54 protein-coding genes and 1 pseudogene (2 of these 55 cut by a window edge) are annotated in these 57,671 nt (G+C 52.9%); 34 read left to right on the top strand and 21 right to left on the bottom strand.

What is annotated here, in order from left to right; translation table 11 throughout:
* Positions 1-216, bottom strand: the start of a protein-coding gene (rarD, locus tag EVX52_RS22310; protein ID WP_129955200.1) for an EamA family transporter RarD. It extends 699 nt beyond the left edge of the window; 216 of the gene's 915 nt are visible here — the first part of the coding sequence; it begins with the start codon at positions 214-216; the stop codon falls past the left edge of the window.
* 46 nt (positions 217-262) lie between these two features.
* Positions 263-745, bottom strand: coding sequence for a thioesterase family protein (locus EVX52_RS22315; protein ID WP_129955199.1), 483 nt, complete (start codon positions 743-745; stop codon positions 263-265).
* Positions 746-998: 253 nt separating this feature from the next.
* On the opposite strand from EVX52_RS22315, the gene pldA reads away from it, so the two are divergent.
* The 3 genes from pldA to rhtC all read left to right on the top strand — a co-directional run bounded on the left by pldA (position 999) and on the right by rhtC (position 4,493).
* Complete coding sequence (pldA, locus tag EVX52_RS22320) at positions 999-1,877, top strand: phospholipase A (protein WP_129955198.1); 879 nt, start codon at positions 999-1,001, stop codon at positions 1,875-1,877.
* 128 nt (positions 1,878-2,005) lie between these two features.
* A complete protein-coding gene (recQ, locus tag EVX52_RS22325; RefSeq protein ID WP_129955197.1) occupies positions 2,006-3,838 on the top strand; it encodes an ATP-dependent DNA helicase RecQ in 1,833 nt (610 codons plus the stop codon).
* A 37-nt stretch (positions 3,839-3,875) separates the two neighbouring features.
* Positions 3,876-4,493: a threonine export protein RhtC gene (gene rhtC, locus EVX52_RS22330; RefSeq protein ID WP_129955196.1), complete on the top strand. Its 618-nt coding sequence runs from the start codon at positions 3,876-3,878 to the stop codon at positions 4,491-4,493.
* Between the two features lie 63 nt (positions 4,494-4,556).
* Here rhtC and rhtB read toward each other — a convergent pair whose 3' ends face one another.
* Positions 4,557-5,177, bottom strand: a complete 621-nt coding sequence (rhtB, locus tag EVX52_RS22335) for a homoserine/homoserine lactone efflux protein (protein ID WP_015699115.1) — start codon at positions 5,175-5,177, stop codon at positions 4,557-4,559.
* Between the two features lie 121 nt (positions 5,178-5,298).
* On the opposite strand from rhtB, the gene pldB reads away from it, so the two are divergent.
* Complete coding sequence (gene pldB / locus EVX52_RS22340) at positions 5,299-6,291, top strand: lysophospholipase L2 (RefSeq protein ID WP_129955195.1); 993 nt, start codon at positions 5,299-5,301, stop codon at positions 6,289-6,291.
* Between the two features lie 48 nt (positions 6,292-6,339).
* Positions 6,340-7,149, top strand: a complete 810-nt coding sequence (gene yigL / locus EVX52_RS22345; protein WP_129955194.1) for a sugar/pyridoxal phosphate phosphatase YigL — start codon at positions 6,340-6,342, stop codon at positions 7,147-7,149.
* 136 nt (positions 7,150-7,285) lie between these two features.
* On the opposite strand, the pseudogene EVX52_RS22350 reads toward yigL, so the two are convergent.
* The 4 genes and pseudogenes from EVX52_RS22350 to EVX52_RS22370 all read right to left on the bottom strand — a co-directional run.
* Positions 7,286-7,540 (bottom strand): annotated as a pseudogene (locus EVX52_RS22350) (glycosidase); the annotation flags it as partial.
* A 196-nt stretch (positions 7,541-7,736) separates the two neighbouring features.
* On the bottom strand, positions 7,737-9,089 hold the full coding sequence (gene glpT, locus EVX52_RS22360) for a glycerol-3-phosphate transporter (protein ID WP_129992152.1): 1,353 nt from the start codon (positions 9,087-9,089) through the stop codon (positions 7,737-7,739).
* Positions 9,090-9,324: 235 nt separating this feature from the next.
* On the bottom strand, positions 9,325-9,891 hold the full coding sequence (locus EVX52_RS22365; protein WP_129955192.1) for a DcrB family lipoprotein: 567 nt from the start codon (positions 9,889-9,891) through the stop codon (positions 9,325-9,327).
* Between the two features lie 125 nt (positions 9,892-10,016).
* On the bottom strand, positions 10,017-10,688 hold the full coding sequence (locus EVX52_RS22370; protein ID WP_129992153.1) for a 7-cyano-7-deazaguanine/7-aminomethyl-7-deazaguanine transporter: 672 nt from the start codon (positions 10,686-10,688) through the stop codon (positions 10,017-10,019).
* Positions 10,689-10,915: 227 nt separating this feature from the next.
* On the opposite strand from EVX52_RS22370, the gene tusA reads away from it, so the two are divergent.
* Positions 10,916-11,176, top strand: a complete 261-nt coding sequence (gene tusA, locus EVX52_RS22375; protein ID WP_129992154.1) for a sulfurtransferase TusA — start codon at positions 10,916-10,918, stop codon at positions 11,174-11,176.
* Between the two features lie 18 nt (positions 11,177-11,194).
* On the opposite strand, the gene EVX52_RS22380 is transcribed toward tusA, so the two are convergent.
* The 4 genes from EVX52_RS22380 to rsmD all read right to left on the bottom strand — a co-directional run bounded on the left by EVX52_RS22380 (position 11,195) and on the right by rsmD (position 15,392).
* Complete coding sequence (locus tag EVX52_RS22380) at positions 11,195-13,549, bottom strand: zinc/cadmium/mercury/lead-transporting ATPase (protein ID WP_129992155.1); 2,355 nt, start codon at positions 13,547-13,549, stop codon at positions 11,195-11,197.
* Positions 13,550-13,663: 114 nt separating this feature from the next.
* Positions 13,664-14,290, bottom strand: coding sequence for a lysoplasmalogenase (locus EVX52_RS22385; RefSeq protein WP_129992156.1), 627 nt, complete (start codon positions 14,288-14,290; stop codon positions 13,664-13,666).
* A 210-nt stretch (positions 14,291-14,500) separates the two neighbouring features.
* Positions 14,501-14,779, bottom strand: coding sequence for a DUF1145 family protein (locus EVX52_RS22390; protein WP_129955187.1), 279 nt, complete (start codon positions 14,777-14,779; stop codon positions 14,501-14,503).
* Position 14,780: 1 nt separating this feature from the next.
* Complete coding sequence (rsmD, locus tag EVX52_RS22395) at positions 14,781-15,392, bottom strand: 16S rRNA (guanine(966)-N(2))-methyltransferase (protein WP_129992157.1); 612 nt, start codon at positions 15,390-15,392, stop codon at positions 14,781-14,783.
* 226 nt (positions 15,393-15,618) lie between these two features.
* On the opposite strand from rsmD, the gene ftsY reads away from it, so the two are divergent.
* From ftsY to rpoH, 4 genes are all read left to right on the top strand, one after another.
* Complete coding sequence (gene ftsY / locus EVX52_RS22400; RefSeq protein ID WP_129992158.1) at positions 15,619-17,082, top strand: signal recognition particle-docking protein FtsY; 1,464 nt, start codon at positions 15,619-15,621, stop codon at positions 17,080-17,082.
* Between the two features lie 5 nt (positions 17,083-17,087).
* The gene (gene ftsE, locus EVX52_RS22405) at positions 17,088-17,750 is read left to right on the top strand and encodes a cell division ATP-binding protein FtsE (RefSeq protein WP_013577472.1); all 663 of its coding nucleotides are present in this window, start codon (positions 17,088-17,090) and stop codon (positions 17,748-17,750) included.
* Positions 17,750-18,730, top strand: coding sequence for a permease-like cell division protein FtsX (gene ftsX, locus EVX52_RS22410; protein ID WP_129955184.1), 981 nt, complete (start codon positions 17,750-17,752; stop codon positions 18,728-18,730). Before ftsE ends, ftsX begins: the two co-directional genes overlap by 1 nt.
* 317 nt (positions 18,731-19,047) lie before the next feature.
* The gene (rpoH, locus tag EVX52_RS22415) at positions 19,048-19,905 is read left to right on the top strand and encodes an RNA polymerase sigma factor RpoH (protein WP_015699086.1); all 858 of its coding nucleotides are present in this window, start codon (positions 19,048-19,050) and stop codon (positions 19,903-19,905) included.
* A gap of 79 nt (positions 19,906-19,984) precedes the next feature.
* Here the strand turns inward: rpoH and panM are convergent, their stop codons facing one another.
* Positions 19,985-20,365, bottom strand: a complete 381-nt coding sequence (gene panM / locus EVX52_RS22420; RefSeq protein ID WP_129992159.1) for an aspartate 1-decarboxylase autocleavage activator PanM — start codon at positions 20,363-20,365, stop codon at positions 19,985-19,987.
* 403 nt (positions 20,366-20,768) lie between these two features.
* Between panM and EVX52_RS22425 the strand changes: the two genes are divergently transcribed.
* From EVX52_RS22425 to EVX52_RS22450, 6 genes are all read left to right on the top strand, one after another.
* A complete protein-coding gene (locus EVX52_RS22425; protein WP_129992160.1) occupies positions 20,769-21,881 on the top strand; it encodes a branched-chain amino acid ABC transporter substrate-binding protein in 1,113 nt (370 codons plus the stop codon).
* 232 nt (positions 21,882-22,113) lie between these two features.
* Positions 22,114-23,040, top strand: a complete 927-nt coding sequence (livH, locus tag EVX52_RS22430; RefSeq protein ID WP_013577467.1) for a high-affinity branched-chain amino acid ABC transporter permease LivH — start codon at positions 22,114-22,116, stop codon at positions 23,038-23,040.
* On the top strand, positions 23,037-24,326 hold the full coding sequence (locus EVX52_RS22435; protein WP_129955181.1) for a high-affinity branched-chain amino acid ABC transporter permease LivM: 1,290 nt from the start codon (positions 23,037-23,039) through the stop codon (positions 24,324-24,326). The genes livH and EVX52_RS22435 overlap by 4 nt, the downstream gene beginning before the upstream one ends.
* Positions 24,323-25,093 carry a high-affinity branched-chain amino acid ABC transporter ATP-binding protein LivG gene (livG, locus tag EVX52_RS22440; protein ID WP_013577465.1) on the top strand — a complete coding sequence of 257 codons (771 nt, stop codon included), beginning with the start codon at positions 24,323-24,325 and terminating at the stop codon, positions 25,091-25,093. Before EVX52_RS22435 ends, livG begins: the two co-directional genes overlap by 4 nt.
* A 27-nt stretch (positions 25,094-25,120) precedes the next feature.
* Positions 25,121-25,822, top strand: coding sequence for a high-affinity branched-chain amino acid ABC transporter ATP-binding protein LivF (gene livF / locus EVX52_RS22445; protein ID WP_015699082.1), 702 nt, complete (start codon positions 25,121-25,123; stop codon positions 25,820-25,822).
* 131 nt (positions 25,823-25,953) lie between these two features.
* Positions 25,954-27,141, top strand: coding sequence for a PLP-dependent aminotransferase family protein (locus EVX52_RS22450; protein WP_129992161.1), 1,188 nt, complete (start codon positions 25,954-25,956; stop codon positions 27,139-27,141).
* Positions 27,142-27,200: 59 nt separating this feature from the next.
* Here EVX52_RS22450 and EVX52_RS22455 read toward each other — a convergent pair whose 3' ends face one another.
* Complete coding sequence (locus EVX52_RS22455; protein ID WP_129955179.1) at positions 27,201-28,280, bottom strand: hypothetical protein; 1,080 nt, start codon at positions 28,278-28,280, stop codon at positions 27,201-27,203.
* Positions 28,281-28,585: 305 nt separating this feature from the next.
* On the opposite strand from EVX52_RS22455, the gene ugpB reads away from it, so the two are divergent.
* From ugpB to ugpQ, 5 genes are all read left to right on the top strand, one after another.
* Entirely contained in the window at positions 28,586-29,899 is a 1,314-nt protein-coding gene (gene ugpB / locus EVX52_RS22460) for a sn-glycerol-3-phosphate ABC transporter substrate-binding protein UgpB (protein ID WP_129955178.1), read from the top strand.
* A gap of 140 nt (positions 29,900-30,039) precedes the next feature.
* Positions 30,040-30,927: a sn-glycerol-3-phosphate ABC transporter permease UgpA gene (ugpA, locus tag EVX52_RS22465; RefSeq protein WP_129955177.1), complete on the top strand. Its 888-nt coding sequence runs from the start codon at positions 30,040-30,042 to the stop codon at positions 30,925-30,927.
* The gene (ugpE, locus tag EVX52_RS22470; RefSeq protein ID WP_129955176.1) at positions 30,924-31,769 is read left to right on the top strand and encodes a sn-glycerol-3-phosphate ABC transporter permease UgpE; all 846 of its coding nucleotides are present in this window, start codon (positions 30,924-30,926) and stop codon (positions 31,767-31,769) included. Before ugpA ends, ugpE begins: the two co-directional genes overlap by 4 nt.
* A 6-nt stretch (positions 31,770-31,775) precedes the next feature.
* Complete coding sequence (locus EVX52_RS22475; protein ID WP_129992162.1) at positions 31,776-32,849, top strand: sn-glycerol-3-phosphate import ATP-binding protein UgpC; 1,074 nt, start codon at positions 31,776-31,778, stop codon at positions 32,847-32,849.
* Between the two features lie 2 nt (positions 32,850-32,851).
* Positions 32,852-33,592, top strand: coding sequence for a glycerophosphodiester phosphodiesterase (ugpQ, locus tag EVX52_RS22480; protein ID WP_129992163.1), 741 nt, complete (start codon positions 32,852-32,854; stop codon positions 33,590-33,592).
* Between the two features lie 56 nt (positions 33,593-33,648).
* On the opposite strand, the gene EVX52_RS22485 is transcribed toward ugpQ, so the two are convergent.
* Entirely contained in the window at positions 33,649-33,951 is a 303-nt protein-coding gene (locus tag EVX52_RS22485) for a DUF2756 domain-containing protein (protein ID WP_015699075.1), read from the bottom strand.
* A gap of 213 nt (positions 33,952-34,164) precedes the next feature.
* Here EVX52_RS22485 and EVX52_RS22490 point away from each other — a divergent pair, with 213 nt between their 5' ends.
* Positions 34,165-35,064, top strand: a complete 900-nt coding sequence (locus EVX52_RS22490; RefSeq protein WP_129955173.1) for a carboxylate/amino acid/amine transporter — start codon at positions 34,165-34,167, stop codon at positions 35,062-35,064.
* Here EVX52_RS22490 and metR read toward each other — a convergent pair.
* Complete coding sequence (metR, locus tag EVX52_RS22495; protein ID WP_129955172.1) at positions 34,970-35,905, bottom strand: HTH-type transcriptional regulator MetR; 936 nt, start codon at positions 35,903-35,905, stop codon at positions 34,970-34,972. The genes EVX52_RS22490 and metR overlap by 95 nt on opposite strands.
* A gap of 104 nt (positions 35,906-36,009) precedes the next feature.
* Between metR and metE the strand changes: the two genes are divergently transcribed.
* Positions 36,010-38,289 carry a 5-methyltetrahydropteroyltriglutamate--homocysteine S-methyltransferase gene (metE, locus tag EVX52_RS22500; RefSeq protein ID WP_129992164.1) on the top strand — a complete coding sequence of 760 codons (2,280 nt, stop codon included), beginning with the start codon at positions 36,010-36,012 and terminating at the stop codon, positions 38,287-38,289.
* 217 nt (positions 38,290-38,506) lie between these two features.
* Here the strand turns inward: metE and EVX52_RS22510 are convergent, their stop codons facing one another.
* The 5 genes from EVX52_RS22510 to EVX52_RS22530 are packed head-to-tail and all read right to left on the bottom strand — an operon-like array spanning position 38,507 to position 43,468.
* On the bottom strand, positions 38,507-38,851 hold the full coding sequence (locus EVX52_RS22510) for a PTS fructose-like transporter subunit IIB (RefSeq protein WP_129955170.1): 345 nt from the start codon (positions 38,849-38,851) through the stop codon (positions 38,507-38,509).
* A gap of 23 nt (positions 38,852-38,874) precedes the next feature.
* Complete coding sequence (locus tag EVX52_RS22515) at positions 38,875-39,762, bottom strand: [formate-C-acetyltransferase]-activating enzyme (protein ID WP_129955169.1); 888 nt, start codon at positions 39,760-39,762, stop codon at positions 38,875-38,877.
* Complete coding sequence (locus tag EVX52_RS22520) at positions 39,728-42,025, bottom strand: formate C-acetyltransferase (protein ID WP_129992165.1); 2,298 nt, start codon at positions 42,023-42,025, stop codon at positions 39,728-39,730. Before EVX52_RS22520 ends, EVX52_RS22515 begins: the two co-directional genes overlap by 35 nt.
* 16 nt (positions 42,026-42,041) lie before the next feature.
* The gene (locus tag EVX52_RS22525; protein ID WP_129955167.1) at positions 42,042-42,371 is read right to left on the bottom strand and encodes a PTS fructose-like transporter subunit IIB; all 330 of its coding nucleotides are present in this window, start codon (positions 42,369-42,371) and stop codon (positions 42,042-42,044) included.
* 17 nt (positions 42,372-42,388) lie between these two features.
* Positions 42,389-43,468, bottom strand: a complete 1,080-nt coding sequence (locus tag EVX52_RS22530) for a PTS fructose transporter subunit EIIC (RefSeq protein WP_129992166.1) — start codon at positions 43,466-43,468, stop codon at positions 42,389-42,391.
* A 365-nt stretch (positions 43,469-43,833) separates the two neighbouring features.
* Between EVX52_RS22530 and ptsP the strand changes: the two genes are divergently transcribed.
* A complete protein-coding gene (gene ptsP, locus EVX52_RS22535; RefSeq protein ID WP_129992167.1) occupies positions 43,834-46,338 on the top strand; it encodes a phosphoenolpyruvate--protein phosphotransferase in 2,505 nt (834 codons plus the stop codon).
* An 11-nt stretch (positions 46,339-46,349) separates the two neighbouring features.
* Complete coding sequence (gene fsa / locus EVX52_RS22540) at positions 46,350-47,012, top strand: fructose-6-phosphate aldolase (RefSeq protein ID WP_129955164.1); 663 nt, start codon at positions 46,350-46,352, stop codon at positions 47,010-47,012.
* An 88-nt stretch (positions 47,013-47,100) separates the two neighbouring features.
* On the opposite strand, the gene EVX52_RS22545 is transcribed toward fsa, so the two are convergent.
* Positions 47,101-47,928, bottom strand: a complete 828-nt coding sequence (locus tag EVX52_RS22545; protein WP_129992168.1) for a dienelactone hydrolase family protein — start codon at positions 47,926-47,928, stop codon at positions 47,101-47,103.
* Between the two features lie 173 nt (positions 47,929-48,101).
* On the opposite strand from EVX52_RS22545, the gene katE reads away from it, so the two are divergent.
* The 9 genes from katE to tatB form a co-directional block, all read left to right on the top strand.
* Complete coding sequence (katE, locus tag EVX52_RS22550; protein WP_129992169.1) at positions 48,102-50,384, top strand: catalase HPII; 2,283 nt, start codon at positions 48,102-48,104, stop codon at positions 50,382-50,384.
* A 225-nt stretch (positions 50,385-50,609) separates the two neighbouring features.
* Positions 50,610-51,371: a uridine phosphorylase gene (udp, locus tag EVX52_RS22555; RefSeq protein WP_129955161.1), complete on the top strand. Its 762-nt coding sequence runs from the start codon at positions 50,610-50,612 to the stop codon at positions 51,369-51,371.
* A gap of 154 nt (positions 51,372-51,525) precedes the next feature.
* A complete protein-coding gene (locus EVX52_RS22560) occupies positions 51,526-52,053 on the top strand; it encodes a DedA family protein (RefSeq protein ID WP_013577438.1) in 528 nt (175 codons plus the stop codon).
* Between the two features lie 157 nt (positions 52,054-52,210).
* Positions 52,211-53,779 (top strand): DNA recombination protein RmuC, encoded by a 1,569-nt coding sequence (gene rmuC, locus EVX52_RS22565; RefSeq protein WP_129955160.1) that lies wholly within the window; start codon positions 52,211-52,213, stop codon positions 53,777-53,779.
* Between the two features lie 111 nt (positions 53,780-53,890).
* Positions 53,891-54,646: a bifunctional demethylmenaquinone methyltransferase/2-methoxy-6-polyprenyl-1,4-benzoquinol methylase UbiE gene (gene ubiE / locus EVX52_RS22570; protein WP_129955159.1), complete on the top strand. Its 756-nt coding sequence runs from the start codon at positions 53,891-53,893 to the stop codon at positions 54,644-54,646.
* A gap of 13 nt (positions 54,647-54,659) precedes the next feature.
* On the top strand, positions 54,660-55,268 hold the full coding sequence (locus EVX52_RS22575; protein WP_129955238.1) for an SCP2 domain-containing protein: 609 nt from the start codon (positions 54,660-54,662) through the stop codon (positions 55,266-55,268).
* Positions 55,265-56,896 (top strand): ubiquinone biosynthesis regulatory protein kinase UbiB, encoded by a 1,632-nt coding sequence (ubiB, locus tag EVX52_RS22580; protein ID WP_129992170.1) that lies wholly within the window; start codon positions 55,265-55,267, stop codon positions 56,894-56,896. The genes EVX52_RS22575 and ubiB overlap by 4 nt, the downstream gene beginning before the upstream one ends.
* 73 nt (positions 56,897-56,969) lie before the next feature.
* Positions 56,970-57,236 (top strand): twin-arginine translocase TatA/TatE family subunit, encoded by a 267-nt coding sequence (tatA, locus tag EVX52_RS22585; RefSeq protein ID WP_129992171.1) that lies wholly within the window; start codon positions 56,970-56,972, stop codon positions 57,234-57,236.
* A 3-nt stretch (positions 57,237-57,239) separates the two neighbouring features.
* Positions 57,240-57,671, top strand: partial view of a Sec-independent protein translocase protein TatB gene (gene tatB / locus EVX52_RS22590; protein ID WP_129992172.1) — the 5' portion only. 216 nt of this gene lie beyond the right edge of the window; only the first 432 of its 648 coding nucleotides appear in the window; its start codon is at positions 57,240-57,242; its stop codon lies off the right edge, out of view.

Consider the following 57,671-nt stretch of genomic DNA (forward strand, 5'->3'; position numbering starts at 1 on the left):
TTTCTTAGGTTGCGCGAATACCTGGCGGACGTCTCCCCAGCTGCGGCTGACAGACAGCAGTACTAACATGAAGAAGAATGACCAGATCACACGGTGAGTGAGAATTTCATCTGCCGGAACCTGTTTGATGAGTTTGAAATACGCCGGTGCGATCCCCCAGATCAGATAGGCGATAAAGGCAAAAATAACACCTTGCCGGGTACGATGTGCGTCCATGTGGATACCTGAAAAAAGTAGAGAAAGGAGCGGAGTTTACCTGATCTCAGCCCACCATATATGTCGCCGTGGTGGTCGCGATATGAATTCCCGTGTCGCTGTGCAAATCGACGCGTGCCACGGAGACTTTGTTTCCGGCGCGGATAAGGCTGGCCGAGGCAATAAAATAGTCGCCACGGCCCGGACGCAGGTAATCAACGCGTAAATCGATAGTGCCCATTTTGGATAAACGCTGGCGCATTTCGGCTTCCAGCAACGGGTGATCAGGTTTATCACGGCGGATCAGCGAACTGGTTACGCAGACCAGGCCAGCTGCGACATCCAGCACGGCAGCAATCACGCCGCCATGTAAGATTTTTTGCGCTGCGTTACCCACCAGCTTGGGCTGATTGGTGAATTTGAGTTCAGCATAATCACAGTCGAGACGTTTCAGCTCGAGACCCAGTTCGCGGTTAAACGGCATATCGTAAACGAAAATATTGCCGATCAGTTGCAGGGCAGCCTCGTGACTGAGGGATGAAGCAGACATGAATGAATTCCTGACGAAAACGTGTGGACAGCATGTTCGCTGAAAAAGTTAACGAAGTGTTGATTTTAGGTGCGGGTAAGAAGGATTTCTATACTGCGAAGGATAAATGTATTCAATACTCATGTAGAAATGTATTTGTGTGTAAAATGCCCTGCTTTGAGATTTGCGGATTTAGTCAGCGCAGGATTGGCGGGGCAGAAGGCATATTTTCAAACATAATGAGTCGATAACTTTAGGGTGAGGGTAAGGAATAATGCGTAAAAATTGGGCTGTCGGAGCCGCCATGCTGGCGATGCCAATGCTGGGACACGCCGCAGAGGCCACAGTGCAGGAAGTGCATGATAAACCTGCTGTACGCGGAAGTATTATTGCGAATATGTTGCAGGAGCACGACAACCCGTTCACGTTATATCCTTACGAGCCGAACTACCTGATTTATACTGATACCAGCAATATTAACAAAAAAGCCATTCAGTCTTACGACTGGGCAGATAAAGCACGTCATGATGAAGTGGCGTTCCAGCTCAGCCTGGCGTTCCCGTTATGGCGAGGAATTGCGGGGGATAACTCAGTTCTCGGCGCGTCTTACACGCAAAAATCGTTCTGGCAGCTTTCCAACAGCGGGCAATCTTCACCTTTCCGTGAGACTAACTACGAGCCACAGTTTTTCCTGGCCTGGGCGACGGATTACGATTTTCTCGGCTGGACACTGCGCGAAGCGGAATATGGTGTCAGCCATCAGTCTAACGGCCGCTCAGATCCGACCTCCCGCAGCTGGAACCGCGTGTATGCCCGTTTTATGGCGCAGAATGGCAACTGGCAGGTTGATCTCAAACCCTGGTATCGCATTCCGGAAAGCGACAAAAATGATGACAATCCCGACATCACCAAATACATGGGGTATTACCGTCTGAAAGTCGGTTATGCCTGGGGTGACAGCGTATTCAGCGTGGAAAGCCGTTACAACTGGAATACCGGCTACGGCGGTGCGACTACCGGCTGGAGCTATCCTATTACTAAACAGGTTCGTTTCTATACTCAGGTATTCAGTGGTTACGGCGAGTCATTGATTGACTATAACCATAAGCAGACCCGTATCGGTGTGGGTATTATGCTTAACGACATCATGTAATTCCGCCATACTTCCGGTTGCAGTTGCGTTGGCTGCATCCCGAATTATTTAGGGTATATTATGTCGGTGCAGTACAGCCCCGGCGGCTTTAGGGTTTAGCCGGGTGGTTTGAACAGTTGGGGAATTGAGTGTCTACGGCGGCAGTGATAAACAAAGAAGAGCTGGCTCATCAGGTATTACGCGATACCTTCGGCTATCAGCAATTCAGACCAGGCCAGCAAACCATCATCAATACCGCCATTTCTGGCCGGGATTGCCTGGTCGTGATGCCAACAGGCGGCGGTAAATCGCTGTGCTATCAAATTCCCGCTCTGGTGATGGACGGTCTGACGCTGGTCGTTTCGCCGCTCATCTCGCTGATGAAAGATCAGGTCGACCAACTGATGGCTGCAGGCGTTGAAGCCGGCTGCCTGAACTCAACGCAAACCCGTGAGCAGCAACTTGACGTCATGGCCGGTTGCCGCGCGGGGCGTATCAAAATGCTGTATATCGCGCCGGAACGCCTGATGATGGGCGATTTCCTCGAACAGCTGCAACAGTGGAACCCGGCGATGCTTGCCGTGGATGAAGCGCACTGTATTTCCCAATGGGGCCATGATTTCCGCCCGGAATACCGCGCACTCGGACAGCTGAAACTGCGTTATCCGCAATTGCCGGTGATTGCCCTGACGGCAACCGCCGACGAAGCGACCCGTAATGATATCGTCCGCCTGCTGGAGCTGAACGATCCGCTGATTCAGGTTAGCAGTTTCGATCGCCCGAATATCCGTTACACACTGGTAGAAAAATTTAAACCGCTCGATCAGCTGATCCGTTTCGTGCAGGACCAGCGCGGAAAAAGCGGCATTATTTACTGTAACAGCCGGGCCAAAGTCGAAGACACCGCCGCCCGTCTGCAAAGCCGCGGGCTGAGCGTGGGGGCGTATCACGCAGGGCTGGATAACGACACCCGTGCCCGTGTGCAGGAAGGTTTCCAGCGTGACGACCTGCAAATTGTGGTTGCCACCGTGGCCTTCGGGATGGGCATCAACAAACCTAACGTGCGTTTTGTCGTGCACTTCGATATTCCGCGCACCATCGAGTCTTATTATCAGGAAACGGGGCGTGCAGGACGTGACGGCCTGCCTGCCGAAGCGGTGCTGCTTTACGATCCGGCCGATATGGCGTGGTTGCGGCGCTGTCTGGAAGAGAAACCGGCGGGTGCGCAACAGGACGTTGAACGTCATAAGCTGAATGCCATGAACGCCTTTGCCGAAGCTCAAACCTGCCGCCGTCTGGTACTGCTTAACTATTTTGGCGAAGGTAAACAGAATGCCTGCGGTAACTGCGATGTGTGTCTTGACCCGCCAAAACGCTACGACGGTTTGCTGGATGCGCAAAAGGCGCTGTCAGTCGTTGCGCGCGTCGGGCAACGTTTTGGCTTAGGTTATGTCGTCGAAGTGCTGCGCGGTTCGAACAACCAGCGTATCCGTGAATACGGCCACGAAAAACTGAGCGTGTACGGCATCGGCAAAGAACACAGCACCGAGCACTGGACCAGCGTGGTGCGCCAGCTCATTCATCTTGGACTGATTACGCAAAATATCGCCATGCACTCGGCCTTACAACTGACGGAATCGGCGCGTCCGGTTTTGCGTGGTGAAATCCCGTTGCAACTGGCGGTGCCGCGTATTCAAACGCTCAAAATTAAAAGCAATGCCAGCCAGAAAACCTATGGCGGAAATTACGATCGCAAGCTGTTTGCCAAATTACGCAAACTGCGTAAGTCACTGGCAGATGACAACAATGTACCGCCGTACGTGGTATTTAACGACACCACGTTGCTGGAAATGGCTGAACATCTGCCGGTCAGCGCCAGCGATTTGCTGGACATCACCGGTGTCGGTCAGCGTAAGCTGGAGAAATTCGGCCGGCCCTTTATGGCGATGATCCGTGATCACATCGATAACGGCGACGAATAAGAATTCTGTTTCCTACACATAACACAGAGAGTTAATCATGCTGATGCTATTTCTGACGGTTGCGATGGTTCATCTGATCGCGCTGATGAGTCCGGGGCCGGACTTCTTCTTTGTCTCACAAACGGCTGCCAGCCGGTCGCGTAAAGAAGCCATGATGGGTGTGATTGGTATTACACTGGGGGTGCTGGTGTGGGCAGCCGTTGCGCTGATGGGGTTGCATCTGATTCTGCAAAAAATGGCCTGGCTGCATCAGATTATTACCGTCGGCGGCGGATTGTATCTGTGCTGGATGGGCTGGCAGTTGCTGAAATCAGCACGGGCTAAAAAGCAGAATGGCGATGAAACACCGGTGGCATTGCCTGCCCGTGGTCGTACTTTTATGCGCGGGTTACTGACCAATCTTTCGAACCCTAAAGCCGTGATTTATTTCGGCAGCGTATTCTCCATGTTCGTTGGCGACAGTGTCAGCGGTGGCGAGCGTCTGGGCATATTTCTGCTGATCGTAGTGGAAACCCTGGCCTGGTTTTCGCTCGTGGCGCTGGTTTTTGCCCTGCCGAAAATGCGTCGCGGATACCAGCGTTTAGCGAAATGGATTGATGGCGTGGCGGGCGTGGTATTTGCAGGTTTTGGTGTTGCGCTTATCATGAATCGTTAATTAACGCATTTTGCACATAAAAAGGGTCCGGTTGATGCCGGACCCTTTTTGCATTCTGCGGTGTTAAACCTTTCTGGCACTCGCCAGCAACACACCCACCAGCATAAACAGTGAGCCGAAAATACGGTTCAGCAACTGCATTTGTTTCGGGGCTTTCACCCAACCGGCGATGCGGGTGGCCAGCGTGGCGTAACCGATCATCACAATGATGTCGACAACGACCGTGGTCACGCCCAGTACCACGTATTGTGCAGCCTGAGGTTGGTGCGCAATGATAAACTGCGGGAACAACGCGGCCAGAAACACAATGCTTTTAGGATTGGTCAGGTTCACCAGAATAGCGCGTTTGAATAAACGACGGCGCGGCATACTGCTGGCGAGCGCGTTCAGATCAATCGCCCCGGCAGAGCGCCACTGGCAAATACCCAGCCAGATTAAGTACGCTGCACCCAGCCATTTGAGAATTTCAAAGGCCATCAGCGATGAGGAAATCAGAGCACCCAGCCCGATACCGACCAGCACGATGTGGATGGATAAACCGAGTTGTAACCCGGCGATTGACGCCACCGCCCCGCGATAGCCGTGGCTGATGCCTGTACTCATCGTGTTAATGGCACCGGAACCGGGGGATAAACTTAAAATAGAAGTGGTGAGCAGGTAGGTTAACCACCAGTCCAGTGTCATTGCGAGACTCCCTGAATACGTTTTAGGTTGTTTTATGGCACAATACGCCATTGTTTATAATTGCGCTATAACTCACAAATAACACTTTCCTCCTTCCTGCCTGACGACTTTGGATCAATGAATGCCTGTGAATTTTGCCAAGTGGTTAACCCGAGAGAAGGAGTTTTCCGCCTTTGCGACCGGACCTTTGCTGGATTTCTGGCGTACACGCGAAGAAGCCGAGTTTTGCGGCATTGACGACGTTCCGATCCGCTACGTCCGGTTCTGTTCCCCGGAGCATGATAAAGTCATCGTGGTGTCACCCGGGCGTATAGAAAGCTACGTAAAATATCCTGAAGTGGCCTACGATTTATTCCATTGTGGTTATGATGTCATGATTGTTGATCATCGTGGCCAGGGGCGTTCCGGGCGTATGCTCGATGATCCACACTGCGGGCACGTTAATCACTTTGACGATTATGTCGGGGATTTCGAAAGCTTTTATCAACTGGAGATTGCCCCACGTCAGTACGCGAAAAAGTTCGCGCTGGCACACTCCATGGGAGGGGCAATTCTGGCGCTGTTTCTGGCGAAAAATCCGGGCAGGTTTGATGCAGCGGCACTACTCGCGCCGATGACGGGCATTTATTTGCCGATGCCGGGCTGGATTTCACGCCGGATCCTCAACTGGGCGGAGAATCGCCCGCTGCGCCGTGACGGTTATGCGCTCGGTACCGGCCACTGGCGACCGTTACCCTTTGTGGTCAACCGTCTGACCCACAGCCGCGAACGTTATCGCCGTAATCTGCGTTTTTATGCCGATTACCCTGAGTTGCAGGTCGGCGGGCCAACTTATCACTGGGTGCGTGAAGGGATTGAGGCGGGGATGCATATCCTGAAAGAAGCCGAAAAAATCACCACTCCTGTTTTGTTATTGCAGGCGAGCGAAGACCGTGTCGTGGATAACCGGTCCCATCTTGCTTTTTGTCAGGCCATGGCTGTTGCGGGGCACCCCTGTGAAGGGGAAAAACCGCTGGTCATCGAAGGCGCGCGCCATGAGATCCTGTTTGAACGGGACGACCTGAGGGCACAGGCGCTGGACGCTATCATGCGCTTTTTTGCGCGACAGCATTAATCCGCGGTTCGCCGCGCACAACTCCATCAGAGGTTAGAACCTAACGCTATGTACCATGTTGTTGCTTCCGATTTAGATGGCACACTGCTATCACCTGATCATACCCTGACCCCGTTCGCCAAAGAGACGCTGAAACTGCTGACCCGGCGCGGCGTGCATTTCGTGTTCGCCACCGGGCGTCACCATATCGATGTGGCGCAGATGCGCGACAATCTGGAAATCAGTGCGTACATGATCACCTCCAACGGTGCGCGTGTGCATAACACCGATGGCGAACTGATTTTCTCGCACAATCTGGATGAAGACATCGCCAGAGATTTGTTCGGTATCATGCACAATAATCCGGATATTCTGACCAACGTTTACCGCAATGACGACTGGTACATGAACCGTGACCGTGCCGATCAGGATGATTTCTTCCGTGAATCCGTTTTTAAATACAAACTGTATGAACCGGGTTTGCTGGAAACCGATGGCATCTGCAAAGTGTATTTCACCTGTGAAGATCACGAAAAACTGCTGCCGCTGGAAGAAGCTATCAATGCGCGATGGGGCGACCGTGTGAACGTCAGTTTCTCACTGCCGGTGTGTCTGGAAGTGATGGCAGGCGGCGTATCAAAAGGCCATGCGCTGGAATATGTCTCCAAACTGATGGGCTATTCCCTGAAAGATTGCATCGCTTTTGGTGACGGACTGAATGACCTGGAAATGCTGACCATGGCCGGTAAAGGGTGTCTGATGAGCGGATCATTGCCGCGCCTGAAGGCGGCGATGCCGGATGCTGAGATCATCGGTTCCAATGCTGATGACGCCGTGCCGCATTACCTGCGTAAGATGTATTTGTCCGAAGAGCGTTAATCTGCGGTAAACCAAAGCAGGGTTTCCACTCTGCTTTGGGATCTGCATCTGCCGCTTTATTACCGATGTCGCTGAAGCCTAACGTGCCGGTGTCGAGGCTGTTTTTATCCGCCGTTGCCGTGAATTTCTGCCACACTCACGTTGGCAGGCCGAGATGCCCCCACAAAGCATTCAGCGGCATTGTTGCCAGCGCAATGCACTCATCGGCTGCCCCATAATAAATTTTCAGCATCTCCTGTTCCAGCAAGGCGCCGCAGGTGAACACCACGTTGCCAAAAAATCCCTCTTTTTCATAAATCGCTTCCGGCTGTAACAGCGGTACTGAAGACTTGGCGAGGATGTTGAACGGATTATTCAGGTCGAGCAGCATCGCGGCGAGGCAATAACGCTGGTCTATGCGCGCTTTGGCGAACATATCCTGAAAATGAAGTCATCGAAACAGCTCTCCTTTGCTAAAAATACGCCACTCAGGTTCGGGTTTAATGCCGCCAGCATTTTATTGTTTGATGTAACGGGCAAGCGGATTCTCCCGGATGGCGCGTAAAAAAGGCACCTTTCGGTGCCTTTCGACGAAGATAAACCCAACGTCAGGCACTTTTTGCCAGCTGCGCCTTATGTTTGTTTTCACTGAGCATGGTCAGTAGCAGCAAAATAACGGCCAGCACACAACCGGCAATCATCACGATAAAACCGCCGTCCCAGCCAAAGTAATCCACGGTATAACCCACAATGGCGCTGGCCGCGACCGAGCCGCCAAGATATCCAAACAGTCCGGTAAAACCTGCGGCGGTGCCGGCCGCTTTCTTCGGTGCCAGTTCCAGCGCATGTAAACCAATCAGCATTACCGGCCCGTAAATCAGGAAGCCGATGGTGATCATACAGGCCATATCAATGCCCGGATTGCCGACCGGATTGAGCCAGTACACCACGGTAGCGAGGGTGACCAGCACCATAAAGAACACGCCGGTTGCGCCTCGATTACTTTTGAAGACTTTGTCCGACATCCAGCCGCACAACAGGGTGCCGGGAATGCCTGCGTATTCATAAAGGAAATATGTCCAGGAAGATTTATCTAGCGCGAAGTGCTTCACTTCCTTCAGATACGTCGGCGACCAGTCCAGAATGCCGTAACGCAGCAAATAGACAAAGACATTGGCCAGCGCGATGTACCACAGCAATTTATTCGGCAAAACGTATTGCATGAAAATCTGCTTCGCCGTCAGTTCCTGCTCAGCAGATTCTTTTACATAGTCCGGCGGGTAATCGTTTTTGTATTCTTCAATCGGCGGCAGACCGCAGGACTGCGGCGTATCGCGCATGGTCATGAAGGCAAATACCGCCAGCAAGATGGCGCCGAAAGCAGGCATATACAGCGCCGCATGCCAGTCGTTAAACCACGCCATACCCAGCAGAAACAGCAGCGGAGGAATGCCGCCGCCGACGTTATGTGCGCAGTTCCATACCGATACCACGCCACCGCGTTCTTTCTGTGACCACCAGTGCACCATAGTACGTCCGCACGGTGGCCAGCCCATTCCCTGGAACCATCCGCACAGAAACAGCAAGACAAACATGATGGCGATGCTTGACGTTGCCCACGGCACGAAGCCCATGAATAACATCACTGCGGCGGCCAGGATCAGGCCAGCAGGCAGAAAGACGCGCGGATTCGAACGATCCGACACCGAACCCATGATGAATTTTGAGATGCCGTAGGCGATGGAAATCCCGGACAACGCAAAACCAAGGTCACCCCGTGAGAAGCCCTGATCAATCAGATAAGGCATCGCCAGTGCGAAGTTTTTGCGCACCAGATAGTAGGCCGCATAACCGAAGAAAATCCCCATAAATATTTGCCAGCGGAGGCGGCGGTACAGCGGATCGACGTGAGTCTCATCAACAGGAACTTTGTGGGGCGCGGGTTTAAAGATACTGAGCATACATGCCTCCGATGGCATAAATCAGGTCCGACTCATCATGAGCCATGGGGAAATGGCTGGGCCAATGTGTTCTATAACGAACATCATGTTAGTTATTCGCGCACAAACGGACTGTGATTTATGACGGAAATGTTACATTTTTATTGCAGTCGGGCGGGGTTGTGAGATTGGGTAACAGCACAAAGCAAAAAAGGCGGAGCCTGAGCCCCGCCTGATATTTCCATCACCCCTGAATTTATTGAATTTTCAGGGTACTGATAATGGCTTCTGCATCGGTTTGTGCCTGCTGCTGATTATCCGCAGGCAGGGTAATTTGCAGGGTCAGCAAATGGCTGTCGACCTTGCCCAAAACGATAGACGAATAGGCTTTCTGACCGGCAGAAGTGATCACGCTGTCGTATTGCTGCAACGTCTGGCCGTTCACCTGAATAGATTTATTAGTGACGACCTGCAGATTGGTATCACGCGCTTTTTGCTGATCCTGTAAACGACCCGCCAGAACGTCCAGTGATTCGGGGGTGTTATCTCCCAAAATGACGATCACTGCTTTCTGGCCGGTACTGTCTGCATACACGTGCATATTATTGGCCTGAGTGCCCAGCTTACCACTCTGATCGCTCATCCCCTGCGGCAGGGAGAAGGTGACTTTGCCATCCAGCAGGCTGACTGGTGTGGTCGCCGCCGTCGCTGCGGCCGCCGGTGCACCTTTATCTGTGGCCGGTGCATCGGTCGACTTACCGTCACACGCAGCCAGACCGGCGATCAGTACTGCCATTCCCATCATTTTCGCGATATTACGCATCGGGCTTCCTTAAGTGGCCTGTTCACCAGGCTTACATGTTGACTTAACAGCCTTTATGGCAACCTATTCAGGCCACAAATGCAAGTCAGATTATGGCGCGATTTGTGTCTTACCGGCGACCGGGTTTAATGCACGCTGACGGCAGAATGCGGAGTGTTTCCCTTTGCTGACAAACGTTTAAGCAGCATGTTGAGCAGCATGCCGTACATCGGCAGGAAGAACACCAGACAGATCAGGACTTTGAACGTGTAATCCACCATCGCGATTTCTACCCAGTGCTGAGCCATAAAGGCATCGCTGCTTTTGTAGAAGGCGATGAAGAAGAAGGACAGCGTGTCGCTGATATTGCCGAGGAACATTGAGGCGACCGGCGCTATCCACCAGCGGCGGTTCTGGCGCAGGCGGTTAAACACGTGAACATCGAGAATTTGCCCCAGCACATACGCCATAAAACTGGCGGTGGCGATACGGGCAACCATGATATTCAGGCTGTTGAGCGCTCCCATGCCCTGCCATTGCGCTTCAAAGAATAACGCTGAGATGACATAGGAAATGGCTAGTGCGGGCACCATCACGGACAGAATAATCCGTCGTGCCAGCGGTGCACCAAAGATGCGGACAGTCAGATCGGTGGCCAGAAAAATAAACGGAAAAGTGAACGCGCCCCAGGTGGTATGAAAACCAAAGATGGAAACGGGCAGCTGAACCAGATAGTTACTTGAGGTGATGATGGCAATGTGGAATAGCGAAAGCCATATCAGCGCGGAGAACCGCTGCTGAGCAGTAAAGGAGTACATATATGTGACCTTTTTAGTTGATTGGGGTGAGGGAACCCAAATACCCTGCATTCTTGAAACCGCAGGGGCGTTAGCTGTTTGCGGCGCGCATAGTAACTGTTTGCGCACCGTTTGCGCAACAGGACCGGCGGTTAATTTTAGCGCAATGAGCTCTGTCTGTTGCGTGTGAAATCCAGCGGGTTAAACTATGAGGCTTTGCTGCGCCCAAAGAAGTGTAGAGAAACGAAATGACCGATCCCTTTATCAATCCCGACCATCAGCTTGATGCGCTGGGTTTGCGCTGTCCGGAACCTGTGATGATGGTTCGCAAAGTGGTACGCACCATGAAAGATGGCGAAACACTGCTGATTATCGCCGATGATCCGGCAACGACCCGCGATATACCCGGTTTCTGCCGTTTTATGGAACACACCTTATTAGCATCTGATACCGACAATCAGCCGTATCGTTATTTACTGTGCAAAGGGTTGAGGGAAAAACAGGGCTGATGGCTCAGCCCGTGTGGTTTATTTCGATTTATTGCGCAACAGCCGCAGCGCATTGGCGGTCACCAGCGCTGTTGCACCGGAGTCCGCCAGCACTGCCAGCCACAATCCGGTCAGACCCATCAGCGTAGTCACCAGGAAAATCGCTTTCAGCCCCAGCGCTATCGTAATGTTCTGGCGGATATTCGCCCGCGTGGCGCGTGAAAGACTGATCATCTGCGCCAGTCCGCTCAGGCGGTTGTGCGTCAGCGCGGCATCCGCCGTTTCCAGCGCGACATCCGTCCCACTTCCCATCGCAATACCGATTGTCGCCGCTTTCATGGCAGGCGCATCGTTAATCCCGTCACCGACCATGGCGACCGGTTTCTGTGCGTTCAGCGCAGTGACCGCCGAAACTTTATCCGCAGGCAGCAGACCCGCACGAAAATCAATGCCCAGACGGTCCGCGATGGTTTTTGCCGCGCGCGGATTATCGCCGGTCAGCATGACGGCGGACACGCCCAGTGCTTTGAGTTTCTGCAATGCGTCGGCCGCGTCATCACGCAGACGATCCTGCATGGCGATCAGCCCGATCGCATTCCCTTCCTGTAATACCACGACGACGGTTTTTCCTGTGGATTCCCAGTCAGCAATTTGCACAAAGGTTTCCGGCGTCAGGCCGTTTGGCGTGACACTTTTCGGGGCCAGCACCTGAATTTTACGGCCTGCGACCACACCCTCGACGCCGGCACCGGCCAGGGCCCGGCGATCCTGCGCCGTGAGCGGTAGCGGATTACTGGTTTTTGCACGGGCCAGAATCGCCTGCGCCAGCGGGTGATGCGAACCTTCTTCCACCGCAGATGCCAGACTTAATACCTCGCCTTCGCTGGCGCCGTTCAGCGGTAAAATCTTCGTGATTTCAGGTTTGCCTTCAGTCAGCGTACCGGTTTTATCCAGCGCAACGGTTTGAATCAGCGCCAGTTGCTCAAGCGCTGCACCCCCTTTAATTAATGCGCCCTGACGCGTGGCCGCTGCCAGTCCGGACGTAATGGCGGCAGGTGTTGAAATCACCAGCGCACACGGGCAGCCAATCAGCAGCAGTGTCAGCCCGCGGTAAATCCAGGTCTCCCACGACAGCCCCATTGCCAGCGGGGGAACGATAATCACCAGCAACGACATCAGCATAATGACCGGTGTGTAATAGCGGCTGAAGGTATCAAGGAAACGCTCGATTGGCGCCCGGCGTTCATCGGCTTCTTCAATCAGTTGCAGGATGCGGTCGATGGCGCTGCTGCCCGGTGCGGAAGCCACTTCGAGGCGTGCCAGCCGGTCAACACACAGGCTGCCCGCCGGTACTTTTTCACCGGGCAGATGATCTACAGGCACTGATTCACCGGTCAGCGCGCTTTCGTCGAAACTGGCGGCGCTTTGTAAAACGGCGTCGGCAGGCAGGCGTGCACCTGCCGCGATTTCAATGATATCGCCGGGACGCAAACGGCTGACTGGCACGGTTTCCGATTGACCATTCACAATACGGATGGCGGTATCCGGGATCAGCGCCATCAGCGCTTTTACCCCGCTGCGTGCACGGCCGGATGCAAAAGCCTCCAGGCGTTCACCCACCATAAATAGCAGCAGAACCATGGCCGCCTCGGCCGTAGCCCCGATAAACAGTGCACCGAGCGCGGCGATACTCATCAGCGTTTCGATGGCGAATGGCGAACCGGCCCGGGTCTGGCGAATCGCCTGTCGCAGTACCGGCCATAGCCCGACCAGCGTCGTGGCGATAAACGCGATTTTGCCAGCCTGCGGATTGATATGGTCGAGAATCCAGCTCAGCAACATTAGCGCCGACAGCGCGATCAGAGGCAGCGCTTCCTGGAAACGGGAAGGTTCAGCGGCAGGTTTACTGTGTGGCTTGTCGAGCGATTGCAGGGTAAAACCTGCGGCGGTGACGGCATTCTGCACGTTTTGGGTGATATCAAAACCGGCATCAATCACCAGCTTTTCGGTGGCGAACAAGACTTTGGCGCGGTTGATGCCATGAATGCCGGAAACCGCTTTTTCAATTTTCCGGGCACAGGCCGGGCAATCCATGCCTTCCACCTTCCAGCTGTATTGCTGACTGCCGGAAAGCGGTGCTCCGGGGTCATCTTCACCCGGCGAGCCTTCAGTGCCGCTGCCGTCTGATGTGTGTGAGTGCTCACCTGTTTTTGGCGCACAGCAACTGTCTGTCGTGGCGCAGGCAGAAACCGCCAGCGTGGCTTTTTCGCTACAGCAACCTGCCGGATGGGTGCCCGGCTGTGCAATAGCGCCGATTTTGTTGATACGCAGTGCAGGCGCACGTTTGCCCTGACATCCGCAGCTACAGCCGTTGTTTTTTTGCAGTGGGATCATAAAGCCTCCGGTTCGGAACCGAGTGGAATGACTCCCAGTGTAAACCCTGGAGTCAGCTCTAAGGTCAACAAGTATTTTATCAGCGGAACCAGAACGGTTCCGCGGCGGGATATTTTACAGGTATAGCGACCGGACGATCAGGAAGTGCCCGCCAAAATAACAGGCGGCAACCAGCGCGTCAGCTGCGCGGAAGGTAAAGCGGTAACGGCTGACCAGCCAGAGAATATTTCCCAGTAGTAACAGCGCCGCGCCGCAGAATAACGAAAACGCCATGTCGGTGCTGCGTGCGAAATACTGTTCGCCCGCCAGCCAGACCATCAGCAGGGTCATGGCGATGTAAGTGGTCACTGGCCATCGCAGTTCAGCCAGCCGCGTCCAGATCACGGCAAGAAGTATTGCACCGAGGATCAGCAACGTCAGCGGTAGCGGCCAGAAGAAAGTGATGGTCATCTGGCTGGCAAAACTCAGCGTATACAGCAGATGCGACAGGAAGAACGCACCGATGGCATACATAAAGCGTTCTTCAGGCAACAGTAACAGGCCGTCAGCCACCAGCGTCGCCGCCAGACCCAGCAGGATCAGATAGCTGTAAACGTTGAGTGTCGGTGCCTGCCAGGCAAGTAAAAGGAGCAATAACAGGGTGACGGGTTTAAAGACCCAGCGCTGCCAGCGCGGGCCGCGATAGCTGGCATCAACGAATAACCAGCCGGAGAAAAATACAGCGAGGAATGGCCAACTCATTGTTTATCCTTTTATATTTCAGCACAGAACATAAAAACCGATGTCAGGGTCTGCCTTCAGAAAAACACATCCTGTTTTCCCGGACTTGCTTTCAGTGTAGGAGAGAGAGCATGGCGGCGACAATCAGAAATCCCCGTAACGGCAGGTCTGATGCATGTGGGTTCAGGATGAGAGGAATTTACGGCGCAGGGCGCGCCGTAAAAGCGGGGATTACTTTTTAGCTGGCAGCGGCGGCTGTTTTTTCTGCCACGCCATCAGTTCGAAGACGCCGAACAGGAAGATGCGGGTTTGCAGCCACGGGCCGATGGTGTCTTTTTCCTTGCCCTGCGTGGCTTTAAGCAGCATTACCTGCAAACCATGCATGAAGAACATGAACACAATCGCCACGTCCAGAAAGTATTTGATCGGCTTCGGGAACGGGTGGATCAGGTTAAACGCCAGAAACACCCAAATACATAACATCAACAACCGACCAATATTGATCAACATCTTACTGCTCCTGTTCTGGTGAGCCGGTTTCAGGCGTCACATCGCGATGGTAGAGGCGATAAGCAACTTGTCCGGCGACTTTCTCACGGTGTAACCGCCAACTGGCAGGCACATCCAGAGTGTCATGTTCGGCTTCTGTTTCGACATAAATCCAGGCTTCGTCAGCCAGCCACTGGTTGTGCTCCAGCAGGTTCAGGGTGTCTTGCAGAATGCCTTTGCGGAAAGGCGGATCGAGGAAAACCACGTCAAAAGCATTTCCGGCTTTTGCCAGCCAGTTCAATGTATTGACGTTAAATACTTTCGCATCACCGGCGTTTAGCAGCGCCAGGTTTTTCTCTAACTGTTGTGCAACCGGGCGTTCAAACTCCAGCAGTGTTGCGCTGGCCGCATAGCGGGACAAGGCCTCCAGACCGAGTGCGCCACTGCCTGCAAAGCAGTCCAGACAATGCGCACCCTGCAAAACCGGCGCCAGCCAGTTGAACAGCGTTTCACGTACGCGATCGGTGGTCGGTCGCAACCCCGGGCTGTGGGGAACCGGAAGTTTGCGTCCGCGCCATTGTCCGCCAATAATTCGGATCTGGCCTGCGGCGGGCGTGTTGGGTTTTTTTGCCATAGTTCGCTTGTGTCATCCAAAGCCGTCAGGCTTCGTTACTTATCGTTTGGAGGGCTATTCTACCGGTGTGCGGGCAATGGGCAAATGTTTAACATTGTCGATTGAAAAACCAGCGGAATTCAATACGCGGGCGTGTTGCCTGCAGGGGAAAGTGATAGACTGCCTGACCATAACCCTATTAATAATCCGTTCGCCAGTCATTAACGGCGAGGAGTGACGTTGTAAAATGGCAAAAGATAAAAAACGCGGTTTCTTCTCCTGGTTCGGTCGTGGCCGTCAGGAAGAAGAGCAGCAGAAGGAAGAAACACGCGACGCACAGTCCGTTGTCGAAGAACAACCGGCGTCCGTGCCTGAGCATGAAGAGTCAGCCGTTGCTGAAGAACCGGGTGTTCCGGTTGAACGTGAGCCAGTTGTTGAACCAGAACCGGAAGTCGGACCCGCGCCGGAAATCGAACCGGAACCTGAAATTGAGCCTGAGCCGCTGACAGAGCCGGAAGCTGAACCGGAACCGGTTCGCGAACAGGCCTCGGCTGAACTGGCACAAGAAATTGTTCACATCACCGAACAGGTTGCCGCGCAGCCTGAGGTTGTTGAAGAAAAAGTCATTGAAGATGAGTTTGTTGAATCGGCAGAAGAGATTGCGGAAGACCAGCGTCAGGATACCCTTGATTCTGTTGACGATAACGCGGCGGTAGACGAACCGCTGCCTGTGGCGCTGGATCCTATCGTCGTCCTGCCTGCCGGTGAAACTGAACAGGAACGCCCGACTAAAGAAGGTTTCTTCGCCCGTCTTAAACGCAGCCTGGTCAAAACGAAGCAGAATCTGGGCTCCGGTTTTGTCAGCCTGTTCCGTGGTAAGAAAATCGATGACGATCTGTTTGAGGAGCTGGAAGAACAGCTGCTGATTGCCGACGTTGGCGTCGAAACTACCCGTAAAATCATCACTTCACTGACTGAACATGCCTCGCGTAAGCAACTGAAAGACGCCGATGCGCTGTACGGCAAGCTGAAGGAAGAAATGTCCGAAATACTGGCAAAAGTTGACGAGCCACTGGATGTCAGCGGCAAAACCCCGTATGTCATTCTGATGGTGGGTGTGAACGGTGTCGGTAAAACCACCACCATCGGTAAAATGGCGCGCCAGTTTGAAGCACAGGGTAAATCTGTGATGCTGGCGGCAGGCGATACCTTCCGTGCGGCGGCTGTTGAGCAGTTGCAAGTCTGGGGTCAGCGTAACAAGATCCCGGTGATTGCGCAGCATACCGGTGCCGATTCCGCCTCCGTCATTTTCGATGCCATTCAGGCGGCGAAAGCCCGCAATATCGACGTACTGATCGCCGATACCGCAGGCCGTTTGCAAAACAAAGCGCACCTGATGGAAGAACTGAAGAAAATCGTCCGGGTGATGAAGAAACTCGACGAAGATGCACCGCATGAAGTTATGCTGACGCTCGACGCCAGCACCGGCCAGAACGCGGTCAGTCAGGCCAAATTATTCAACGAAGCCGTCGGACTGACCGGAATAACGCTGACTAAACTGGATGGCACCGCAAAAGGCGGCGTGATCTTTGCCATCGCTGATCAGTTCAGCATTCCGATCCGCTACATTGGTGTCGGTGAAGGTATCGAAGATTTAAGGCCTTTTAAGGCAGACGATTTTATTGAGGCACTTTTTGCCCGAGAGGATTAATACGGATGATTCGCTTTGAACAGGTCAGTAAAGCTTATCTGGGCGGACGACAGGCGCTTCAGGGCGTCAACTTTCACATCCAGCAAGCGGAAATGGCATTTCTGACCGGACACTCTGGCGCGGGTAAAAGTACCCTGCTGAAGCTGATTTGCGGTATTGAGCGACCGAGTGCCGGACATATTTTGTTTGGCGGTCATGACATCAGCCGCCTGAAATCCAGTGAAGTGCCGTTTCTGCGTCGCCAGATCGGCATGATTTTTCAGGATCACCATTTGCTGATGGACCGTACGGTCTATGACAATGTGGCGATGCCGCTGATCATCTCCGGGGCCAGCAGTGAAGATATTCGTCGCCGCGTGTCGGCCGCACTGGATAAAGTCGGATTACTGGATAAAGCGAAGAACCTGCCGATCCAGCTTTCCGGTGGTGAACAACAGCGTGTGGGTATTGCCCGCGCAGTGGTCAACAAACCTGCAGTGCTGCTGGCGGATGAGCCGACCGGTAACCTTGACGGTGAACTATCAGAAGGTATTTTGCGCTTATTCGAAGAATTTAACCGTGTTGGTGTCACCGTGTTGATGGCGACGCATGATGTGGGTCTGATTGCCCGTCGTAATTACCGCACGCTGACGCTGAGTCAGGGGCGGATGTCGGGAGGGGTGTACTAATGGCAAACAGTCCGAACCCGGCGAAAACCGCAAAAAGCGCCCGTGCTGCGAAAAGCAAAGCATTACAGGGAGGCTGGCGCGAGCAGTGGCGCTATGCGTGGATGAATGCGCTGGCTGACATGTTGCGTCAGCCGCTGGCAACGCTGCTTACGGTGATGGTGATCGCTATTTCCCTGACGCTGCCGAGTGTCTGTTATCTGGTATGGAAGAACGTCAGTACGGCCGCAGAGCAGTGGTATCCGACGCCACAACTGACGGTGTATCTTGATAAAGCACTGGATGATGATGCCGCAGAAAACGTGGTGAAAACCCTGAAAACGGAAGCAGGGGTGGATAAAGTTAACTATCTGTCCCGCGAAGAAGCGATGGGTGAATTCCGCAACTGGTCAGGCTTTGGCGGCGCTATGGATATGCTGGAGCAAAACCCGTTGCCGGCCGTGGCTATCATCACGCCTAAAATGAATTTCCAGGACGCCGCAACACTCAACACCTTGCGCGACCGCGTGGCGGCTGTGCATGGCGTGGATGAAGTGCGTATGGATGACAGCTGGTTTGCCCGGCTCGCGGCGCTGACCGGTCTGGTCGGACAGATTGCGGCGATGATCGGCATCCTGATGGTGATTGCGGTCTTCCTCGTCATTGGTAACAGTGTGCGACTGAGTATCTTCAGCCGGCGCGACACCATCAACGTCATGAAGCTTATCGGTGCGACCGATGGCTTCATTTTGCGACCATTCCTCAACGGTGGTGCGATGCTTGGTTTCACCGGCGCGTTGTTGTCACTGATCCTCTCGGAAGTCCTGGTACTGCGTCTTGAGAGCGTGGTGACGCAGGTTGCGCAAGTCTTCGGCACGACCTTTGACCTGCACGGTCTGGGCTGGGATGAAAGCTTGCTGCTGCTGATCGTTTCCGCGATGATTGGCTGGATTGCCGCCTGGCTGGCGACGGTTCAACATTTACGGCGATTTACACCACAGTAGTCAGAATTTGCTATAATGTCCCCCTGCTGCTCAGTCATTGTGTATCAGGGGGAAGCGGTTTCAGGCCAGTCAGCCACATCATTTTCCTGCTTCCCCTGCAATGGCACAAATTCACTATCCAATAGTCAGTCTGTCACTTACAGTCTTTAGACTGTTGAATCTGTCCGTGAACTTTATGTAAAATTCGTGGTCGTAGAGCAGCGAATATGAAGGGCTCGGCGTTGCTTTGTTGTCGCCTTTAAGGCCAGCAATGTCGCGGTATCATCCCGCAGCAACGTGGTATAAAACCTGCATTACGTCATACATGAGAGGCTTTAATGACCAAAGAAATGCGCACTTTAGCATTAGTACCCCAAGGTAGCCTGGAAGCCTATGTTCGGGCCGCCAATGCCTATCCTATGCTCACCGCAGAGGAAGAGCGGGCGCTGGCTGAACGGCTGCATTACAACGGTGATCTGGAAGCAGCGAAAGAGCTGATCCTGTCTCACCTGCGCTTTGTTGCTCACATTGCCCGCAACTATTCAGGCTACGGTTTGCCACAGGCAGACCTTATCCAGGAAGGTAACATTGGCCTGATGAAAGCGGTACGTCGCTTTAATCCGGAAGTCGGTGTGCGTCTGGTATCCTTTGCCGTGCATTGGATCAAAGCGGAAATTCACGAATATGTGCTGCGTAACTGGCGCATCGTGAAAGTCGCAACCACTAAAGCGCAGCGTAAGCTCTTCTTCAACCTGCGTAAAAACAAACAACGTCTGGGCTGGTTCAGTCACGACGAAGTCGAGCACGTCGCCCGCGAACTGGGTGTGACCAGTAAAGATGTGCTGGAGATGGAATCACGCATGGCCGCACAGGACATGACGTTTGACCCGACGCCGGATGATGAACCACGTGACGGCGCAGCGATGGCACCGATGCTCTATCTGCAAGATAAGAGTTCTGACTTTGCAGAAACCATCGAAGAAGATAACTGGGATCAGGACGCGACCGACAAACTTTCCTATGCGATGGAAGGTCTTGACGAACGCAGCCAGGATATCATCCGTGCACGTTGGTTAGACGACGATAACAAATCGACGCTGCAGGAACTGGCCGACAAATACGGTGTTTCCGCAGAACGTGTTCGTCAGCTTGAAAAGAACGCGATGAAGAAATTACGTATGGCGATCGAAGCCTGATCAACGTAGCGCAAAACGAAAAAAGCGACCTCCGGGTCGCTTTTTTTATGCCTCAAATTCAGCGATAGCGCACCGTGCTTCAGGTTTTTTTCCAGACGTCTTCTTCCCGCACAAAACCACATGCCTGCATAAAGGCAGCGGTAACGGCGTCATTATCAGCCTTCATCGTCCAGCTCCTCACCTGTGGCAATTGCGCCTGTAAGTCCTCCATCAGATACAACCCGACACCACGACGGCGGGTGACGTCCCGTACCAACAGATCGTGAAGTTCACCCTGATTGCCGTTGAGCGTGATTTTGACTGCGCCCAGAATGCGTTCATTAAACACGGCCGCGAACAGCGCACGGTTATTTTGCAGGCTGGCTTGCCAGTCACTTTCAGTTTGCGCCGGCCAGATTTTGGCCAGATCGATCAGGTCCTGCGCGCTGAGTGACGTCAGTTTTTGGATAGTTAATTTCATGATGCGGAAGGTCAGAAAATGGGAACGCCAGTGTAGCGGATCCTTCTAAAAATCGGGCGTAACTTTTTTTGTACAGTAACAGCGTGAAAACTTTTTTAGAGATCCGAGTATAAGCGATAAATGTTGGCTTTAATCAATAATGCCAGCGTTAACGACTGATTGTCTGAAACGGAACCGATTTTCCATCCAAATAAAATTCTGTTTACACCTCATATTTCTGATTGTGCCATTTGATTTGCAGAAGAAAATTCCTGTTTAATGTTATGAATTATAAAGTCTTATTCGAAAATAAGACGAAATAAGCCGGTAACTCGTTATTACTTATACTAAATTTCCTAAGTGATGATGTTTTGAACAGGCAACAAAGAGCAAACCACAACACACACATGAACGGGGTAATCGGATGAAAGTAACAAAGGGTAAGATCTGGCTGGCAGGGTGTATCGCATTAGCAATGAGTCAGGCGGCGTTCGCAAAAGACATCAAAGTTGCCATCGTGGGTGCTATGTCAGGTCCGGTTGCCCAGTACGGTGACATGGAATTTACGGGGGCAAAACAGGCGATCGCTGACATCAACGCCAAAGGCGGAGTGAAGGGCGATAAACTGGTCGGCGTGGAATATGACGATGCCTGTGACCCTAAACAAGCTGTTGCCGTGGCCAACAAAGTGATTAACGACGGTATCCGTTATGTTATCGGCCACCTGTGTTCTTCTTCCACTCAGCCTGCCTCGGACATCTATGAAGATGAAGGCGTGCTGATGATCACTCCGGCGGCGACCAACGCTGACCTGACCACCCGTGGATATAAAATGGTGATGCGCACCACCGGTCTGGATTCCGATCAGGGTCCGACCGCAGCGAAATATATCCTCGATACCATCAAACCAAAACGCATCGCTGTTGTGCATGATAAACAGCAATACGGCGAAGGTCTGGCCCGTTCCGTACAGGATGCGCTGAAAAAAGGTGGCGGTAACGTTGTTCTTTTTGAAGGCGTAACCGCAGGCGACAAAGATTTCTCCACACTGGTGGCGCGTCTGAAAAAAGAAAACGTCGATTTCGTTTATTTCGGCGGTTATTACCCGGAAATGGGTCAGATCCTGCGTCAGTCAAAACAAGCCGGTCTGGCAGCGAAATTTATGGGCCCGGAAGGCGTAGGCAACTCTTCACTGTCTAACATTGCGGGTGATGCCTCTGAAGGCATGCTGGTGACATTGCCAAAACGCTATGACCAGGTTCCAGCCAACCAGCCAATCGTTGATGCGCTGAAAGCCAAGAAACTGGATCCAACCGGTCCGTTCGTCTGGACGACTTACGCCGCATTGCAGGCGCTGACGACCGGTATGGAACGTAGTGGCAGCATGGAACCGGCTGTTATCGCCAAAAATCTGAAATCAGCGTCAGTGGATACCGTGATGGGCCCGCTGAGCTGGGATGATAAAGGTGACCTGAAAGGATTCGAATTCGGTATCTTCGAGTGGCATAAAGACGGCACGTCTACCCCAATCAAATAAATGCCCGGCATCCTTCGCGCCGCCTCTGCGTTGGCCGCCTTCATTCACCCCGGTCACTTACCTGTGTAAGCTCCCGGGGATTCATTCAGTTGCCGCCTTGATGCAACACGAATGATTTTGGGCATTATGTTTCAGAACAGCGCATTACTCTGCCCGGCGTCTATTGTTATAAGAGGCGCCGGGTTGCAGTCTCAGCACAAGTTATCAAACCCTTGATTAATAAGGATAGGGTATGTCAGAGCAGTTCCTCTATTTCATTCAGCAGATGTTCAACGGTGTCACGTTGGGCAGCACTTATGCGCTGATTGCCATTGGTTACACCATGGTTTACGGCATTATCGGCATGATTAACTTCGCCCACGGCGAGGTGTATATGATCGGCAGTTATGTCTCCTTTATCGTTATCGCTGCCCTGATGATGATGGGTATCGATGCCAGCTGGTTGCTGATCGGTGCCGGTTTCATCGCGGCGATTGTAATTTCCAGTGCGTATGGCTGGAGTATTGAACGCGTGGCATATAAGCCGGTGCGTAACTCCAAGCGTCTGATTGCACTGATTTCTGCCATCGGGATGTCTATTTTTCTGCAAAACTACGTCAGCCTGACCCAGGGCTCACGCGATCTTGCCTTACCGAGTCTGGTTACCGGCCAGTGGAAACTGGGAGAGACCAACGGCTTTGCGGCGACCATCAGCACCATGCAGCTGATTATCTGGGTCGTCACGTTTGTTGCGATGCTGGCGTTGACGTTGTTCATCCGTTATTCACGCATGGGCCGCGCCTGCCGTGCCTGCGCAGAAGATCTCAAAATGGCCAGCCTGCTGGGCATCAGCACGGACCGCGTAATTTCGCTGACCTTCGTCATTGGTGCATTAATGGCGGCCGTGGCGGGCGTTCTGCTCGGTCAGTTTTACGGTGTCATTAATCCGTATATTGGCTTTATGGCCGGGATGAAAGCCTTCACCGCAGCGGTGCTGGGAGGGATCGGCAGTATTCCGGGCGCGATGATCGGCGGCCTGATTTTAGGCGTGGCCGAAGCGCTGACCTCGGCGTATCTGAGCACTGAATACAAAGACGTGGTCTCCTTCGCGCTGCTGATCGTGGTGTTGCTGGTGCTGCCGACCGGTATTCTTGGTCGCCCGGAGGTTGAGAAAGTATGAAGCGCCTGAATCTGTTAAATGCGCTGGTCTCGGCATTCGTCCTGCTGGTGCTGGCGGCGTTCATTATGGGATTGCAACTGAGTCTCGACGGCACAAAACTGGTGGTCAACGGGGCCGGTGAAGTGCGCTGGACGTGGATTGCCATCGGTTGTGTGATCGTCTTCGTGTTCCAGTTGTTCCGCCCGATGGTCAGTAGCAGCCTGAAAAAAGTCTCGGGTCCGGGCTGGGTTTTGCCAAGCTTTGATGGCTCAACGCCAAAACAAAAACTGCTGGCGCTGGTGCTGATTATCGCCGCTATCGCCTGGCCGTTTATCGTCTCGCGCGGCACCGTGGATATCGCCACGCTGACCCTGATCTACATTATGCTGGGCCTCGGTCTCAATGTTGTGGTCGGGCTGTCCGGTCTGCTGGTGCTGGGCTACGGCGGCTTTTACGCCATTGGTGCTTACACGTACGCATTGCTCAACCATTATTATGGCATCGGTTTCTGGGAAGCCTTACCGCTGGCCGGTCTGGTGTCTGCGGCATTCGGTTTCCTGCTCGGATTCCCGGTTTTGCGGCTGCGCGGTGACTATCTGGCGATCGTCACGTTGGGTTTCGGCGAAATTGTCCGTATCCTGCTGCTCAATAATACCGAACTGACCGGCGGGCCGAACGGCATCAGCCAGATCCCTAAACCGACGCTGTTCGGGCTGGAATTCAGCCGTACGCCGCGCGACGGCGGCTGGGATACCTTCAGTAACTTCTTTCATGTCACGTATGACCCGAGTGATCGCATCATCTTCCTGTACATGGTGGCGCTGCTGCTGGTGATCGCAACCTTGTTCATCATCAACCGTTTGCTGCGTATGCCGCTGGGTCGTGCATGGGAAGCACTGCGTGAAGATGAAATTGCCTGCCGCTCACTGGGCCTGAACCCGACCCGCATCAAACTGACCGCATTCACCATCAGCGCTGCGTTTGCCGGTTTTGCCGGTACGCTGTTTGCGGCACGTCAGGGCTTTGTCAGCCCGGAATCCTTCACTTTTGCGGAATCTGCGTTCGTGCTGGCTATCGTGGTGCTCGGCGGGATGGGCTCGCAGTTTGCGGTTATCCTGGCGGCGATTCTGCTGGTGGTATCCCGTGAGCTGATGCGTGATCTCAATGAATACAGCATGTTACTGCTCGGTGCGTTGATGGTGCTGATGATGATCTGGCGTCCGCAGGGCTTGCTGCCGATGAAGCGACCGCAACTGAAACTGAAACTGTCTAAGCAACAAATCGCGGATCAGGGGGAAAAGGCATGAGTACGCAACCTCTGTTAGCGGTTGAAGGGCTGATGATGCGTTTTGGCGGCCTGCTGGCGGTCAACAACGTGGCGCTGAACCTTAATCAGGGTGAAATTGTTTCCCTGATCGGCCCCAACGGTGCCGGTAAAACCACGGTATTTAACTGCCTGACCGGTTTCTATAAACCAAGCGGCGGCACCATTAAGTTACGTGATCAACATCTTGAAGGATTGCCGGGGCAGAAAATTGCCCGCATGGGCGTGGTGCGAACTTTCCAGCACGTACGCCTGTTCCGTGAAATGACCGTGATCGAAAACCTGCTGGTCGCCCAGCATCAGCACCTGAAAAGCGGTGTACTGGCTGGCCTGTTCAAAACGCCGGGTTTTCGCCGTGCTGAAGCCGATGCACTGGATCGTGCTGCTGACTGGCTGGAGCGCGTCGGATTGCTCGAACTGGCAAACCGCCAGGCGGGTAATCTGGCTTACGGCCAGCAACGCCGGCTGGAAATTGTCCGCTGCATGGTAACGCGTCCGGAAATCCTGATGCTCGACGAACCGGCTGCCGGCCTGAACCCGCGTGAAACTGAAGAGCTGAACCAGCTGATTGCTGAACTGCGTAACCAGCACAACGTGTCGGTGCTGCTGATTGAGCACGACATGAAACTGGTCATGGGCATTTCTGACCGCATCTACGTGGTGAATCAGGGAACGCCGCTGGCGCAAGGCACACCGGCTGAAATTCGTAATAATCCTGACGTGATCCGCGCCTATTTAGGCGAAGGTTAATGGGCGAAGTCTAAGGGACAGAACAAGATGTTGTCATTTAATCAGGTATCCGCCCATTACGGCAAAATTCAGGCGCTGCATGAAGTCAGCCTGAACATTAATAAAGGGGAAATCGTCACGCTGATCGGCGCAAACGGTGCCGGTAAAACCACGCTGCTCGGCAGTTTATGTGGCGAACCGCGTGCGACGAACGGCTCGATTATTTTCGAAGGGAAAGACATCACACAGTGGCAGACCGCCAAAATCATGCGCGGCGATATCGCGATTGTGCCGGAAGGTCGCCGCGTATTCTCCCGTATGACGGTGGAAGAAAACCTGGCGATGGGCGGTTTCTTTGCCACACGCGATCAGTATCAGGAGCGGCTGGAGCGTGTGTTTACGTTGTTCCCGCGCCTGAAAGAGCGTCGTGTGCAGCGTTCAGGCACCATGTCCGGCGGTGAGCAACAGATGCTGGCGATTGGCCGTGCGCTGATGAGTCAGCCACGCTTGCTGTTGCTCGATGAACCGTCGCTGGGGCTGGCACCTATCATCATCCAGCAGATTTTCGACACTATCCAGCAGTTGCGCGAAGAAGGCATGACCATCTTCCTGGTTGAGCAAAACGCCAATCAGGCGCTGAAACTGGCCGATCGCGGCTATGTGCTGGAAAACGGTCATGTGGTGCTGGAAGACACCGGTGCGGCATTGCTGGCGAACGAAGCAGTGCGTGCGGCTTATCTCGGTGCATAAACTGGCTTCGGATTTTAAAAAACTGTGTTAAATCTGACAAACCGCACGGCAAGCGCTTTGCGGTTTTTATTTTGTCTATAAATTAACATCTCTTACATTCGTATAACTTTGCATACCATCAGGAACATGTCATGAACACAGAAGGTTTACTCGCCGCCCGTATGGTCAGGCTTAAAAGTTCGGCCATCCGGGAATTGCTGAAACACAGCAAGATGGAAGGCGTTATTTCGCTGGCGGGTGGTATTCCTTCTTCGGCGCTTTTTGATTTCGACGGTCTGCGTGAGGCGACGCAACTGGCCATCACTGAACAGCCGGAGCATGCTTTTCAGTATGGGCTGACTGAAGGCAGTTATACGCTGCGTGAGCGTATTGCCGAGCTTTGTCAGGAACGCGGTGTGGTGGCCAGTCCGGATGATATTGTGGTCACTGCCGGCTCCCAGCAGGCGCTGGATCTGGTGATGCGCGCCGTGGTAAACCCGGATGACGTTTTCGTGGTCGAGCGCCCGACCTATCTGGCAGCCTTACAGACGCTGGAACTGGCGGAGGCCAGACTGTTATCCGTCGGTTCTGACGGCGATGGCATGATTGTTGATGAGCTGGCACAACTGCTGAAGACGCAGAAAATCAAAGGTGTATATCTTGTCCCGACATTCGGTAACCCGAGCGGCGTGACCCTGAGTCGTGCCCGTCGCGAACAGCTGGTAAAACTGGCGGCACAGCACGAATTTCTGATTGTGGAAGATGACCCGTACGGCGAACTGCGTTTCACTGAAGAACGCCAGCCGACGCTTTTCGAGCTGTCGAAGGCGCTGTACGGTAACGCGGATAACATCATCTACACTTCGACATTTTCTAAAATCCTGGCACCGGGCCTGCGTCTGGGCTGGGTCATTATGCCCGACTGGCTACTGCACAAAGTTGCCATCATCAAGCAGGCGGCGGATCTGCATGCCAGCGCGTTGTCGCAGACGATTGCCGAATATTATCTCGGCCTGGGCCGTCTGCCGAAGCAGATCGAAACCATCCGTACGGCCTATAAAAAGAAATGTCAGGTTATGGCCGAACTGCTGGAACGCGAACTGGGAGACGTACTGACGTTTGAATATCCGAAAGGCGGCATGTTCCTGTGGGCACGCTTCCGCGAACCGCGTAATTGTGCTGACTGGATGAAAAAGACGCTGGCGCAGGGTGTGGTATTTGTACCGGGCGAATTCTTCTATGCCGATAACCCGGATCACTCGACGTTCCGTTTGTCGTTCGCTACCGCGACTGAAGAGCAAATGCATGAGGCGGTTGCCCGCCTCAAACGCGCATTGTAATTTTCCTTCGCTTGTCTGTCAGCAGGTACCTTTTTGTGCCCGGTACCTGCCGGCAGGCATTACATGTCGGATGGATAAACTTTACACGGTTTTATATTTTTCGTTCCCTTTTTCCCGCCATTTAACAGCACTTCTTCCGCGTCAAAAAATTCCTGAATATGATCGCTAATGACCGGACAGGCAGCAACACCCTGGAGCAGGGCACCATGCTGCTTTAGCCAGAATAAAATGCGCACAAAACTGGCCGCATTCGGGCGGTAATGGCCGCTTTTACAAGTAATCCCGACCAAAATTCCATTATTTACCGCTATTTCACCGGCAGCCTGTACTGGCGCGCCGCTCAGGAAGCTCGAGTGGTGGAAAATATCCACCCTATGATCGTTAGCGTAAAGGCTATTATTGGGCGCCATCACAAATATGGCCCATCCCTCGCCAGCAGTATTGGTGCTCATATTACCCGTGTGAAACCGTTCACCGCGTGAATTATAAATGATGCCATTGTTGATATAAATTTTTTTATCTTCACGCTGTGCGCTGTCTAAATAAGTGACGCCCATTTGCAGTCTGCGTAGTAATTCTTCTCCCTTTTTATTATCAAACATATCCGGAATATAAAATTCACGCAGCCAGTCCAAAAAACTCAATGGGCTTGAGGACGTCTTCCAGATTGATAACGGGTCTTTACTATAAGCAATGGCCCTTGCTAAAGGAAAATGGCCGGGTATTAATGCTTCCTGCCAGTAATCTTGATGTAAACGGTGATGTGTTTTGCCCGTTATTCCCACCACAAAAGGTTTTACTGCCGCCCTGACTTTAGCCCAACCCCGAAGTCCGTGGCCTGAGCTATCGCCGGTCACGAGTTGAAGAGTGAGGGCCTTAGCGCGTTTAAGAGCCTGATCATGAAGTATCATGACCGCCGCAGCGCGATGGTTTGCAGGCTTACGGTGATAATATTTCTGACAGGCATCACAAATCATTAGCAGCAGATTGGCTTCTAAATCGGGCGTTTCTAACGTAATGATTTTGTAATGTTGTAAGAGCGTATCAATATGAGCCAGATAAACATTGGCCCTTCTGTGAAACAATCCCAGATTGGATTGCTTTTTAAATTCCTCTATCGTCCATATTTTATCTGGCATATGTTCTTATCTTCCATTTTTCTTAATTTCACCTTGTATTTGTATGTTATTTAAGGGGTTGTAAATGAGGTGGGTGGTAGATTTTTCTGAGTGCATGATAATTTTAGTGGCTGTTCAAGTCGAATTCATTATGAATTAAGCAATGCCCTACAAAGCTTTATTTAACATCGCTGTCATATTACTGTCATTGATTTTATGTTTTTCTGTCATTTTTCCATGTCATGTTAGCTCCCGAATAAAAACGTTTCTTAATATCCATTATTTCTCTGCACTTGTTCTACACCAGCAGAATTCAGGAGACAGGCATGTTCATCAACCTCAAAAAAACGGTCATTGGCACCGCGCTGGCGCTGGCTTTCAGCGCCAATGCTTTTGCTGTGACAGAAATTCCTTTCTGGCACTCTATGGATGGCGAGTTAGGCAAAGAAGTGAACTCGCTGGCCGACCGTTTTAACCAGACGCACCCTGATGTCAAAATTGTGCCTGTCTATAAAGGCAAATACGACGAAAGCCTGGCGGCTGGGATTGCAGCGTACCGAACCGGTAATGCGCCTGCGATTCTGCAGGTTTACGAAGTGGGCACCGCGACCATGATGGCCAGCAAAGCCATCAAACCGGTTTACGAAGTGTTCAGTGATGCAGGGATTAAAGAAGACGTTTCCCAGTTTGTGCCGACTGTTTCGGGTTATTACTCCGATTCCAAAGGCCGCCTGCTGTCCCAGCCTTTCAACAGCTCCACGCCGGTGCTGTATTACAACAAAGACGCTTTTAAGAAAGCCGGTCTTAATCCGGATCAGCCGCCAAAAACCTGGCAGGATATGGCGGTGTACACCGAGAAATTACGTGAAGCTGGCATGAAATGTGGCTACGCCAGTGGCTGGCAGGGTTGGATCCAAATCGAGAACTTCAGCGCCTGGCATGGTCTGCCGATCGCTACCAAAAATAATGGCTTCGATGGCACGGATGCTGTTTTGGAATTCAACAAACCAGAGCAAATCAAACATATTCAGATGCTGGAAGACATGAACAAAAAAGGTGATTTCACCTATTTTGGTCGTAAGGATGAATCCACCGCCAAGTTCTATAACGGCGATTGCGCAATGACCACCGCCTCTTCCGGTTCCCTGGCTGACATCCGTCAGTATTCTAAATTCAGCTATGGCGTAGGCATGATGCCTTACGACGCAGACATCAAAGGCGCCCCACAAAACGCCATCATCGGTGGTGCAAGCCTGTGGGTAATGAACGGCAAAGACAAAAATACCTACAAAGGCGTTGCCGAATTCCTGCAATTCCTGACCACACCTGAAATTGCTGCCGAATGGCATCAGAAAACCGGTTATCTGCCGGTGACCACCGCCGCGTATGAACTGACCAAAAAAGAGGGCTTCTACGACAAGAACCCGGGTTCTGACGTTGCTACCCGCCAGATGCTGAACAAGCCGCCATTGCCGTTCACCAAGGGTCTGCGTCTGGGCAACATGCCTCAGATCCGCACCATCGTGGATGAAGAACTGGAAAGCGTATGGAGTGGTAAGAAAACTGCCAAAGAAGCATTAGATACTGCGGTACAGCGCGGGAATTTGTTACTCCGTCGCTTCGAAGCTTCTACTAAGTAATCCAGTTTTGCTCCCTCCCCAGCGAAGGGGAGGGTTGGTGGGGTATTAAAGACAGCTTAGTCGTTTGCAAAACCCTCTCCCAACCTCCCCTTCGCAGGGGGAGGAGCTAAACCCGCCATCGCATCAACGAGTACACCATCATGAGTTCACACCGTCCCGGTTTTGGTTGCAGCTGGCTGCCCTACGCGCTGGTATTGCCACAGCTGCTGATCACCGCGATATTTTTCCTGTGGCCTGCAGGTCAGGCGCTGTGGTATTCGGTTCAGACGCTGGATCCGTTCGGCTTATCCAGTACGTTTGCCGGTCTGACTAACTTCATACAGCTGTTTCAGGACCCGTACTATCTCGATTCGTTTTATACCACGTTGAAATTCAGCTTTATGGTGGCGTTTATCGGGCTGGCCGTTTCGCTGTTTTTCGCGGCGCTGGTCGATCACGTTGTACGCGGCAGCCGGATTTATCAGACGCTGATGATCCTGCCATACGCCGTTGCGCCTGCCGTGGCCGCCGTATTGTGGATGTTCCTGTTCAGCCCCGGCCTCGGTCTGATCACCCATTTCTTAGGCTCGATGGGCTATAACTGGAACCACGCGCAAAACAGCGGTCAGGCGATGTTTCTGGTGGTGCTGGCATCGGTCTGGAAGCAAATCAGTTACAACTTCCTGTTCTTCCTGGCGGCATTGCAGTCGATCCCCAAATCTCTGGTGGAGGCGGCGGCTATCGATGGTGCGGGTCCGGTTCGCCGGTTCTTCCATTTGGTGTTGCCGCTGATTTCGCCGGTCAGTTTCTTCCTGCTGGTGGTCAATCTGGTCTACGCCTTCTTTGATACCTTCCCGGTGATTGATGCCGCGACGGCCGGTGGCCCGGTACAGGCGACAACTACCCTGATTTACAAAGTGTATCGCGAAGGTTTCTCCGGTCTGGACTTGTCCAGTTCTGCCGCGCAGTCCGTGATTCTGATGTTGCTGGTTTGCGGCCTGACGTTCATTCAGTTCCGCTTTGTCGAGCGTAAGGTGCGTTACCAATGATTGAAAACCGCAGAGGGCTGGATATTTTCAGCCACATCATGCTGCTGCTCGGCGTGCTGGTGATCCTCTTTCCGCTGTATGTCGCGTTTGTGGCGGCATCTCTGGATAACAAACAAATTTTTGACGTGCCGATGACGCTGATCCCAGGCACGCATTTATGGGAAAACATCAGCATCATCTGGACGCAGGGCGCGGGCAACAGCAGTCCGGCATTCGGGCGGATGCTGTTCAACAGCTTCATCATGGCGATGGTGATCACCATCGGTAAGATTTCGGTATCCATGTTGTCGGCCTACGCGATTGTCTATTTTCGTTTTCCGCTGCGTAATCTGTTCTTCTGGCTGATTTTTATGACGCTGATGTTGCCGGTGGAAGTGCGTATTTTCCCGACCGTGCAGGTGATCGCCAATCTGCATATGCTCGACAGCTACACCGGACTGACGTTGCCGATGATGGCGTCTGCGACCGCGACCTTCCTGTTCCGTCAGTTCTTTATGACCTTGCCGGATGAGCTGCTGGAAGCGGCGCGTATCGACGGTGCTGGCGCGATGCGCTTCTTCTGGGACATCGTTTTGCCGCTGTCAAAAACCAACCTTGCAGCGCTGTTCGTCATCACCTTCATCTATGGCTGGAACCAGTATTTATGGCCGATCCTGATCACCAATGATGCCTCGATGGGCACGGCGGTGGCGGGGATTAAAAGCATGATTTCTTCCGGCGACGGCTCGACCCAATGGAATCAGGTGATGGCGGCCATGATCCTGACCTTATTGCCACCGCTGGCGGTGGTGCTCCTGATGCAGCGCTGGTTTGTGCGCGGCCTGGTAGACAGTGAGAAGTAAACTGAAATGGCAAATTTGAAATTACAGGCAGTGACCAAATCCTACGACGGCAAAAACCAGATTATCCAGAGCATTGACCTGGACGTCGCTGACGGCGAATTCATCGTGATGGTCGGTCCTTCCGGCTGCGGAAAATCCACCCTGCTGCGTATGGTTGCCGGGCTGGAGCGCACCACCTCCGGTGATATTTATATCAACGACCAGCGCGTCACCGAACTGGAACCGAAAGACCGCGGCATCGCGATGGTATTTCAGAACTACGCGCTGTATCCGCACATGACCGTGTTCGACAACATGGCATATGGCCTGAAAATTCGTGGCTTCGGCAAGGCGCAGATCCTCGACCGCGTCGAAGAGGCGGCGCGTATCCTGGAACTCGGCCCGCTGCTCAAACGCAAACCGCGTGAGCTTTCCGGTGGCCAGCGTCAGCGTGTGGCGATGGGCCGCGCTATCGTGCGTGAACCGGCGGTATTCCTGTTCGACGAACCGCTGTCCAACCTCGATGCCAAACTGCGGGTGCAGATGCGCCTCGAACTGCAACAGCTTCACCGCCGTCTGCGCACCACCAGTTTGTATGTCACGCACGATCAGGTCGAAGCCATGACGCTGGCTGAGCGTGTGATCGTGATGAACAAAGGCATTGCCGAACAAATCGGTACACCCTCCGAAGTTTACCGCCGACCGGCAAGTCTGTTTGTCGCCAGTTTTATCGGTTCGCCAGCCATGAATTTATTACCGGGCCAGCTGACTACGGATGGATTATCGCTGGTAATGGAAGGCGGATTTGAATTGCCGCTGCCGGTTCCGCGCCCTGAATGGGGCGGCCGTGAACTGACGGTGGGCATCCGTCCTGAACATATTCATCTGACTGATGATACTCAGAAGGGGATCCCGATGGTGCTGAATACGCTGGAACTGCTGGGCGCGGATAATCTGGCGCACGGCAAGCTGGCGGGCAGCGGCGTTGTTGTCCGTTTGTCGCATGAAGTGTTCCCGACAGCCGGATCGCTGTTGCGCTTGGATTTCCCGGCGAAAGCGTTACACTTTTTCGATACTCACAGCGGATTACGGATGGAATGAACATGAAAGCCTGGCCCTATCCACGTATTGTGGCACACCGCGGTGGTGGCGCACTGGCGCCGGAAAATACGCTGGCAGCCATCGACACAGGCGCAAAATACGGTCACACCATGATCGAATTTGACGCCAAACTGGCGCAGGGTGGAGAGATCTTCCTGCTGCATGACGATACGCTGCAACGTACCAGCAACGGCTGGGGTGTTGCGGGGGATTTGCCGTGGGAAAAACTGGCCCAGCTTGATGCGGGTGACTGGTACAGCGCCACATTTAAAGGCGAGAAATTGCCGCTGCTGGCGCAGGTAGCCGAACGCTGCGCATACCATCATATGATGGTAAATATCGAGATCAAACCGACCACCGGAACTGATGAGAAAACCGGCACTGACATCGCGCTGGCTGCCCGTGAATTGTGGAAAGATCAGGCCGTTCCGCCGCTGCTTTCCTCGTTTGAATTCGACGCGCTGGTGGCTGCCAAAAAAGCCGCACCGGAATTGCCTCGCGGCTTACTGATCGACGAATGGCACGAAAACTGGAAAGCACTGACCGGTGAACTGGAGTGCGTTTCCCTGCATCTTAACCATAAATTACTGAACGAAGAACGCGTCAGAGCGATTAAAGACGCCGGGTTGCGTATTCTGGTGTACACGGTGAATAGCCCGGAACGCGCCCGCGAATTACTGCGCTGGGGCGTGGACTGTATCTGTACGGATAAGATTGATGTGATCGGGCCCGATTTTGCCTAGAACCTGGTGTTAAAATCCGGCATCAGGCGTGGTGTTCACCACGCCTGAACTGCGGGTTAAGGCGTCTGGTTCAATTTCTGATTCAGCGTCTGATTATTCTGCTGGATCTGCAACCGTTGCTGATTGCTCTGGATTTGCGATTTCAACTTGAGTTGCTGTTGCTGCTGGCTGTTACGTAAATCCTGCTCCTGCTGGCGTTTCTGCATCTGCTGATTGTTTTGCTGTTGCTGCTGCATGCGTTGTTGCGACGGATTGGTCAGCAGCGGATCGTTAGGATTCGGCACCTTTTCGGCGGCGCTGGCGGTCTGAACGGCAAACAGCAATGGCAGCGCGGCAAGCATTCCATACAAACATTTCATCAGGTCATCCTCCATTTCCGGTCATAGGTTAAGTGTATGCCATCCCGGCGGCAGGCGTGTGATTTGAGCGCACGATTCCCTCAAAGCGTGGTACGGCTCTCGTTTGCTCAATAATTAAACATACGTAAACCATCTTCGTACTTCGCGGTTTCCCCCATTCCGTTACAATCGTGCATCTTTCCCTTTTTCTCTGACAAACAGGGCGTAGCTGCCGTGCCTTTACTCATCATTACCACCATTTTGTGGGCCTTTTCCTTCAGCCTGATTGGCGTGTATCTGGCCGGACAGGTCGACAGCGTGTTTTCCGTATTAGTCCGTTTAGGGCTGGCGGCGCTGGTTTTTCTGCCTTTCCTGCGCTGGAAAGGCCATCAGCTCACCACCATTTTGCTGTATATGGCGGTAGGGGCGATGCAGCTCGGTATCATGTATCTCATCAGTTTTGAGGCCTACCTGTATCTGTCGGTACCGGAATTCCTGTTGTTTACGGTAATGACGCCGCTGTATGTCACGCTGATTTATGACCTGATCAGCGGACGGAAAATCCGCATGGGCTATGCGCTCAGCGCACTGCTGGCGGTGGCCGGTGCAGCGATTATCCGTTACGACCATATCAGCGAACATTTCATCATCGGTTTGCTGCTGGTGCAGGCGGCGAATATCTGTTTTGCCATCGGGCAGGTGGGGTACAAGCGTCTGATGGAAACCCGTCCGGTGCCGCAACATACGGCGTTTTCCTGGTTCTATCTGGGGGCGTTGCTTTGCGCAGTGGTGGCGTGGTTCCTGTGGGGGAATCCGCAAAAACTGCCGACCACCCATCTGCAATGGGGGATTCTGGTGTGGCTGGGGATCGGGGCTTCCGGGCTGGGATACTTTATGTGGAACTACGGGGCAACGCAGGTTGATGCGGGAACGCTTGGGATTATGAACAACTTTCACGTCCCGGCAGGGCTGCTGGTTAACCTGGCAATCTGGCAACAGCAGCCGCACTGGCCGAGTTTTATCACAGGTGCCGCTGTGATTATGTCCTCACTGTGGGTACACCGGCGTTGGGTCGTGCCGCGTCGCGAACAAACGGCAGATGATCGCACGCGTGCTGCCGGGCCGAACGAATAAACGCTTCCGTCACAGGCTGACGCTGTTCGCCGTCACGCACGGCGGCGTACAGACGGCTCCATAAGCCTTCGCCCAGGGTTTTGGTCACAACCAGACCCTGGCGCTCAAAACTCTCCACTACCCAGTGCGGTAACGCTGCAATCCCCATCCTCGCCGACACCATCTGAATCAATAACAATGTGTTATCGACACTTTTCAGTGACGGGCTGATACCTGCCGGTTGCAGGAAATGTCGCCAGATATCCAGACGCTGGCGTTGCACCGGATAAATCATCAGCGTTTCAGTGCTCAGATCTTCCGGCGTGATGACCGCTTTGCCTGCCAGCGGATGATCCGGTGCCAGCACCAGACGCACTTCAAAATCAAACATCGGAGAATAGTGCAAACCGCTACGCGGCAGGATGTCGGAGGTTAATACGATGTCCAGCTCGCCCTGTTGCAGTGCGGGCTGCGGGTCGAATGTCACGCCGGATTTGAAATCCATTACTACTTGTGGCCAGTTCTGATGGAAATTATCCAGTGCGGGCGTTAACCACTGAATACAGCTGTGACATTCAATCGCGATACGCAGCGAAGTCTGATGTGGCTCATTACATGCCTGCAATGCCTGCTGAATTTGCGGCAGCACCTGTTCTGCCAGATTGAGCATGATTTCACCCTGCGGGGTAAAACGCAGGGGCTGACTTTTTCGCACGAACAATCTGAAACCGAGGCGTTGCTCAAGGTCACTGAACTGGTGCGACAGGGCCGATTGGGTCTGATGAAGCTGCGAAGCGGCTGCGGCCAGTGACCCGGTGTTGCGCAGTGCTTGCAACGTTCGCAGGTGTTTCAGTTCGATCATGAGTGTCCTTCACTTTGTCATGAATAATTTGCGCTTGTGGAATATACACTACCTGCGGATTATGGATGTGTAAACATCTGGATGGCTAAACAGGACTTAAAAAGATGACGATACTGAATCACACTCTGGGTTTTCCACGCGTTGGTCTGCGTCGTGAACTTAAAAAAGCACAAGAAAGCTACTGGGCGGGTAATGCCACGCAGGAAGAATTGCTGGCAACCGGTCGCGAATTGCGAGCCCGTCACTGGAAACAACAAGCTGAAGCCGGCGTGGATTGGGTCCCGGTGGGCGATTTTGCCTGGTACGATCACGTACTGACCACCAGTCTGCTGCTGGGTAACGTGCCTGCACGTCACCAGAATGACGACGGCTCTGTTGACCTCGACACTTTATTCCGTCTTGGCCGCGGCCGTGCACCGACCGGTAAACCGGCTGCCGCAGCGGAAATGACCAAATGGTTTAACACCAACTACCACTATATGGTGCCGGAGTTCGTGAAAGGTCAGAAATTCAAACTGACCTGGACACAACTGCTGGAAGAAGTGGATGAAGCGCTGGCGCTCGGTCACAAAGTGAAACCGGTTCTGCTTGGCCCGCTGACCTATCTCTGGCTCGGCAAAGTGAAAGGCGAACAGTTTGACCGTCTTTCCCTGCTCAACGACATCCTGCCTGTATATCAGCAGGTGCTGGCTGAACTGGCAAAACGCGACATCGAATGGGTGCAGATTGACGAACCGGCTCTGGTGCTGGAACTGCCTCAGGAATGGCTAAATGCTTACAAACCGGCTTATACCGCCCTGCAACAGAATAAAATTAAACTGCTGCTGACCACCTATTTCGACAGCGTCGGACATAATCTCGACACCCTCCGGGCCCTGCCGGTTCAGGGGCTGCACATTGATGCCGTTGCCGGTCATGATGATCTGGAAACCGTCATCAACGCGCTGCCAAAAGAGTGGCTGATTTCTCTGGGTGTCATCAATGGTCGTAACGTCTGGCGGGCGGATCTCAGCACCTGGTTTGACCGTCTCAAGCCACTGGTTGAAGGCCGTAACGTCTGGATTGGCAGTTCCTGTTCATTGCTGCACAGCCCGATCGACTTAAACGTTGAAAGCCGTCTGGATGATGAAGTGAAAAGCTGGTTCGCCTTCGCCCTGCAAAAATGTGCCGAACTGGCATTGCTGACATCTGCCCTGAACAATCCCACCGCGCAGGCACAACAGAAACTGGCTGAATACAGTGCGCCAATCCGTGCCCGTCGCGAATCAGCCCGCGTAAATAACGCTGCTGTGGGGAGACGTGTGGCTGCAATCACGGCTACGGATATTGAACGTCAGCAGGTTTATACCGAACGTGCCAAAGCACAGCGTGCCCGTTTCAACCTGCCGGCATGGCCGACGACGACCATCGGTTCATTCCCGCAAACCACTGAAATCCGTGGTCTGCGCCTGGACTTTAAACAAGGTCGTCTTGATAAGAGCAAATATCGTACCGGTATCAGTGAGCACATCCGGCAAGCCATCAAAGAACAGGAGCGTCTGGATATCGACGTACTGGTTCACGGCGAAGCGGAACGTAATGACATGGTGGAATACTTCGGCGAACACCTGGACGGTTTTGTGTTCACGCAAAACGGCTGGGTACAGAGCTACGGCTCACGTTGTGTGAAACCACCGGTCATTATCGGCGACGTCAGCCGTCCGGAAGCGATCACCGTTGAGTGGGCGAAGTACGCACAGTCTCTGACCGAAAAACCGGTGAAAGGCATGCTGACCGGCCCGATTACCATTCTCTGCTGGTCATTCCCGCGTGAAGATGTCAGCCGCGAAACTATCGCCAAACAAATCGCGCTGGCATTGCGCGACGAAGTGGAAGATCTGGAAAAGGCCGGTATCGGCATCATCCAGATTGACGAACCGGCACTGCGTGAAGGCCTGCCATTGCGCCAGTCTGAATGGAATGCCTACCTGCGCTGGGCGGTGGATGCGTTCAAACTGAATGCCGCGATTGCCAGTGATGACACGCAGATCCACACCCACATGTGTTATTGCGAGTTCAACGACATCATGGATTCCATTGCCGCGCTGGATGCCGATGTGATCACAATCGAAACCTCACGCTCCGATATGGATTTACTGGAGTCGTTTAAAGATTTCGAATACCCGAATGAAATCGGGCCGGGTGTTTACGACATTCATTCGCCAAACGTACCAAGCGTTGAATGGATTGAAGATCTGCTGCGTAAAGCTGCAGACCGTATTCCGGCCGAACGCCTGTGGGTCAATCCGGACTGCGGCCTGAAAACCCGTGGCTGGCCGGAAACCCGTGAGTCGCTGGAAAACATGGTGAAAGCGGCCAAGCGTCTGCGTGCTGAGAAAGTCTGAGTGAACGCTGACTAGATTTACGTTGTGGTGTTGCTGAAACGTTTGGGGCACTCCGGTGCCTCTTTTTTATGGGGGTCTTCTTTGGCCTGTTAGCTGAGTCACGCAGGGGTAAAAGGGTTGCTGAGCCATGCCCCGGTTCAGGAAAAATACCGTGCGCTCTGCGTCGGCATACCGGCGGCAATACCGTAGTCAGTTGGAAAACAGGGCATCGTCACCATCAGGGTAGAATAATTTTCGTTCCCTGAGGCGAGGAGGCGAGTTTCTTTACCGCTGCCATCACTTTCTCCGGCGTACGTAAAAAGGTGTGAATTCCGGTCTGGACGCATCGGTTATGTGCAAACCGGTCGCTGTTTTCCAGCTGAATTTCAGTGATTAACAGGACAACATCGGCCTGAGCAATGTCGGTTTGTGACAGGGCATTTTCGATGCCCAGTGCACCTTGCGTTTCGACTTTCACCGGCCATTTTTCCTGCAGGCACAGTTTTTCCAGCTTTTCTGCCGCCATATAAGTATGCGCCACGCCACTGATACAGGCGGTTACGGCGACCAGTTTGAGCGACATAATATTTCCCCTGTTTAAAAAGTTTATCCACCGAGCGTCACGTTATAACCGTATTTTTCGGCCATCGTATAAAACGGCGCAACAGTGGCGTCATCCGGCACCTTTATCTTATGCATTGAATACGGTTTATCCAGTAACGGATATTTTGCTTCGCCGTATTTATGGAAAGGCAGCAGATGGATTTCAGTTAAGTTGAAGGGTCGCAGAAAATCCAGAATTTGTTGCATATTTTCAATCGTTAACGTGAAGCCGGGGATCAGCGGTACGCGGGGGATCAACTTAACGCCGCGCCGCGCCAGCGCCGTAAAATTTTGCCGTACTCTCGACTGGTTCATATTCAGAACCGATCTTGCATGAATAGGATCCATTATCTTGAAGTCATACAACACCTGATCGCAGTGATCGGTGAGCGACAGCAGGTGATCCAGCGGCGCATCGCCCGCCGTTTCGATCGCCGTCGTTATACCTAATGCCTGTAGCTGCCTGAGCAACTCACCGGCAAACTCGTGCTGCATCAGTACTTCGCCGCCGGAAAGCGTGATACCACCGCCTGATGAGCGGAAAAATACCTCATCTTTGAGCAGGCGCGTCATTAACTCCGGCAGCGTGATGTCTTCACCGACATATTCCATTGCACCGCTCGGGCATTCGTTCGGATCCTGCAGGCAGGTGCGGCAGTTCAGGCATTTTGCCTGACGTTTGATGATCTGAATGCGCGGCGACATCGATTCAGGGTTGGCGCACCACGGGCAGCGATGCGGACAGCCTTTGAAGAAAACCAGGGTACGAATACCCTGACCATCATTGAGTGAAAAACGCTGAATATTGAAGATACGCGCGTGTCTTTCCGCGGCCTCCCTGACGGGGATCTGCCCGTCAGAGCTGATGTGCGGTGCGGCCGATAATGTCATCCTGGATCTCCTTTGACAGCTCAACAAAAAACGCGCTGTATCCCGCTACCCTGACGACCAGCCCTGCGAAATCCTGCGGGCGTTTTTGCGCTTCGCGAAGCTGCTCAGCATTCACCACGTTGAACTGTACATGCTGCAACTTCAGGCGGGTGAACGCGCAGAGGAAATCGGCCAGTTTATTCAGCCCCTGCCTGCCTTCAAGCGTTGATGGCGTGAATTTCACATTCAGCAGTGTGCCATTGGAGAGCAGTGTGTTGTCGAGTTTACTGACGGATTTCAGTACCGCTGTCGGTCCCTGATGGTCCTGTCCCCTCATCGGTGAAAGGCCGCCATCTGCCAGTTGTTCACCGGCAAAGCGACCATCTGGCGTTGCGCCGACCACTGCGCCCAGCGGCACATGCGCGGAAACCGTATACGAGCCTGGCGTAAACTGACCGCCACGTGGATTGCGAAACTGCCCGACTTGTTTGCAGTAGAAACGCAGCAAATCGGCACTGATCAGATCGACCTCATCAATGTCATTACCGTACTTCTCAAAGCGGTTGATCAGACGGGCACGAATGGCGAGCCCTTCTTCGCCGGCAAAATTCCCTTTCAGAGAAGCCAGTAATTCATCAAAGGTCAGACGTTGCTGATCAAATACCATGCCTTTCAGCGCATGCAGGGAATCACTGAGGTTAGCGATACCGATGCCCTGAACACCGGAAAAGTTGTAACGTGCGCCGCCAGCGGTAATGTCTTTACCGCTGTCCAGACAACCTTCAATAAACGAAGACAGCAGCGGAACCGGTGCCCAGTCGCGGTGGCCGATATCACAGATGTTGCTGCCTTGCGCCATCAGTCTGACGTAATGGCTGATTTTCCGGCGGATCTGTTCCACCAGTTCTGGATAAGTGATCGCCGGGTTGCCCTCGTTCTCATACAGTGCCAGTTCCATGACCTTTAACAGGTTAAACATGGCGATATCGTGCAGCCCGTAGGTTTTTCCGGGGATCGACAGTTCGACGCAGCCCACAACAGCATAATCCCGCGCATCTTCGAGGCGTACGCCACGGTTAAGAAACGCCGGAACCACCACTTCATCATTGAATATTTGCGGAATACCGGTACCGAGACGGATCGTTTCAGCGGTTTTCAGCAGAAACTGACGGTCGATCAGTTCATTGACCCGTACGCCAAGGTTAGGCTGTGGCAGGCAAATGCTCTGATACGCGTCCAGACACAGAAACGACAGCACATTGATGGCACTACGTCCGGTGTCGGTCAGGCCGCCGAGCAAAATGGTATAACCCGTCGGGAAGCCGGCGAAGTAACGTGCGCTGGACATCGAACGCAGCAGCACGATGTCATTGCACTTTATCCACAGGCTTTCCAGCAACTCTTTAAGGAACGCCGGTGATTCACCGTGCGAAAGGGAATACTGATAGAACGGCAACATGTACTGATCGAAGCGCCCGAGCGATAACGAGCTGGCATTGGATTCGATCTGTAAAATGATATTCATGTACCAGAACAGCTGGCAGGCCTGATAGAAATCCTGCGGTTTATTGACTGAAATATGACGCGAAATGCGGGCAATACGTATCAGCTCCTGTTTTCGCGAGGCATCCTGACAGGCTTCTGCTAACCCTTCTGCCAGCGCGGCGTAGCGCAAAATATGCCGCTGTGCTGCCTGTAGCGTAATCAGCGCTGCCTGATAAAAGGTATTATCCGGCGCGCCGGCGACACGCTGCTGAAGTTCTGAAACGACGTTATCCAGGCCAGAATTCAGTAACCGGGGATAATCAATAATGATATGCCCCTGGCCTTTGTCTGTCTGGTTGATACTGAATATCTGCATTTTGGTGGCAGCGGTGACATCTTCCGGCATCTGACTGTTGATGAAATCTTTCATCGAACGCGATTCCCAGTAAGGGAAAAGCTGTGTGCGGTAAATCTGTTTATCCTGCTCCGAAATGTTAAAGCGGTCCTGTGGACGGGCTGAAAACCCATCCAGTTCTTCCAGCAACCAGTAGGGGTCCATTTCAGGAGAGATGATCCCCGCACGCGGTTTGACCGTACGGTTACCGGCAATCAACTCGCCTTCACGCAGGGCAATCTCAACGTTATCCAGAATATGTGCCGTGGCCTTTGCGCGGCGCAGAAGCGTAGGTTCGCCTTCTGTGCTGCGGTGACTTTCGGTATACAGCAGGGCACGTTCCAGCGAAATTTCACGCGGGCTGGCGAACAGTGCGGCTTTCAGACGTTCTGTGCGGGAAGTCATCTCATTCTCCCTGGCGTCAATCCGTGATGGCAGCGTTGGCGAGATGTGCTGCGATTTTTTCCATGATGGCATCTGCCCGTTTTACGGCATCACTGATGGCCACACGCACCGTGACTTTACCTCTGAAGCGCTCTTCCTGTTTGATGCCAATGTCTTTCGTCAGGATCACGATGTCTGCCGCCGCCACATCTTCCGGCGTCAGTTCGTTTTCCAGGCCGATTGAACCCTGCGTTTCAACTTTGCATTCCCAGCCTTTAGCTTTTGCCGCGCGTTCAATCGCTTCAGCCGCCATATAGGTATGAGCAACACCGGACGGGCACGCGGTTACAGCAATAATGTGAGTCATGATGTTTTCCTTTGGGTTCAGTTAATTTCGAAGTCCAGATCAAGTTCTGATTCCTGACGCGTTTTTGCCGACTGCTTTTTGGCGGCCAGATATTTCAGCGTGTTGACGCACAGTGCCGTGACAACCATGCCGACCAGCAATGCACCGATATACCCCAGTTTTCCCTGTACAACCGGCAACACAATCAGTCCGCCCCAGCCGGCATAGCATTGCGCGCCAACCAGAGCTGCTGTCACCGCCGCACACACTGAACCAGCCATGATGGCAGGAATGACACGCAGCGGGTCAGAGGCGGCAAAAGGAATAGCACCTTCGGTGATGCCGACGCAGCCCATCAGCATGGCGGCTTTGCCCGCTTCGCGCTCTTCAGTGGAATAATATTTACGGCCAATCAGCGTGGCGAAACCCAATCCCAGAGGCGGTGTTGCGATAGCCACGGCGGCAATGGCCACCACGGTATACACACCCTGTGCCACGCAAATCAGCATGAAAGCGTAGGCAACTTTATTCACCGGCCCGCCCATGTCGAAGGCCAGCATCAACCCCATGATGATGGCAAGCACAATAATGCTGCCCTGCTGCATGCCTTGCAGCCAGTGAGTCAGGGAGGTGGTCAGCAGACCAACCGGTTCGCCCAGTCCCCACATCATCACCCCTGCTGTCAGCAGCGTACCGATAATCGGGATCACGAAGATCGGCATCACCGAGCGCAGGATCTTCGGTACGCGGATCTTTTTAAGATAGAAGACGATAATGCCACCCAGCAGGCCAGCGATGATCGCGCCAAAAAATCCTGCACCGAATGACGCACCGACCCAGGCACCGATGGCAGCAGGAGCCAGCGCGGAACGATCCGAGATGGAATAGCCGATATAAGCCGCCAGAAAAGGCACCATCAGGGTTAAACCAGCGACACCGATATCAAACAGCTTTTTCAGGTTCGGATCGGTTGCCGCATCCGGTACGGCACCTTTGCCATACAACATCACGGAGACCGCCAGCAAAATGCCGCCTGCGACCACAAAGGGGATCATATGAGACACGCCAGTCATCAGATGCTGGCGGGTATTTTTTAGAATAGTGATCAAGTCTTTCATGATGAACTCCACGAAAACCGGTGCCGGGCTAAAAATCGCAAATATCAGGGTTTCATTTCAAAACCGCAGATACAGAAAGGCTATCGACCACAACAATAGGCCGCTGCTGATAACGCTAATAGTGGACAAATTTGTGTTTTACTGGACTTTTGTAATGTCCTGCCAAAAATGCGAGCAGGTTCAAATAAGCCGAAATAAAGCGAGGTTTGTGCGCTCGTTTGCTGTGTGAGCTGCTTCGCAAAAAATGACAGATATTACATTTATCCAGTGTTTGTCATTTTTGTCTGGTAGCTATTGGATCCGCCTGACTCTTATTCTGCAAAGAGCCGGTGCATTACACCGGAATTTGGGATGAGGATTCAGAAATGAGTAAGACGTTGAGCTTCACCTGCATGTTAGTCAATGGGGTTCATGCCCGGCCAGCCAGCCATATTGAAACGTTGTGCAATGGCTTCGGGTCTGCGTTTCAGTGGCATAATGGGCGCACTGACCGCGTTGCCGATGGTAAAAGTGTTCTTTCACTGATTGGTGCCGATATTCTGTTTAATGATGAATGCCTGGTCACCATAGAAGGGAATGACGAAGACGCCGCGTACAGGGCGCTGGCTCATTTCATTGAATACCAACTCCCTCATTGTGATGAAGCCCTGCCTGAGCATGATGAAAGCGCGGAACTTGAGCCGCTTCCTGAATCCCTGAGCCATCTTTCTCCGTTGGTTTTCCGCGCCCGTTCAGTCAGTGAAGGGTGCGCGTCCGGAAAACTGGTCAGCCTTTCTGATGTGAACCTGGCAACACTCAGGGACTTACCCGCGTCTCAGGGGAAAGATAAAGAACAAAGCCTGCTTTGCCGCGGGCTGGCTGGATTGGAAAAATCTCTCAATTTACAATTGATGGCGGGCAGCGGGACGATGACTGCGGTGCTGGAATCACACCTTTCTTTGCTGCGTGATAACAGCCTGCGCGAAGCTTTGCTGAGCCGTGTGGCACAAGACCGGAGCTGTGCACAAAGTATTGTGGACACCGCAGCATATTTCAGCTCGCAACTCGCACAATCGTCCAGTGCTTATTTGCGTGAACGCGAACTGGATATTCGTGATGTCAGCTTCCGGCTTTTACAGCAAATCTATGGTGAGGAACGCTTTCCTTCCCAACAGGCACTGAGCGAAGCGAGTATTTGTCTGGCCGATGAACTGACGCCGAGCCAGTTTCTCGAACTGGATAAAACCCATCTGAAAGGTCTGCTGCTCGGCAGCGGAGGCAGTACGTCACATACCGTGATCCTCGCCCGATCATTCAATATACCCACTCTCGTCGGTGTGGATCCGCAACCACTTCTGGCTTATTTACAGCAGGATGTGCTGATCGACGGCGATCTCGGTCTGATTGCCTGTGCACTCAGCGAACCGGTACGTCGTTATTATTGTCAGGAACAGGCAGTGCAACAGGCGCTGCGCGGACAGCAAAGCGAATATCTCGATAAACCCGGGTACACGGCAGACGGAGTGCGTCTTGAAGTGGCGGCCAATATCGCTCATTCGGTTGAAGCCAGCGCGGCATTTGATCATGGCGCTGAAGCGATCGGGCTGTTCCGTACGGAAATGTTGTATATGGACCGCGCCAGCGCCCCTTCCGAAGATGAGCTGTACAATATTTATTGTCAGGCGACGGAGGCAGCCCGGGGCAAAACTATCATTGTCCGCACGATGGATATCGGGGGAGATAAGCCGGTTCATTATCTGAACATTCCTGCCGAAAACAACCCGTTCCTCGGTTATCGCGCCGTGCGTATTTATCAGGAATTTCTGCCGTTATTTCATACGCAGTTGCGTTCGATCCTGCGCGCCTCGGCGCACGGGTCGCTGAAAATCATGATCCCGATGATCTCTTCCATGGAGGAGATCTTATGGGTGAAAGAGAAGCTGGCGGAAGCCAAACAGTCGCTGCGCAGCGAGCAAGTGCCGTTTGATGAAAAAATTCAGTTGGGGATCATGCTGGAAGTGCCGTCGGTGATGTTCATCATCGATCAATGCTGTGAAGAGATTGATTTCTTTAGCATCGGCAGCAATGACCTGACGCAATATCTGCTGGCGGTCGATCGTGATAATACGAAAGTGACCCGCCATTACAACAGCCTGAATCCGGCCTTTCTGCGCGGGCTCGATCATGTTGTGCGCGAGGTGCATCGTCACGGTAAATGGATTGGTTTATGCGGTGAGCTGGGCGCGAAAGGCTCGGTGTTGCCGCTACTGGTTGGAATGGGGCTTGATGAAATTAGCATGAGTGCGCCGTCAGTTCCGGTGACCAAAGCGCGTCTGGCAAAACTCGACAGCCGTGAATGCCGCCTGTTGCTTAACCGCGCCATGCAGTGCCGGACGTCGCTGGAAGTCGAACACCTGCTGGCGCAGTTCAGGATGACGTTTAACGATGCTCCGCTGATTACGACGGAATGTGTGACGCTTAATGCCGACTGGCGCAGCAAAGAAGAAGTGATTAAAGGTATGGTGGATAACCTGATGCTGGCAGGGCGTTGCCGTTATCCGCGCAAACTCGCCGCTGATGTCTGGGCGCGTGAAGCCGTATTTTCCACCGGTCTCGGGTTTGGTTTTGCGATACCGCACACCAAATCAGAGCACATTGAGCAATCGACTATCAGCGTCGCGAAACTTCCGCAACCGGTGCAGTGGGGTGATGAACAAGCACAATTTGTGATCATGCTGACCCTCAATAAACATGCCGCAGGCGACCAGCATATGCGGATTTTCTCAAGGCTGGCGCGACGGATTATGCATGACAGTTTCCGCGACGCACTGATGCATTCGGCCACGGCAGCACAGATTGAAACGTTGCTCAAACAAGAGCTTGAACTCTGACAGGAGAGGGTATGGAACTTTATCTGGATACTGCTGATATCAGCGCAGTAAAACGTTTATCCCGGATTTTGCCGTTGCAGGGCGTGACCACGAACCCGAGCATTGTGGCTAAATCGCAAACTTCCCTGTGGGAGGTTTTGCCCGCGCTTCGTGATGCATTAGGAGGAGAAGGGAAACTGTTTGCGCAGGTACTGGCAAATCAAACTGAGCAGATAGTTGAAGAAGCTGAATTATTGTATTCCCGCGTGCCAGGGCTTGTGGTCAAAGTGCCGGTAACCGCTGCCGGGTTGGCAGCGATTAAGACGCTGCGTATTCGTAAAATTCCAACCCTGGGAACCGCTGTGTATGGTGCGGGGCAAGGGTTACTATCGGCACTGGCCGGGGCCGAATATGTCGCGCCTTATGTTAACCGGCTGGATGCCCAGGGGGGTGATGGCATTGCGATGGTGACCGAGTTGCAGCAATTGCTTACCCTGCATGCGCCGCATGCCAAAGTGCTGGCCGCCAGTTTTAAAACGCCGCGCCAGGTTCTGGCCTGTCTGCTGGCAGGCTGTCAATCGGTCACGATCCCTGTCGATGTCGCGGAGCAATTGATCAGTGCGCCCGCCGTACAGGCGGCTGTCGATAAATTTGAACAAGACTGGCAAGGTGCTTTCGGGCAACTTTCACTTTAATCGGCTAACGTTGCGTAAAAAGCCCGGCAGGAAAACCTGTCGGGCCTTTGTCATTCTGGTCAGTATCCTTTTACTTTACGCCTTACTTTTACTTAACTCCGTACTGCGCAAAGAAAGCCAGCATGCGTTGCCAGCCATCGGCAGCGGCTTCAGCATGGTAACTCGGGCGATAATCGGCGTTAAACGCGTGACCCGCTTCGGGATATACCACGATTTCCGCTGTGGCATTGGCTGCGCGAATGGCCTGTCGCATGGTTTCAATGGTATCCAGAGGAATGCTCGAATCTTCCCCGCCATACAAACCCAGCACCGGTGCATCCAGTGCCGCTGCGCGGTCAACCGGTTGGAACGGGCTGGTTAGCGTTTTATCACCGACCAGTTTACCGTACCAGGCTACGCCCGCTTTCAGTTGCGGATTGTGCGCCGCATACAGCCAGGTGATGCGCCCGCCCCAGCAGAAACCGGTGATACCTAATTTTGAAATATCCCCGCCATGCTGTGATGCCCAGTGTGCAGTATGATCGAGATCGGAAAGCACTTGCTGGTCCGGCACTTTGCTGACCAGTTTGGCAAACAGCTCACTGATTTCGGTGTAATCACGCGGGTCACCCTGACGGAAATATAACTCCGGCGCGATGGCCATATACCCCTGCTTCGCCAGCCGGCGGCAGATATCCTGAATGTGTTCATGTACACCAAAAATCTCCTGCACGACCAGCACGATCGGTAATTTACCGGTGAACTGTTCAGGACGGGCGAGATAGGCGGGCATATCTTCGCCCTGTGAGGGAATGGTGGTCTGGCCTGCGTGCAGCCCGTCGGTGTCGGTATGTATGGTGGTGCTGGCGACGGGCGTGACGGCAGGAGCAAAGCTGGTCGGAGCCTGTTTCAGGGTAAGCAATTCTTCTTTTTTCATCGGGTGTCTCCAGGCAAGTGTCCATACGGAAATCTGTGGCTATGGATTAAAACTATAGCCGGAAAGCATGAACAGCAAGGCGCAAGAGATGTTCTATAGTTAAAAGTTAATCAGGAAAGTCATCACGGAAGATTCACAGAACACCCGAAACTTTTGCCGAGGAGCTATGTTCAATGTCCAAATCACCCTCTAAAGTCACCAAGAAAAGTGAGTTAAAACCGGTAAGCCGCGCCCCCGCCACGGGCATTGAGTCTTCGCAGCCAGGCCTGGGGGATCTTGCCCCCGAGGATCGTGCTTATCAGCCTTCAGCACAACCTACACCGCCAGGAAAAGAACCGACAGCTTCCGGCAGCGCCAGGAGTCCGAAAAATAGCAATACCAAACTTGATGCATTAGAACACCACCGCAAAAATGGGGAAAAACAGCCGCTGACCACCAATCAGGGCACCAAAATTGCCGATGACCAGAATTCGCTGAAAGCCGGAAGCCGCGGTCCGACACTGCTTGAAGATTTCATCCTGCGCGAAAAAATCACTCACTTTGACCATGAGCGCATCCCGGAACGTATCGTTCATGCGCGCGGTGCGGCAGCGCACGGTTATTTTCAGCCATACCGCAATATGAAAGATGTCACCAAAGCCAGTTTCCTTTCAGACCCCGAAAAGAAAACCCCGGTTTTTGTACGATTTTCTACTGTTCAGGGTTCCCGCGGCTCGGCAGATACCGTACGTGATATCCGCGGCTGGGCGACCAAATTTTATACGGATGAAGGGATTTACGATCTGGTGGGTAACAATACGCCGGTGTTCTTTATTCAGGATGCACATAAATTCCCTGACTTTGTCCACGCGGTCAAACCTGAACCGCATAATGAAATCCCGCAAGGCGCGAGTGCGCATGATTCCTTCTGGGATTACGTTTCTCTGCAACCGGAAACGTTGCATAACGTTTTCTGGGCGATGTCTGACCGCGGCATTCCGCGCAGTTACCGCACGATGGAAGGTTTCGGCATTCATACGTTCCGCTTTGTGAATGCCGAAGGGAAAGCCACTTTTGTCCGTTTCCACTGGAAACCGGTGGCCGGAAAAGCGTCTCTGTTATGGGATGAAGCACAGAAACTGGCGGGGAAAGACGCGGATTTTCACCGCCGTGATTTGTGGGAAGCCATCGAAGCCGGAGATTATCCGGAATACGAACTGGGGGTTCAGTTGATCCCGGAAGAAGACGAATTCAAATTTGATTTCGACTTGCTCGACCCGACTAAACTCATTCCCGAAAAACTGGTGCCCGTAGAACTGATCGGCAAAATGGTGCTTAACCGTAACCCCGATAATTTCTTTGCTGAAACCGAGCAAGCCGCGTTCCATCCCGGACATATTGTGCCGGGCATAGATTTTACCAATGATCCGTTGTTACAGGGGCGTTTGTTCTCTTACACCGATACGCAAATCAGCCGTCTTGGCGGGCCAAATTTCCATGAAATTCCGATCAACCGGCCGACATGTCCTTTCCATAACTTCCAGCGTGACGGTATGCACCGCCAGGATATTGATACTAATCCGGCAAACTACGAGCCGAATTCCATCAACAATAACTGGCCAAGGGAAACGCCTCCGGCAGCATCCGGCGGCGGCTTTGAAAGTTATCCTGAGCGTATTGGTGCAGAAAAAATTCGTCAGCGCAGCCCGTCATTTGCCGAATATTATGCCCATCCGCGCCTGTTCTGGCTGAGCCAGACAGCGGCGGAGCAGGATCATATTATCGGGGCCTTCTCATTTGAATTATCGAAAGTGGCGCGGCCTTATATCCGCGAGCGGGTGGTGGATCTGTTGGCGCATGTTGATCAGACGCTGGCGCAAAAAGTGGCGAAGAATCTGGGTATTACCCTTTCCGCAGATACTCTGAATATCAAACCGCCGAAGCCGGTGAATGGCCTGAAAAATGATCCGTCGCTGAGTTTGTATGCCAGCGGTAAAGGCACGCTCAAAGGACGTCAGGTGGCAATATTATTGGGGGAGGGCGTGAAAGCGGCAGATGTTCTGGAAACGTTGCAGGCGCTTCAGGTCGCAGGCGTCCATCCTAAACTGCTGGCCAGTCATTTAGGCAATGTAACTGCCGATGATGGCTCCACGTTGCCGGTTGATGCAACCTTTGCCGGGGCGCCTTCCATCACCGTGGATGCGGTGATTGTTCCGCACGGACATATCGATGCACTGCTCATGAACGGCGATGCGCGGCATTACGTGCTCGAGGCCTACAAGCACCTGAAAGTCGTAGGCCTAAGTGGCGATGCACGCCGCTTCAAATCACTGCTGGGGTTGACGGATGACGTGCCGGAAGAGGGCATTGTCGAAGGTGAAAAAGCGGAGGGAGCATTACTGAAAACGTTCCTGAAAGAAATGCTCAAACACCGGATCTGGTCACGCAGTGCGTTGGCAGAGGCTGTGCCTGCCTGATTTGCTGTAGCTGGAAAGCAGGCAACCTCCGGTAACGGAGATTGCCTGTTCAGGTTTCAGTGAAATGCACCTTTATTTTGTGATGAGTGTCACAAAATAAATGTATGCGCAATTCAAGTTGTTACATCATAGTGACGACCGTCACGAAATAACGCCACAATGTTGAGTACAGTTGCCGGGTGTTCCTCCTGCCAATAAATGACCTTACACACCGAGGAGTTTGTTATGTCTCAGCCCGAAGTTTTCCATCTTGGCCTGGCCAAAAAAGATTTAAACGGCGCGTCGCTGGCGATTGTTCCCGGCGATCCTGAGCGCGTAGAAAAAATTGCCAAACTGATGGAGAACCCGGTTCGTCTGGCCTCCCACCGCGAATTTACCTCATGGCGTGCTGAGCTTGATGGCAAATCTGTGATTGTTTGCTCAACCGGTATCGGCGGGCCTTCTACCTCCATCGCAGTGGAAGAACTGGCACAGCTGGGGATCCGTACTTTCCTGCGTGTCGGCACAACGGGTGCGATCCAACCACATATCAATGTCGGTGACGTGCTGGTCACGACCGCTGCCGTTCGTCTTGATGGCGCGAGCCTGCACTTTGCGCCGATGGAATTCCCTGCGGTAGCCGATTTTGCCTGCACTACCGCGCTGGTTGCGGCGGCAGAAGCCGTGGGAGCCGCGACACACATTGGCGTTACTGCATCTTCTGACACGTTCTATCCGGGTCAGGAACGTTATGACACTTACTCCGGCCGTGTTGTCCGTCGCTTCAAAGAATCGATGAAAGAATGGCAGGAAATGGGCGTCATGAACTACGAAATGGAATCCGCGACTCTGCTGACCATGTGTGCAAGCCAGGGTCTGCGCGCCGGGATGGTTGCCGGTGTTATCGTGAACCGCACGCAGCAGGAAATCCCTAATGCAGAAACCATGAAAAAGACCGAAAGCCATGCGGTGAAGATTGTTGTCGAAGCGGCCCGCAGACTGCTTTAGTCCCTGTAAAACTAAAACAACCACATCTTATCAACGGGCCTCTGACGGCCCGTTTTTTTGCTCTGTTAAGCAGATCTGTTAAGGTCATGTTAGTAATCCATCTGGAATAATTGATGTATTCCCTTCCGGATCTCTGACACAAGGAACTGCATTTTTGACTGTTCACGACCTTCTTGAGTACACCACTACCTTCATTCGTGCCCATCAGGTGTGGGCTGCGCCGATCGTTTTTTTTCTGGCCTTTGGTGAATCGCTGGCATTCCTTTCCCTGCTGCTTCCGGCAACGTTTATCTTGTTGGGGCTCGGTGCGCTGATTGGCGAAACCGGCATACCGTTCTGGCCCATCTGGGCAGCCGCCGCTGCGGGGGCTTTCCTGGGCGACTGGCTTTCTTACTGGATTGGTGCCCGTTATCAGGATCGTGTTGGCAATTTCTGGCCTTTCTCCCGTCATCCGCAAATGTTGGTTCGGGGGCATGCTTTCTTTGAAAAATGGGGCATGCCGGGGGCCTTTATCGGCCGCTTTTTTGGCCCGCTTCGCGCCGTTGTGCCACTGGTTGCTGGCATCTGCGGTATGCCGCAAAAGTATTTCCAGATTGCGAATGTGACCTCGGCACTTATCTGGGCTTTCGGCATTCTGGCACCCGGTGCGTTTGGCATTCAGTGGCTGAGCCGCTGGTTTTAAATCCTGCCCTCTGTCGTTGCCCGTCGCAAGGGGGCAAATACAGAGAAATTCCTTTTTGGAAGACGTCTCGCAAAGGTTCAATGCAACAGAAAATAGACTGGACATCCATACAGCCTGACATTACCTTGGCCGCAAGAGACTTGAAGAGGGAAATCACGTGGATATCAGCATTCTGACTGCCCTGGGGGCAGGGTTAATTGGCTTACTCTTAGGATGGCTGATTGCCAGTTTGCGCCAACAGCAACAACAGACGGAGTATGAAACGCAACGCCGTTTGCTGGAACAATCGCTGGAACAGCTTAAAACGGAAAATGATACGCACAAAATCGAGCGGCAATCAGGCCAGCAGCAACTGCGTGAAGCTGAACTTGAGCTGCGAAAACTGCACAGTCTGCAGGCGGCCAGCCAGGAAAAATTACAACTTCTTGTCCACTGGCAAAACGAGTGTGACCAACTCAATCAGGAACTGCGTGCGCAGCGGGAAATCAACAGTGCGCAGGAAGCTGAGTTGCGTGAGGTTTCGACCCGTCTGGACGAAACCCGCATGGCGGCTGAAGAAAAGCAGCGTCTGCTGATTAACAGCGAACAGCGCCTGAGCAGCCAGTTTGAAAACCTGGCTAACCGGATTTTCGAACAAAATGGCCGTCGTGCCGATGAACAGAACAAGCAAAGTCTCGATAAGTTACTGCTGCCGTTGCGTGAGCAACTGGATGGTTTCCGCCGCCAGGTGCAGGACAGCTTCGGGCAGGAAGCCCGTGAGCGTCATACGCTGGCGCATGAGATCCGCAATTTACAGCAACTGAATGTGGAGATGGCACGCGAAGCCGTCAACCTGACTAAAGCTCTGAAAGGTGATAATAAAACGCAGGGCAACTGGGGTGAAGTGGTTCTGAGTCGCGTGCTCGAGGCTTCCGGTTTACGCGAAGGGCATGAATACCAGACGCAGGTCAGCGTGCAGGTGGATAGCAACAGCCGGATGCAACCTGATGTGGTCGTACGGTTACCGCAGAATAAAGACGTGGTGATTGACGCCAAAATGACGCTGGTTGCGTATGAGCGTTATTTCAACAGTGAGGATGACAGCGAGCGGGAAGCGGCACTCAATGAACATATTGCCTCAGTGCGCGGACATATCCGCCTGCTCGGGCGCAAAGATTACCAGCAACTTCCCGGTCTGCGCAGCCTCGATTATGTGCTGATGTTTATCCCCGTTGAGCCTGCTTTTTTGTTGGCTATCGACCGGGAGCCCGAATTGATCAGCGAAGCGCTTCGCCACAATATTATGTTGGTCAGCCCGACGACCTTGCTGGTGGCGCTACGAACGATCAGCAACTTGTGGCGCTATGAGCATCAGAGTCAGAACGCCAAACGTATCGCCGATCGCGCGGCCCGTCTTTACGACAAACTGCGACTGTTTGTGGATGACATGGAGTCGATGGGACAAAGTCTCGACAAAGCGCAGGGAAGTTATCGATCCGCGATGAATAAACTCTCGCAAGGCCGTGGTAATCTTATCGGGCAGGTGGAAAGTTTTCGCGCGCTGGGTGTTGAAGTTAAACGACCTATCAGTCCCTCTCTGGCTGAAATAGCGAAAGCGGAAAACGAACCTGAAGACACCGCATCTCTGCCCGATACCTCTGATGCGGAAGAAGAACAGACGCTGAACCCGGGTGAGTTAACCGCTCACGAGCAGGCATTGCTCTCAGAGGGGCCGCATTGTGTGTGATTCAATGCGTGAATCTTCGCAATATGTTGAATCACCATCGGTGATGGGGCTTTCGAACGGGTTCTGATACACTTCTCCCCAAGAGTTCGACTGAAAAAGCAGGCATAAATAATGGAAAAGCAGACGCCGGAAACCACCCATTTTGGTTTTCGTACAGTAGCCAAAGATGAAAAACAGGAAATGGTGGCAGAAGTCTTCCATTCCGTTGCGGCAAAATATGATTTGATGAATGACCTGATGTCTTTTGGTATTCATCGCATCTGGAAACGCTTCACAATTGATTGCAGCGGTGTCCGTCAGGGACAACGTGTGCTGGATCTGGCCGGTGGTACGGGCGATCTGACCGCAAAATTCTCCCGTCTGGTGGGTGAGAAAGGCGAAGTCGTTCTGGCGGATATCAACGATTCCATGTTGAAGATGGGGCGCGAAAAGCTGCGCAATCTCGGCATCGTTGGCAACGTCAGTTACGTTCAGGCGAATGCCGAGGCCCTGCCGTTCCCGGACAATTATTTTGACTGCATCACCATCTCTTTCGGTCTGCGTAATGTGACTGAAAAAGAGAAGGCGCTGCGCTCCATGTTCCGTGTCCTCAAGCCGGGCGGCCGTCTGCTGGTATTAGAATTCTCCAAACCGGTGTTCAAACCGCTGAGCAAAGCTTATGACACCTATTCCTTCCATATTTTACCGCGTATAGGTGAACTGGTTGCGCATGATGCGGAAAGCTATCGTTATCTGGCTGAATCAATTCGTATGCATCCGGATCAGGAAACACTGAAAGGAATGATGGCAGACGCAGGTTTTGAAAATGTGACTTATCACAACCTGACTGGCGGCATCGTGGCGTTACATCGGGGTTTCAAATTCTGATATGAGTATGCCGATGTTGTTAACGCCGTTACTGACTGCCGCTATCGAGACGCCGCTTAATTACCTGCTTTTCAGAGATCGCAGCATGAAGGCGGCACGGACACGTCTGGCCGGCAAAGTTCTGCGTGTCGAATTGCAGGAACTGAGTACACCCCTGACGTTTGTATTCAGTGAACACAAAATTGATGTGCTCGGACAATGGGATGGGGCGGCGGATTGCACTGTCACCTCGAAACTGTCAGTGCTGCATAAGTTACGTGATCGCCAGCAGTTGTCGCCAATGATGCGTAGTGGCGGGCTGGTGGTTGATGGTGATATCGCCGTGGTTCAGCAATTTTCTGCATTGCTGGATATGGCGGAAATTGAGCCTGCTGAGTTTCTGGCACCCTATATCGGTGATATTGCGGCACAGGGCGTGAGCCAGGCTGTGCAGGGGGCTTTCAGCTTTCTGCAAAAAGGGCTGAAACATCAGCAGAGCTATGTAGCGCAAACGCTGACGGAAGAGTGGAAAATGGCACCCGGTCCGCTGGAAGTTGTCTGGTTTAGTGATGAGGTTTCCGCACTGGTGGGCGAACTGGATGCGCTGGATAAACGAATCAAAAAACTGGAGGATAAACCGTGACGCCTAGGGAAATGCGACGTTTATATCTGATTATCCGCATGTTTCTGATCTACGGCCTTGACGAACTGATCCCTAAAATCCGCTTAACGTTACCGCTGAGAATGGGGCGTTATCTTTTTTTCTGGTTACCTCATCGTCATAAAGAAAAACCGTTGGGTGAGCGCATGCGTCTGGCACTGGAACAACTTGGACCGGTATGGATCAAGTTCGGTCAGATGATGTCGACACGCCGCGATCTTTTCCCTCCGCAAATTGCCGATCAACTGGCTTTGCTCCAGGACCATGTTCCGCCGTTTGATGGCGCAAAAGCCCGTCAGCAAATTAATGCTGCGCTGGGTGGCCCGCTGGAAACCTGGTTTGATGAGTTCGACCAGACACCGCTGGCATCTGCGTCGATTGCTCAGGTGCATACAGCGATCCTGAAAGAAAACGGCAAACCAGTGGTGCTCAAAGTTATCCGCCCGGATATTTTACCGACCATTGTTGCGGACATCCGTTTGATGTCGCGTCTTGCTGGCTGGTTGCCGATTCTGTTGCCAGATGGCCGCCGTTTGCGTCCGCGTGAAGTGGTGCGCGAGTATGAAAAAACGCTGCTTGATGAACTGAATCTGCTACGTGAAGCCGCGAATGCCATTCAGCTTCGTCGTAACTTTGAAGGGAGCCCGATGCTGTATGTGCCGGAAGTTTATCCGGATTATTGCAGCGAACAACTGATGGTGATGGAACGTATTTATGGGATCCCTGTTTCTGATATTGAGGCGCTGAAAAAGCAGGGCACCAATATGAAATTGCTGGCGGAGCGCGGTGTGCAGGTCTTCTTCACTCAGGTTTTCCGCGACAGTTTCTTTCATGCCGATATGCATCCGGGCAATATTTTTGTGAGCTACGAAACGCCGGAAGATCCTTGCTACATAGGCATTGATTGCGGCATAGTTGGTTCGCTCAACAAGGAAGACAAACGCTATCTGGCGGAGAATTTCATCGCGTTCTTTAATCGCGATTACCGCAAAGTGGCGGAGTTGCATGTCGATTCCGGCTGGGTCCCGCGTGATACCAACGTTGAAGAATTCGAATTTGCGATCCGGACAGTGTGTGAACCGATTTTTGAGAAACCGCTGGCGGATATTTCCTTCGGTAACGTATTGTTAAATCTGTTTAATACGGCTCGCCGTTTTAATATGGAAGTCCAGCCTCAGCTGGTGTTGCTGCAAAAGACACTGTTGTATGTCGAAGGCCTCGGGCGTCAGCTTTATCCTCAACTGGATTTGTGGACAACGGCGAAACCTTTCCTCGAAAGCTGGGTTCGTGATCAGGTTGGCCTGCCAGCGATGATCCGTGCACTGAAAGAGCGTGCGCCGTTCTGGATTGAGAAAATGCCTGAACTGCCAGATTTGGTTTATCAGAGCCTGCAGCAGCACAAGCTATTGCAATACAACATTGAGAAACTTTCCTCCCAGATTCATAACCAGAGTTCCCGTCAGGGACAGTCTCGTTATTTGTTGGGAATGGGTGCGACGCTGTTGTTGAGCGGAACCCTTTTACTGTTAGGCGGCGTTAAGGTTTACCCCGCTTGCCTGATGGCAGCAGGTGCTGTTTCATGGTTAATCGGATGGAAACGCGCCAGCTAAACAAATTGTTTTAAATCGAATGCCGTTTGCGGACGGCAATGAATGTGGTTCCTTCCTATTTGAGGTGAAAATAATGGGTGGTATTAGTATTACAAAAATCCTAATCCTCGTTGTTCTTGTAGTACTGCTGTTCGGTACGAAGAAACTGCGTGGTCTGGGCGCTGATTTGGGTGCATCGATCAAAGGTTTTAAAAAAGCCATGAGTGATGACGACACTCAGCCAAAACCTAAAGACGCTGACATTCCTCCTAATGACGCTGATTTCGTAGCCAAGTCTGTTGAAAGCAAGCCAGAAACGAAAGCAGAAGACACCAAGAGCCAAAACAAAGAGCAGGTATAAGCCGTGTTCGATATTGGATTTAGTGAACTGCTGCTGGTATTGGTGATTGGCCTGGTTGTCCTCGGGCCCGAGCGTTTACCTGTAGCAGTCAGAACAGTAGCAGGCTGGATCCGTACGCTTCGTGCAATGGCTGCTTCAGTTCAGAGCGAATTATCGCAGGAACTGAAGCTCCAGGAATTGCAGGATAGCCTGAAGAAAGCGGAAGAATCCGGTCTGAAGAATCTCACGCCAGAAATCAAAGCGTCTATGGACGAGTTGAAAGAGGCCGCAGAATCTATGAAGCAGTCGATCAATTCAGGATTGAATCCTGCGGAGAAGGCTGTCGAAGACGCCAAAGCGGAAGGCAACACTATCCACAATCCTGTTCTGGATGAAGCTGAAGCGCACCATGATGCAGGTGTCTCTCCTGCTGCTGCCGACAAGGTAATTTCTGCA

The organism is Rahnella sp. CFA14(1/10) (assembly GCF_004195095.1).
GTDB classification, from domain to species: Bacteria; Pseudomonadota; Gammaproteobacteria; order Enterobacterales; family Enterobacteriaceae; genus Rahnella; species Rahnella perminowiae.

Bases quoted from the DNA above. Each gene is read 5' to 3' on its own strand.
- rpoH (WP_015699086.1), top strand. From the start codon at position 19,048: ATGACCAAAGAAATGCGCACTTTAGCATTAGTACCCCAAGGTAGCCTG.
- pldB (WP_129955195.1), top strand. From the start codon at position 5,299: ATGCCTGTGAATTTTGCCAAGTGGTTAACCCGAGAGAAGGAGTTTTCC.
- rhtB (WP_015699115.1), bottom strand. From the start codon at position 5,177: ATGACACTGGACTGGTGGTTAACCTACCTGCTCACCACTTCTATTTTA.
- EVX52_RS22575 (WP_129955238.1), top strand. From the start codon at position 54,660: ATGTTGTTAACGCCGTTACTGACTGCCGCTATCGAGACGCCGCTTAAT.
- udp (WP_129955161.1), top strand. From the start codon at position 50,610: ATGTCTCAGCCCGAAGTTTTCCATCTTGGCCTGGCCAAAAAAGATTTA.
- pldA (WP_129955198.1), top strand. From the start codon at position 999: ATGCGTAAAAATTGGGCTGTCGGAGCCGCCATGCTGGCGATGCCAATG.
- fsa (WP_129955164.1), top strand. From the start codon at position 46,350: ATGGAACTTTATCTGGATACTGCTGATATCAGCGCAGTAAAACGTTTA.
- EVX52_RS22425 (WP_129992160.1), top strand. From the start codon at position 20,769: ATGAAAGTAACAAAGGGTAAGATCTGGCTGGCAGGGTGTATCGCATTA.
- ftsX (WP_129955184.1), top strand. From the start codon at position 17,750: ATGGCAAACAGTCCGAACCCGGCGAAAACCGCAAAAAGCGCCCGTGCT.
- ptsP (WP_129992167.1), top strand. From the start codon at position 43,834: ATGAGTAAGACGTTGAGCTTCACCTGCATGTTAGTCAATGGGGTTCAT.
- ugpE (WP_129955176.1), top strand. From the start codon at position 30,924: ATGATTGAAAACCGCAGAGGGCTGGATATTTTCAGCCACATCATGCTG.
- livH (WP_013577467.1), top strand. From the start codon at position 22,114: ATGTCAGAGCAGTTCCTCTATTTCATTCAGCAGATGTTCAACGGTGTC.
- ftsY (WP_129992158.1), top strand. From the start codon at position 15,619: ATGGCAAAAGATAAAAAACGCGGTTTCTTCTCCTGGTTCGGTCGTGGC.
- ugpA (WP_129955177.1), top strand. From the start codon at position 30,040: ATGAGTTCACACCGTCCCGGTTTTGGTTGCAGCTGGCTGCCCTACGCG.
- katE (WP_129992169.1), top strand. From the start codon at position 48,102: ATGTCCAAATCACCCTCTAAAGTCACCAAGAAAAGTGAGTTAAAACCG.
- yigL (WP_129955194.1), top strand. From the start codon at position 6,340: ATGTACCATGTTGTTGCTTCCGATTTAGATGGCACACTGCTATCACCT.
- panM (WP_129992159.1), bottom strand. From the start codon at position 20,365: ATGAAATTAACTATCCAAAAACTGACGTCACTCAGCGCGCAGGACCTG.
- rsmD (WP_129992157.1), bottom strand. From the start codon at position 15,392: ATGGCAAAAAAACCCAACACGCCCGCCGCAGGCCAGATCCGAATTATT.
- EVX52_RS22510 (WP_129955170.1), bottom strand. From the start codon at position 38,851: ATGTCGCTCAAACTGGTCGCCGTAACCGCCTGTATCAGTGGCGTGGCG.
- EVX52_RS22435 (WP_129955181.1), top strand. From the start codon at position 23,037: ATGAAGCGCCTGAATCTGTTAAATGCGCTGGTCTCGGCATTCGTCCTG.
- ugpQ (WP_129992163.1), top strand. From the start codon at position 32,852: ATGAAAGCCTGGCCCTATCCACGTATTGTGGCACACCGCGGTGGTGGC.
- EVX52_RS22385 (WP_129992156.1), bottom strand. From the start codon at position 14,290: ATGAGTTGGCCATTCCTCGCTGTATTTTTCTCCGGCTGGTTATTCGTT.
- EVX52_RS22475 (WP_129992162.1), top strand. From the start codon at position 31,776: ATGGCAAATTTGAAATTACAGGCAGTGACCAAATCCTACGACGGCAAA.
- EVX52_RS22380 (WP_129992155.1), bottom strand. From the start codon at position 13,549: ATGATCCCACTGCAAAAAAACAACGGCTGTAGCTGCGGATGTCAGGGC.
- EVX52_RS22545 (WP_129992168.1), bottom strand. From the start codon at position 47,928: ATGAAAAAAGAAGAATTGCTTACCCTGAAACAGGCTCCGACCAGCTTT.
- EVX52_RS22365 (WP_129955192.1), bottom strand. From the start codon at position 9,891: ATGCGTAATATCGCGAAAATGATGGGAATGGCAGTACTGATCGCCGGT.
- EVX52_RS22530 (WP_129992166.1), bottom strand. From the start codon at position 43,468: ATGAAAGACTTGATCACTATTCTAAAAAATACCCGCCAGCATCTGATG.
- ugpB (WP_129955178.1), top strand. From the start codon at position 28,586: ATGTTCATCAACCTCAAAAAAACGGTCATTGGCACCGCGCTGGCGCTG.
- EVX52_RS22515 (WP_129955169.1), bottom strand. From the start codon at position 39,762: ATGACATTATCGGCCGCACCGCACATCAGCTCTGACGGGCAGATCCCC.
- tatA (WP_129992171.1), top strand. From the start codon at position 56,970: ATGGGTGGTATTAGTATTACAAAAATCCTAATCCTCGTTGTTCTTGTA.
- livF (WP_015699082.1), top strand. From the start codon at position 25,121: ATGTTGTCATTTAATCAGGTATCCGCCCATTACGGCAAAATTCAGGCG.
- EVX52_RS22525 (WP_129955167.1), bottom strand. From the start codon at position 42,371: ATGACTCACATTATTGCTGTAACCGCGTGCCCGTCCGGTGTTGCTCAT.
- EVX52_RS22485 (WP_015699075.1), bottom strand. From the start codon at position 33,951: ATGAAATGTTTGTATGGAATGCTTGCCGCGCTGCCATTGCTGTTTGCC.
- EVX52_RS22370 (WP_129992153.1), bottom strand. From the start codon at position 10,688: ATGTACTCCTTTACTGCTCAGCAGCGGTTCTCCGCGCTGATATGGCTT.
- EVX52_RS22455 (WP_129955179.1), bottom strand. From the start codon at position 28,280: ATGCCAGATAAAATATGGACGATAGAGGAATTTAAAAAGCAATCCAAT.
- EVX52_RS22520 (WP_129992165.1), bottom strand. From the start codon at position 42,025: ATGACTTCCCGCACAGAACGTCTGAAAGCCGCACTGTTCGCCAGCCCG.
- ftsE (WP_013577472.1), top strand. From the start codon at position 17,088: ATGATTCGCTTTGAACAGGTCAGTAAAGCTTATCTGGGCGGACGACAG.
- metR (WP_129955172.1), bottom strand. From the start codon at position 35,905: ATGATCGAACTGAAACACCTGCGAACGTTGCAAGCACTGCGCAACACC.
- metE (WP_129992164.1), top strand. From the start codon at position 36,010: ATGACGATACTGAATCACACTCTGGGTTTTCCACGCGTTGGTCTGCGT.
- EVX52_RS22390 (WP_129955187.1), bottom strand. From the start codon at position 14,779: ATGTTGATCAATATTGGTCGGTTGTTGATGTTATGTATTTGGGTGTTT.
- tusA (WP_129992154.1), top strand. From the start codon at position 10,916: ATGACCGATCCCTTTATCAATCCCGACCATCAGCTTGATGCGCTGGGT.
- EVX52_RS22315 (WP_129955199.1), bottom strand. From the start codon at position 745: ATGTCTGCTTCATCCCTCAGTCACGAGGCTGCCCTGCAACTGATCGGC.
- livG (WP_013577465.1), top strand. From the start codon at position 24,323: ATGAGTACGCAACCTCTGTTAGCGGTTGAAGGGCTGATGATGCGTTTT.
- EVX52_RS22450 (WP_129992161.1), top strand. From the start codon at position 25,954: ATGAACACAGAAGGTTTACTCGCCGCCCGTATGGTCAGGCTTAAAAGT.
- rhtC (WP_129955196.1), top strand. From the start codon at position 3,876: ATGCTGATGCTATTTCTGACGGTTGCGATGGTTCATCTGATCGCGCTG.
- glpT (WP_129992152.1), bottom strand. From the start codon at position 9,089: ATGCTCAGTATCTTTAAACCCGCGCCCCACAAAGTTCCTGTTGATGAG.
- ubiE (WP_129955159.1), top strand. From the start codon at position 53,891: ATGGAAAAGCAGACGCCGGAAACCACCCATTTTGGTTTTCGTACAGTA.